The organism is Candidatus Polarisedimenticolia bacterium (assembly GCA_036001465.1).
In the GTDB taxonomy this organism is placed as follows: domain Bacteria; phylum Acidobacteriota; class Polarisedimenticolia; order Gp22-AA2; family Gp22-AA2; genus Gp22-AA3.
Genome location: DASYUH010000105.1, coordinates 1 through 51,880, shown reverse-complemented (window position 1 = coordinate 51,880; position 51,880 = coordinate 1). Strand labels below are relative to the sequence as shown.

Below are 51,880 nucleotides of genomic sequence, written 5' to 3'. Positions count from 1 at the left end.
AAATTCGTCTTTCATTTAAGAGATAAATCGGTGGAGTAATTCCTGCTTCCTGGAGCGGCCGGAGGCCGCGAACGGGAGGACGGGATGTGGGAGCGGAACGATGGAGAGTCCGACGAGGTCGAGGTGCGCCCGGAGGAGTTGGCGTCGCAGACTGGGGACGAAGAAGAGCGTCGAGCACCGCGGTTGTTCGGTGAGCCGGGAACCGGGATCACGACACGGGAGGTGGTGATGCCGGCGATCGAGGGGCCGGAGGACGAGGTGCCCGTGTCGGAAGCTGAGACGGAAGAGGAGCCGGCGCCACCGATCCTGACGGGGCGGAGAAAGGGAGGACCGCTACGGCGTGTGGTGGAGGAGGAGCCTCAGCCGGGCGTGGAAGGGGTGTCCTTGAGTGGCGAGCAGCGGTTGTTGATCCTGGATGCCTGGGGGAGGTCGGAGCTGACGGCCGGGGCGTTCGGGAAGATCGCGGGTGTGTCGGCGCACACGTTGTACGCCTGGAAGAAGCGCTTCGAGCTCCTGGGGCCGGCGGGGCTGGACGAGAAGCGGCGGGGAGCGCCTGCGGGGAGCCGGATGCCGGAGGCGACGAAGCGTGCGATCCTGATGATGAAGAGGCAGCACGAGGAGTGGGGGTGCGATCGGATCCACGACATGCTGTTGCGCTCGGAGGGGTTCGCGGCGAGTTCAGGGGCGGTGGCGCGGGTGCTGCGGGAGGCCGGGTACGAGAGCGAGGAGCGAGCGACGGAGCGGCACCCGGACAAGCCGCGGGAGTTCGAGCGGGCGAGGCCGAACCAGCTGTGGCAATCGGATCTGTTCACGTTCCTTTTGAAGCGGGAGGGACGGCGGTTGTACCTGGTGGGGTTCATGGACGACCACAGCCGGTACATCGTGGGGTATGGGCTGTACGGGTCGTCGTCGGGGGGCCTGGTGCGGGAGGTGTTGGAGGCGGCGATCGCGAACTACGGGGCGCCGGAGGAGGTGTTGACGGACCAGGGGCCGCAGTATCACACGTGGCGTGGGACGAGCGAGTTCGCGCGGCTGTGCGCGCGTCGGGGGATCCGGCAGCTCTTGGCCCGGGCGCGGCACCCGCAGACCTTGGGGAAGATCGAGCGGTTCTGGGGGACGCTGTGGCGGGAGTGCGTGGAGAAGGCGGTGTTCCAAGGCCTGGACGATGCACGCCGGCGGATCGGGTTGTACATCGACTACTACAACTTCCAGAGGACGCACCAGGGCCTGGAGGGGCTGGTGCCGGCGGACCGGTACTTCTCGGCGGCGCCGCAGGTTCTGGAGACGCTGAAGAAGCGAGTCGAGGCGAACGCCCTGGACGTGGCGCGTCACGGGACGCCGCGGCAGAGCGTGTACCTGACCGGGCGTGTGGGAGAAGCAGGGATCACGCTGCACGGGGAGGGTGGGAAGCTGGTGGTGCAGACGACGGAAGGTGGCCGGCAGGAGGTGGACCTGACGGCGCCGGGCCGGAGAGCGCCGGTTGTGGAGGGCGAGGGAGGTGAGGCATGAGCACGAAGGGGATACGGCCACAAGCGCGGCCGTTGACAGGAGACGCGGGGCCGAAGCGCAGCGCGGCATTGATCCTGGAGGTGCTGGCGGGGCTGCGGACGCCGACGGAGGCCTCGGAGGCTTTGGGGGTCTCGGCGATGCGGTACTACGTGCTGGAGCGGCGGGCGCTGGAGGGGATGGTGCAGGCGCTTCAGCCGCGGCCGAAGGGAAAGAGACGGCGGCCCGAGGACGCGCTGCAAGAGGCGGGGCGGGAGAAGGCGAGGCTGCAGCGGGAGATGGGGCGGTTGCAGGCGCTGGTGCGTGCGGCGCAGCGGACGATGGGGCTGCCGCCCCCGCCGTCGCGGGACAAGGGGAAGGGAGACAAGCGCCGGCGGCGCCGGCCGCAAGTGAGGGCGGTGAAGGCGATGGCCTTGTTGCGGGCGCCGGCACCGGAGTCGGGACCGACAGCGGCCGCACCAGAGTCGAACCGATGAGCCGGCCGCCCGAAGGCGTGGGGCACGTGGATCGATTGGAGGGGCCGGAGGACCTCAAGCGCCGGCTGCGGGTTCTCCTGGACACTCTGTCCGGCCGGGTGAGCGTGGCGCAGGCGTGCGAAGAGCTTGGAGTCAGTGAGTCGCGGCTGCACGAGCTCAGGCGGGAGGCTCTGGAGGGTGCGCTGGGGGCGTTGATGCCGAAGCCGGCTGGGCGGCCGGCGACGGCGGAGACCAGGACCGCGCGGGAGAAAGAACTGGAAGGTCGCATCCAGGAGCTGGAAGTGGATCTGCAGGCGGCGCTGGTGCGCACCGAGTTGGCGCTGGCGATGCCGGAGCTGTTCCGGAGTAAAAAAAACTCCCGGCGCCGGAAGAAGCCAACAGGGCCTGCAGCGCCTGGCAGCGGCGGTTGAGGCGGCACGTCGGACGACTGGAGAGCATCGTGCAGGACCAGACGGAGAGTCGGCGGGATCGCCGGCGGCGCGGGCCGAGGCGTCAGCGGCGAGCGCGCCAGGCGGAGCGCACCGCGCGGCGTTCCGCCGTCGCGTTCGCTCGCTGGCTGGAGTGCCATGGCGAGACCCGGTCGGCCAGCGCCCGCCGCCTGGCCCTGTCGTTGTCGGCGCTCTCGCGCTGGATGCGTCGCTGGAAAGAGGACCGCATGACGTTGAGGCCGCGCGGCCGGCCGGTCGAGGACCTCGACCGCGAGACCCGCGCGGACATCCTGGGGGTCTTCTCGCTGATGGGGCCGCACGCCAGCCTGGCGGCCCTGCGGGACCTGTTCCCCCAGGTAGCCCGGGCCGAACTCGACCATCTCCTCGAGCGTTGCCGGTCGGTGTACCGGCGACGCAGGCGGTGGCTCGTTCATACCCTGCGCTGGACCCGTCCCGGCACGGTGTGGGCCATGGACTTCACCGAACCGCCCGCGCCGATCGACGGACAGTATCGCTATCTGCTTCTGGTGCGTGACCTGGCCAGCGGCCGGCAGATGCTGGCCATGCCGTGCGAGGGCGAGGGCGCCCGGGTCGTCGTGGACGCGTTGCGCATGCTCTTCGAGCACGAGGGCCGGCCCCTGGTGATCAAGATGGACAACGGATCCGCCTTCCTCTCGTGGGAGGTCGGGACGTTGCTCCGGGAACACCGCGTGTTCGCCCTGTTCTCTCCTCCGGGCACGCCGGCCTACAACGGGAGTGTCGAGGCCGGTATCGGCTCGCTCGAGGTGCGCGCCTTCTACCAGTCGGCGCGACACGACCGGACCGGGCAATGGACCTGCGATGATGTCGCCGCTGCGCGTCGCCAGGCGAACGACACGGCACACCCTTGGGGACTGGGCGGCCCCACGCCCGAGGCGGCGTGGGAAGCCCGCACTCCCATCACCGAAAACGATGCACGGCTGTTCCGCTCGGCGTATGATCACCACAGAGAACGCGAATGCGCCGAGCGCCAGATCCCTTCATGGAAGCTTCGTTCACACTGGCTCCGGGCGTCCATCGACCGCGTCGCCCTCAGCCGTGCCTTGATCGAACGCGGTTATCTACTCATCCGAAGCAGGCGCGTTACTCCACCGATTACGCTCCATTATGCGGGACGAATATCATGAGGGGCACAATATGGCCGAGCATGGTAAGAGGGGCGAAGGGCCTGGCGAAGAGGGAGATCGACAAAGCGAGGCTGTCGAGAGATCAATCCAAATTGACTATCGTAATGATCAGGACGATCAATGTGGTGGATCGGCTGACCAAGCATTAATGGGTGGTCAAGGTCAAACATCTCAGTTTAGGTCGTTCGAGGGTTTCGCACACGGTCTTGGGGCCTGGATGGCGGCTGGTGAAGCAGAGTGGCGATCCCGGCATCCGAATGAACGCAAAGTAACCGGTAAATAGTTAAAGGCCGATCGTGTCTAGAATGGATGAATGGCCTTGCGTAACTTGGTCAGGATCAGCACGACAAGCAAGAAGGAGGATCGATGATGAAGCTTCTCAACAAATTCAGCGTGAAGGTGCCGTTGCCTCACGGCAGAGATGTGGGGGTGTCTAGAAACTCGGTTTCTGTCGATGCGTCCTAGGTGGGCACCAGCATTGTTGTTTGGTGCTCTCACCGTGGCTCCCTGCTTCTATGGTGTGTGGGTCAACCGGTGCTCCGAGGAGAAGGGTAAGTTAATCTCGGAGGGCCAAGAGACCGATCATGCCATGAGACTGGACGAAGACGACCCGGCGGTATGGGAGGACGTAAGAGCGTTTCAGAAAGCACAGACGCCAGGATCAACGAGGAAGGCGCTGAGACTCCTCGATGAGAAGCTCCAGAATTGGGATTCTCATCCTGCAGGCCTCATAACGTCGATCTTGGACGTGGTTGGTGAGCACCGCATTAACGCGGGGCGAACACACCTGGTCAGGTTTCTGTACATTGACGACCGCCTGAAGGGCGCAAATTTCATCAAAGACACGGCCTGTCTTGCTCTTGGGGAGCTTGGAGGTGCAGGTGCTTTTCAAGAGCTTCAGAAGCTTGCACGTCAAAGCTCAGATGAGCCTTTAGCATCCATTGCGACAGCGCTGGGTGCTTTAGGTGACCCGAGGTCAATTCCCCTTTTAGAAGACCTTGCGATGCGCCCCGATGCGCAGTTGCGAGCACGGGCACTTTCATCCCTTGCAAAGTATTGTAGTCCGACATCCCAGGATGAAGTAATCAGAGCCATGATGGACCAGGACGACGATGTCCGTAATGGCGCGGTATTCTGGTTATCTAGGTGCGGAGGAACTCGAGATGCTCAGGTGTTGATGGATCGCCTAGAGGACCCTGACCCACTAGTGCGTATGAATGCAGTGAAGGGTCTAATTCGGATCGGTACGTCGATCGCTTGCAAGAAACTCAATGATCTTGTTCAGGATCCCGATCTGAGCGTCCGGGAGATCGCTGCGGATTATGCTCGGATCTGTGGCCCCCATTAGATCGGTGGGCTGCTGTCCATGCTCGCCAAGCGGGACTTATGCCGACGTGGCCCTCCGCGCGGAGCGCTCCGGGACCACGCGGCATAAGGCGCGCTTGGGCGAGACGCGGACCCCGCGGCAACGCCCGCGCCGGCCGCACTTCTCTTCGCTGATCTGATCTCCTCGACAACCTGATCCGTGCGGCCGTCACGGTCGTTGCGTGCGGGGCGCAGCGAGCATGATGCACTGCCCCCCTTGCGCGGCCTTCGGCCCGCCCCCCGGCGGGCCGCCGGGGGGCTCGCGCTCAACCGCGCGCCGCACCGGCGAACAAGATCAACTACTCATCGAAGGAAAGAGCAACGGCGTCGTCATCGAGGCGAGTTCGAGACGTCGGGCGCCGAGCCCCCCAGCGGCCCGCTGGGGGGCGTGCCGCAGGCCGGCGCCAGGGGGGAACTGCAAAGACGCCGCTGCGACCCGGACGCACGGGCCGTGACGGTCGCGCGGCGCGGCGATGGGAGCGTTCACTTCTTTAACGGTGGAGTGCGGCCGGCGCGGCCTGTGCCCCGGGGGCCGCGTCGGATAACGCCTGTTCCGTACGACGCGCGCTACGGTCTGTGTGGCGCGCGGCGCTCGACCCTGGCCCGGAGCGAGGAGCGGAGGGCCAGGGTTACGGATCGCGGCGTTATCGGATGCGGCGAGCAGCAACCCTATTGTCTCTGCGTCCGGTCAGTCATCACGGGGCAAAGAGCTTCTGAAGGCGCGTGGTGAGAGCTGGCGGTCGTCGCGACAGGGCCGCGTTCCTGATGACCTTTATAGTGACCATGCCGCCGGCGTCGAGACTGTCATCGGTGTGCTGTTCAACCTCGCCGATAGCCATGCCGGCCCGCGTGGGCACGTTGTCCAAGCGTACCGCGTCTTCAATCGTTGCGACGAGCGGTGGTGTCAGGCCACGTTCAAAGACACCAAAGTCCTGGCGCTCGGTGCTATCGATCTCAACGATGCCAAGTAGGAAGACACAGTGGGTCCCTCGAAGGAGGGAGCCACGGCATGCCGTCCTTGAGACTACCGATGAGACGATTGCGAGAGATCCTCAGACTCAAGTACGACTGCGGGCTCCCACCGCGCCATCGACTGGGCTCTGTTGTATCGTGGGCGGCGGGTGGGACCGAGGGACGGTCGCATGCGTCGTCTGGCGATGCTTGGAGTCGTGGCGCTCAGCGGCTGCACGGCCGCGCCGACCGGCACGGCGGCTCGGGAATGGCGGGGCGCGGAGCGGAAGGCCATGGCCGGCCGCGTGCGGGAAGAGTTCCGCCACGCGTGGGAGGGCTACAAGCGGTACGCCTGGGGCCACGACGAGCTGAAACCCCTGAGCCGGGAGGCGCATGACTGGTATTCCCGGCCGCTCCTGATCACGCCGGTGGACGCTCTCGACACGCTGCTGCTCCTCGGTGACAGGGAGGAGGCCGAGCGCACCAGGGCGTACATCGTGGAGAACCTCTCCTTCGACAAGGACATCTCGGTCAAGAACTTCGAGATCACCATCCGGGTCCTCGGCGGGCTGCTGTCCGCCAGCCAGATGATGAGCGACCCCCGCCTGCTGGCGCTCGCCGACGACCTGGGTCGCCGTCTCCTGCCGGTCTTCGATTCGCCGACGGGCATGCCCTACGTGTACGTGAACCTCAAGACGGGGGAAACGAGCGGCGCCGAGAGCAACCCCGCGGAAATCGGTACCCTCCTGCTGGAGTTCGGCACCCTGGCCCGGCTCACCGGCAAGAGTGTCTATTACGACAAGGCGAAGCATGCGCTGACCCGGCTGTTCGAACGCCGATCCCCGATCGGCCTGGTGGGGGAGGTGATCGACGTCGAGTCGGGTCGCTGGGTCAGCCCCTCGAGCCACGTCGGCGCGCGCATCGACTCCTACTACGAATATCTCCTGAAGTGCTGGCGGCTGTTCGACGACGAGGAGTGCGGCCGGATGTGGCGAGAGAGCATCGCGGCTCTGAACCGGCACGTCGCGGACGAGACGCCCACAGGACTCTGGTACGGACCGGTCGACATGACGTCCGGCCGGCGCACGGCCAGAGAATTCGGCGCGCTCGAGGCGTTCTTCCCGGCCGTCCTGGCCCTCGCCGGCGACCTCGATCGGGCGCGGCGGCTGCAGGACTCCGCCTTCAGCATGTGGAGCGCGGCGGGTGTGGAGCCGGACGGCTTCGACTACGTCGCCATGCGCGCGACCCACCCGGCGTACCCGTTGCGCCCCGAGATCGTCGAATCGGCCTGGTCCCTGCACCGGGCCACGGGCGATCCGCGCTACCTCGACATGGGCCGGGTCTTCTTCGACGCCATCGTGACGCACTGCCGGACCGAGGCCGGCTATGCGGTCCTCGAGGACGTCAACACGAAAAGGCAGGGCGACCTGATGCCGAGCTATTTTCTCGCCGAGACGCTCAAGTATTTCCACCTGCTCTTCGCGCCGCAGGACGACATCGACCCCGAGAAAGTCGTCTTCACGACCGAGGCGCATCCGCTGCGCCGGACCTGGTGACCTCCGGCGGTGTCCCGCTGGCCGTCCGGAAAGGCCCCGGACCGCAAGTCGGGCCGCAAGTCCCGGACCGCAAGTCCTGGTTGACTTCCCGTCAACCTCGCCGTACTCTCCCTCGGCCATGACACGAGTGACGGCGCGTGCCGCAATCCGGAACAGGTTTCATCACGGTCATCGCCACGCCCATCGGTGCGTCCGCGCACCGAGGGAGATGACCGGCCGCCACTCACGGTAGTCCTCCCTCCCGCCCGGACGCATACACAACACCCCGTCAAGATCACACCTCCGATCGCCCGCTGACCTTTCTCAGCCGGCCGGACCCGAATCGAGTGGCGCCACGTCCGGCCCCGGCACGGCCGATGGATGAAGCACGATGCCACCGATGCTCAGATTGGCCCTTCCGAAGGGAAGGATCACCGACGAAGTCGTCAAGCTCCTCGCCGCCGCCGGCCTCCCGGTCCGCAGCAACGGGCGATCGTACCGCCCGCAGGTCGCCGAGACGGGAATCGAGGCGAAGTACCTGAAGCCCCAGAACATTCCGAGGCTCATCGAGATCGGGGCGCACGACTGCGGCTTCACCGGCCACGACTGGGTCGTGGAGAGCGGCGCCGACGTGGTCCAGGTGCTCGACACCGGCCTCGACCCGGTGACCCTGGTCGCGGCGGTCCCCGAGACGGGCGCCGCCGAGGCGCTCGCGCCGGCCGGATTGCGACCCGGCGAGGCGCCCCCCGGCCGTCCGCTCATCGTCGCGTCGGAGTACGAGACGATCACGCGCCGGTACCTCGACGGGCGGGGCGTGCCCTGCGTGTTCATCCGCACCTTCGGCGCGACGGAGGTCTTTCCTCCCGAGGACGCCGACATGATCCTCGACCTCGTCGCGACCGGCACGACCCTGCGCGAGAACCACCTCGTCGTGGTGGACGAGGTCCTGAAATCGTCCACCCGCTTCGTCGCGTCGCGCGCCGCGCTGGACGACGGGGCGAAGGCGGAGCGCATCGAGATGCTCCGGACCATGATGCAGGCGGCGCTCGAGGGGCGGCGGCGCGTCCTTTTGGAGATGAACGTGGCGCGCGACAGGCTGGCGGCGGTCGTGGACGTGCTGCCGGCGATGAAGTCGCCGACCATCCAGGAGCTCTACGGCGGCCAGGGGTACGCCGTGAAGGCGGCGGTGCCGCGCGACGGGCTGCCGGGCGTGATCCTGCGCCTGCGGCAGGCCGGCGCGACCGATCTCATCGCCTGCGCCCTCGAGAAGGTGATCCCGTGAGCGGGCGCCGCCGGGAGAAGGATCCCGTGAGCCCCCCCGATCCGACGCCCGACGTGGCGCGCCTGAAGCCCTACACGGTGCCGGCCGCGGGGCGGCAGGAATTCCTGCGGCTCGACTTCAACGAGAGCCTGCTCGGGCCTTCCCCCCGGGTGCTCGAGCGGCTTCGCCGCATCGCGATCGAGGACATCTCCCTCTACCCGGACGAGACCGAGGCGCGCGCCGCGGTGGCGGGCCATTTCGGTCTCGACCGGCGGTCGGAGCTCGAACTCGTCCTGACCTCCGGAGTCGACGAAGGGATCCGCCTCGTGTGCGACTGTTTCGTGCGGGCCGGAGACAAGGTGGTCCTCGTCGATCCGGGCTACGCGATGCATCGGTTCTACGCGACGCTCGCCGGAGCGGACATCGTGAGCGTGGACTGCAACCAGGACCTGTCGTTCCCGGCGGCTCGGCTTCGGGCGGCGGCCGCCGGCTGCCGGCTCGTCATCGTGGGGAATCCGCACAATCCGACCGGCGCGCCGGCTCCCGCGGGGTTCGTCGAGGAGCTGGCGGCGGCCTGCCCCGAGGCCATCGTCCTCGCCGACGAGGCGTACGCCGAGTTCGCCGGCCACTCGTCGGTCGCCGCGCTCGGCCGCCTGCCGAACCTGATCGTCGCCCGGACGTTTTCCAAGGCCTACGGCCTCGCCGGGCTGCGCGCCGGCGTCCTCCTGGGGGACCGGGCGACGCTGCGCTGGGTGGCGCGCATGCGATCGCCTTACGCGGTCAACTCCATCGCCCTGCTGGCCCTGACGGCGGCGCTCGAGGACGAGGCCTGGATGACGCGCTACGCCGCCGAGGTGCGCGCCGCGCGGGGGGACCTCGAGGCGGCGCTGCGCGCGCTCGACATCCCGACCTATCCGAGCGCCGCCAATTTTCTCGTGGCGCGCTTCGGAGAGCGGGCGCCCGCCATCCGCGAAGCGCTGCGGTCCCGCGGTGTCCTGGTGCGGGATCGGAGCGATCATCCGCTCCTGCGCGGCACGCTGCGCATCGGGGTCGGGACGCGGGAGCAGGTCGGCGCGTTCCTGGCGGCCCTCGCCCCCGCGCTGGCCGAGGCGAGGGAGACCGCCGGAGCAGGCGGGGAGGAGGCGCGATGAGAAGACGCACCGCCCGCCTGCGCCGCACGACGAAGGAGACCGACATCCGTCTCGCCCTGGCGATCGAGGGACGCGGCCGCGTCCGGGTCCGGACCGGCATCGGCTTCTTCGACCACATGCTGACGGCGCTGGCGCTGCACGGCGGGCTCGATCTCGAGGTCGAGGCGCGGGGGGACCTGCACGTCGACCAGCACCACCTGGTGGAGGACTGCGGCATCGTGCTCGGGCAGGCCCTGCGCCGGGCGCTGGGGGACCGCAAGGGGATCGAGAGGACGGGGTACTTCGCCTTCCCGATGGAGGAGTCGCTGGCCCTGGCGGCGCTCGACCTCGGCGGCCGGCCGTCCCTCGTCCTGAGGGCCCGCTTCCGGCGCGTCCGGGTGGGCGATCTCGAGACCGACACCATCCCGGAATTCCTGCGCGGGCTGACGCGCGGCCTGATGGCCGACCTGCACGTCGTCCTGCCGTACGGATGGAACGATCATCACAAGGCCGAGGCGATCTTCAAGGCGGTCGGCAAGTCGGTGAAGCTGGCCGCGAGCCGGGACGGCCGCTATCGCGGCCTCGTCCCGAGCACGAAGGGGAGGCTCGAATGATCGGGGTGGTGGACTATGGCGCGGGCAACCTGAGAAATGTCCAGGCGGCGCTCGATCGTCTCGAGGCCCCGTGGAGGCCGGTTGCCGGTCCGGCCGATCTCGAGGGGGTGGCGCGGCTGATCCTGCCGGGGGTCGGGCGGTTCGGGCCCGCCGCGCGGCGCCTCCGGGAGACGGGGCTCGCCGGGCCCTTGCGCGAATTCGCCCTCTCCGGGCGGCCGTTCCTGGGCATCTGCCTCGGGATGCACCTGCTGTTCGAGGCGAGCGACGAGGATCCGGACGATGCGGGCCTCGGCCTCCTGCCGGGTCGCGTGCGGCGCCTTGCGATGCGGCCGCTGCCGCACATCGGCTGGGCGGCGGTCGCGCCCCTCCTCCGGGGGCCCGGGACGCTCTTCGAAGAGATGCCGGAGCGCTTCGACGCCTATTTCGCGCACACCTACGCCGTGACGCCGGACGACGAACGCGCCGCCGCCCTGACCCTGGGGCCCGCGCCGTTCGCGGCCGCGGTCGCCCGCGGCGCGACCTGGGGCGCGCAATTCCATCCCGAGAAGAGCTCGGAGTGCGGCCGCCGGATCCTGGCCCGCTTCGCGGCCCTGGCCCCTGCCCGCAGCGGAGCGCCGGTCACGGCACGAGACATCGCGGCGACCGGCGCCACGGCGCGCTCCGCTCTCGCGGGACATCCGACCGCCGGCGGCCGGCTTCGCCGGGTCATTCCCTGCCTCGACATCAAGAATGGACGCGTCGTGAAGGGGGTCAAGTTCCGGGATCTGAGGGACGCCGGCGATCCGGTCGAGAGGGCAGGCGCGTACGATCGGGACGGGGCCGACGAGGTCTGCCTGCTCGACGTGTCGGCATCGCAGGAGGAGCGCTGGCCGCTCCTGGATCTCGTCGGACGGGTGGCCGCGCGACTGACGGTGCCGTTCACGGTCGGCGGCGGCATCCGCACGGTCGAGGAGATGCGCGCGCTGCTCCTGGCCGGCGCCGATCGGGTGTCGATCGGCACGGCCGCCTGGGAGGATCCAGCGTTGATCGCGCGGGCGGCCGCCGCCTTCGGCAGCCAGTTCGTCGTCGTGTCGATCGATGCCCGCCGCCGGAACGCCGGCTTCGAAGCCACCACCCACGGCGGGCGGCGCGGCACAGGCATGGACGCCGTCCAGTGGGCCCGCGAGGCGGAGCGCCTGGGGGCGGGGGAGATCCTCCTGAACGCCATGGACGCGGACGGGACGCGGGGGGGCTACGATACGGATCTGACGCGCCGGGTGGCCCGCGCCGTGCGCCTTCCGGTCATCGCCTCGGGGGGCGCCGGCACGCCCCTCGACATGGCTCGTGTCCTTCGGGAGGGAGAAGCCGACGCGGCGCTCGCGGCCTCCATGTTCCACGACGGGAGCGTGTCGATCAGGCATGCGAAGGAGGCCCTGCGTCTCGCCGGCGTCAGGGTGCGGCTGTGAGATCGACCGCCCGGGCGCGAGCCAGACCATGATCATCCCGAGCATCGACCTGATGGGGGGGCGCGCGGTGCAGCTGCGCCGCGGCACGGAGCGCCTCCTCGAGTCGTCCGAGGACCCGCTCGACCTGGCCCGGCGTTTCGCCTTCCATGGCGAGGTCGCGGTCGTCGATCTCGACGCCGCGTTCGGTCGCGACGACAACCGCGAGCTGGTGCGGCGCCTGTGCCGCGCCGCCCCCTGCCGCGTCGGCGGGGGGGTCCGACGCGAAGCGGACGTCGTCGACCTGATCAAGGCGGGGGCCACCCGCGTCATCCTCGGGACGGCGGCCGAACCCGGATTCCTGCAGCGCTTCCCGCCCGACTGGCTGATGGTGGCGCTCGACGCGCGCCAGGGCCGCACGGTCGACCAGGGATGGCGGCGCGACACGGGAGAGACCCCGTGCGATCGGGCGCGGCGCCTGGAGGCCTACTGCTCCGGGTTCCTGTTCACCCAGGTGGAGGTCGAGGGGACGCTCGAGGGAACGCCCCTCGATCCCGTGCGCGAGCTGCAGAGGTCGACCTCCCTCCCGCTGACCGTGGCCGGGGGAGTGAGGGACATCGAGGACGTGCGGGGGCTGCATCGCCTGGGCGTCGACGTGCAGGTCGGCATGGCGCTGTACACGGGGCGCCTCGATCTCGACGAGGCGACGGCGAGCCTGCCGGACTGGACGCGCGGTCCGCTCCCGACCATCGCCCGCGACCAGGACGGAAGCGTCCTGATGCTGGCCTGGAGCACGGTGGAGTCGCTGCGCGCCGCGCTCGCCGAGAGACGGGGGGTCTACCACTCCCGGTCGCGCCGGGCGCTGTGGCGCAAAGGGGAGACCTCCGGCCACACGCAGGAGCTCCTGCGAGTGCGCTACGACTGCGACGCCGACGCCCTGCTCTTCACCGTGCGGCAGACGGGTCCGGCCTGCCACTCCGGCCGGCCGACCTGCTTCGGCGAGGGAGCGGGCTTCGACATCCGGGCGCTGCGCCGCATCGTCGCCTCGCGCCACGTCCTCGGGTCGCGCCTCGCCGCCGGGTCGCGCCGCGCGGCCGGGGATGCGGGCCGCGAGCCGGCCGGCGCCTCGCCCGGCTCCTACACGGCGCGGCTGCTTGCCGATCCGGGGCTGCTGCGGGCCAAGGTGCGCGAGGAGGCGGACGAGGTCGCCTCCGCGTCCGACCGGGGAAACCTCGTCTGGGAGCTGGCCGATCTCTTCTATCACGCCACCGTGCTGATGGAGGCGGAGGGGATCGGGCTCGACGAGGTCGAGGCGGAGCTGCGGGGACGGCACCGATGAGGGAGGCGCCCGACCGGGCCGTGGCGCGGATTCTCGAGCAGGTGCGCCTCGAGGGGGACGCGGCCCTGCGCCGCCTGACGCGCCGGTTCGACGGCGCCGGCCGCGCGTCGATCGAAGTCTCCGCCGCCGAACGGCGCCGGGGCGCTCGAAGCGTGGATGCGGCGACCCGGGCGGCGCTGCGGCTGGCGGCGCGCCGGATCGCCGCCTTCGCCCGCATGCAGAAGCGTTCCCTCCGCCCCTTCCGGCACCGGGAAAAGGGGATCAACTTGGAGCAACGTCTCGTGCCGATCGACAGCGTCGGGGTGTACGTGCCCGGCGGCCGGCATCCCCTCTGCTCGACCGTCCTGATGGGGGCCGTGCCGGCGCGCGTCGCCGGCTGCCGCCGCGTGGTCCTCTGCACGCCGCCGGGTCGGGACGGCCTCCCGGCCCCGGAGATCCTGGCGGCGGCGGAGGTGGCCGGCGTGGACCGGGTGTTCGCCGTCGGCGGAGCGCAGGCGATCGCCGCCATGGCGTTCGGCACCCGCACCGTCCCAACGGTCGACCTGATCGTCGGTCCCGGCAACCGCTACGTCGCCGCCGCCAAGCGCCTGGTGGCCGGCCGGGTCGGGATCGATTTCCATGCCGGCCCTAGCGAGCTCCTGGTGATCGCGGACAGGACGGCCGACCCCGACTGGGCGGCGTCCGACCTCCTGGCTCAGGCGGAGCACGACCCGGATGCGCGTCTCTGGCTGGTCGTCCTGGGGGCTGGCGTGGCCGGCAGGTTCCTGCGCGCGATCCGCCGGCTGACCCGCCTCCTGCCGGCCGGCAGCCCGAACCGGGATGCGGCGACCGCGGCCCTCCGGAACCTGCGCGTGCGCTCGTGCCGGTCGATCGAGGAGGCCTGCCGCCAGGCGGACCGCGTCGCCCCGGAGCACCTGTCGATCCAGACCGCCTCGCCGCGGCGGCTCGTGCCGCTGCTGCACAACTACGGCTCCCTCTTCCTGGGGGGATTCTCGGCCGTGGCCTTCGGCGACTACGTCGCCGGACCGAACCACATCCTGCCGACGGCGGGAGGGGCCCGCGCGACCGGCGGCCTGTCCGTCCTGCGCTTTCTCAGGGTGACGACCGTGCAGCAGGTCTCCGCCTCCGGGGCCCGGCGCCTGGCGCCGGCGGCGCGCCACCTCGCCCGGCTGGAGGGACTGGAGGCGCACCGCCGGTCGGTCGAGGCGCGCGACGGCGGAGCGCGTCGGGGTCCGGGCGCCGGCAGGGAGGCCGCCGCGCGCGCCGTCCTGTTCGACTTCAACGGCGTGCTGGTGGACGACGAGACGTACCACTGGCGCGCCTTCCGGCAGGTGGTGTGGCAATACGGAATCGCTTTGCCCCGCGCCCGCTACAACGCGCGCTATCTGGTCTTCGACGACCGCACGGCGCTCGAAGCCATCCTGAAGGACGCGGGGCGGACGAACCTTCCCCTGACGAGGCTGTTGCGCGAGAAACGGGGCGCCTACCGCCGCCTGGCGGCAGGGGTCCGCATCGGCGCGCGCGCCGTGCGGCTGGTGCGCGAGGTGGCCCGCCGCGTCCCGGTGGCCATCGTCTCGGGGGCGACCCGGATCGAGATCCGCGCGGTCCTGCGTCGGGCCCGCCTGGAAGGCGCATTCCGCGTGATCGTGGCGGCGGAGGATGTCAGGCGGCCCAAGCCAGCCCCCGACGGCTACCGGCTCGCCCTGCGCCGGCTGGGACTGCCCCGCGGGGGTGGCTGCGTGGCGATCGAGGACTCTCCCGGGGGGATACAGGCGGCGCGGGCCGCCGGTCTCGCGGTCATCGGCGTCGCGACGACCTTTCAGGCGCGCGCGCTCCGCCGCGCCGGCGCCAGGAGGGCGGTATCGCGGATTGATCAACTGACGCCTCAAGAATTGCTCCAGGGGGTCTTGACAAGGGGGGATGGGCCTGGAGTAAGGTGACGACCATTCCATCGAAGAGGTGCCCTGTGCCGCCAGGTCATCTGTTTTCGATCCGCCATTCCGCGCGATCCAAGCTGCGCATCATTCCCTCGTCGTCGAGGCCTCATCAAAACAGTGCCTGCGGCGCTTCCAGCATCGGATCCACGGGACCCGCCCGGTGCCGGGCCCGCAGTCCGTTCTCCCACCCCAACGAGGTCCCCACCCACTGAAAGGAGTGTGCCAGATGGCAAACGCAACCGGTGCGACACGACGGTACGTAGGCCTCTCGCTCCTGTCCCTGCTGGTCGCCGTATTCGTGGCCGTCGCCTGGACCTCACCGGTGACCGCCGGCCCGTACGCCGAAGCCCCCATGCGATACGTGACCGAGGGCTTCACCGCCGAGGAGCACCTGCAGCAGCAGGCCGAGCTGAGCCGACGGCTGGGCGCCGAGCTCCCCGCGGCCGCGATGGACCGGGAGCTCCGGATTCGCCTCACCCCGGATGAGGTCGCCGCGATCGAAAGGGATGCGCGGGCTTCGGTGCCGCTCAAGATCGGCCTGGTGAAGGCTCTCGCCCCGGGACTCGAGCTGTACGGACTGAGCCGCGGACCGCAGGATCGGCAGCCCGGCCGCGGGACGAGCGGGCTGGCGCAGCGGACGTCGGACGGCGGATACGCCTGGGCGGCGTTGGTGACGGCCGAGGGTGCGGGGGCAATCCGCCTGCACATCGAGGACATGTCCCTTCCCCGCGGCGCCGAGCTCTACTTCTACAGCCGCGACGGCCAGGCGTTCGGACCCTACACAGACACCGGCCGAAACGGCACGGGGGAATTCTGGACCGAGACCATCTTCGCGACCGAGGCCATCCTGCAGCTTCGCGTCGCGGGTCCTTCGGCCGAGCGTTCCCTGCGCGACGTCACCTTCCGGGTCGTCGAGGCCGGCCTGATCACGCCGTCCTTCGCCGGCAGCCTCGACATCACCCCCCAGGCGCCGCCCCCTCCGGGCTGGCCCTGCGGCAACGCCGCCTGCATCGTCGATGCGACCTGCGTCAATACAGCCCCCGCTCCCGACCTGAAGCTCGCCGTCGCCAAGATGGAGTGGATCCAGGGTGCCTTCATCTACACCTGCACGGGTGGCCTGATCAACGACCTCAACCCGTCCCAGGACAACTTCTTCCTGACCGCCAACCACTGCGTCAGCAAGAACAGCAACGCGCAAAACGTCAACTTCTATTGGAGGTTCGCCACCTCGTCCTGCAATGCCACGAGCTGCCCGAGCAACTCCGGCTGGCCGTACCAGACGAGCGGGTCGACCGTCTCGAAGACCGGCCGGAAGGGGGACTTCAGCTTGCTGCACCTGAACGCGGCCCCACCGTCGGGCTCCGTGGTGCTGGGCTACAACACCACACCCGTGGCCAACAGCAACGGGATCCATCTCTACCGGGTCAGCAACCCGAACTTCGGTCCCCAGGTCTACTCGCAGCACGACGTGGACACATCGGCGCCGACCTGCTCCGGCTGGCCGCGCGGCGAGCGCATCTACAGCCGCGACATCACGGGCGCGATCGATGGCGGCAGCAGCGGCTCGCCGATCGCCAATTCTACGGGTCAGATCGTGGGGCAGCTCAGCGGGACGTGCGGCCTCAACCCCAGCCAGGTCTGCTCGAGCGGTCCGGGCGAAGACAACGCCACCGTGGACGGCGCGTTCGCCTTCTACTTCTCGCTCGTGCAACCGATCCTCGCCCCATAGGCCGAGGAGCGCGGGCGGAACCGCAGTCAGCGCGGTTCCCGGTTTGACGACAGACCCCCCGGCCCCGCGATCGCGGGGCCGGGGTTTTTTTCGGCTGGAATCGGGCCTCCTGAGTTCCCCCGGTCCCGGAGGTGGTCATGCCGTTCGCCTCGCACAGCCGGCTCGCCGCGCTCGGCGCCCTCCTGGCGAGGCGATGAGCCGCTACTATCCGACAAGGCGCGCCGTCGGGTTCGCAGGGCTCAGTGGGAAGCTAGAGTTTCTTGACGTCGTGAACGGTCAGGCCGTTGATGCCGCCCTTGCTGGCGGGCTCGCCCTTGATCTCGACGTTCGATCCCGCCAGCATCCGGGCCTTGCCGTACGCTGACCCGTCGGCATGGTCGGCGAACAGGACGTAGATCTTGCCATCGGATCCGAGCAGGCCGATCGGCTGCCCCTGCTCGGCACACTTCAGGGCGCACTTCTGATGATCCGGGCCCCGGCCGCCATGGGCGACGTAACAAGCCAGGTCGAGGATTTCGCCCCCAAGAGTGACGTCGGCTGCGGCGCCCCCGTGGGCGCGCACGATGATCGAAGCATCGTGCAGCGAAGCCGTCGCAACAACGACGAAAATCGGGATCCATCTCCGCATGATTTGAGTCTCCGTCGTTTCTCGAGATCCGGATAGGGCGCGCCACGCCCGTTCGAGGAGGCGAGTGGATCAGTTCAGAGTCCGGTTCATCACCAGATAGAAAGCTGCCTTCCCCGCAGCCGGCTGCGTCAGGCCATCGGTGAATGTGGTCCCGCTGTCGGCCCCTCCGTCCGGGGCGAGGGTTTGGGTGCCGGCACCGGCAAAGAGCGCGTTGTCGCTGCGCACGACCTGGTAGTGTCCGCTTCCGCCGGACCAGGTCAGGGTCAGGATGCCGCCGGAATGGGCCGCTGCGAGGTCGATGAGCCCGGTCACCGTCACGGTGCCCGTCATGGCGAGCAGGCAGTGCGGCGTGCAGTGGTAGGGAATGGTCATGGGGGGCTCAATGAACTGCCGCGCAGGGGTCACGACTCCGGCGCCAAGCGGAAAATCCCACCGCCCGTCGGTCACCCCGCAGGTCGGCCCGCTGGTCGAGGTGTGCGACCCCAGGCCGATGTTCTGCCAGCGCACGTAATCCCCCTGCTCCACGACCGGGTTTGCCGGGACGAACGCCAGCGCGGCATTGACGACCGAGGTGACCACGCGGGGGGCGGCGATGTCCACCCCCGGCTCCACGGCGCGCGCAGGCAGGGCGGAAAGCAGCGAGACGAGCCCGAGGATCAGCCAGACCACGGGCCGGCGGCAAAGGTGACTCACGCGATCCTCCGTTTTCGGGGCCGGCGTCCTGCGCCCCAAGGCTTCTGTTATACGACGGAGGGAGCTTCCCGGCAACAGGAAACCGCCAGGGGGGCTGGGCCGATGCAATCCTGTTTCATAAATTTATTGACAATTATTCCTCCGTCGGGTAGGGTCGAGCCATGTGGAACCCGGCTCCTCGTCTGGTGATCGATGCTGCCCAGCGGCGGACATTGCGGAGAATGGCCCGATCACGTGACCTGTCCAGACGGGTCGTCACCCGGGCCCGCATCGTGCTCGCGTCAGCCGAGGGAATCTCGAACCGGAAGGTGGGGCGACGCCTGCGCGTCTCGCGTCCCACGGTGATCCAATGGCGCGCGCGCTTCAAGGCTGGGGGCGCGGAGACGCTCCTGCACGAGGCCCCGCGCCGGGGCCGCCCCCACCGCATCCCCCCGGGGCTGGTGGACTCGATCGTCAGAGCGACCCGCGAGACGATCCCCCAGCCGGCGGGCCGCTGGAGTGTCCGGACCATGGCCGCCGCGTATGGTCTGAGCCCATCGACCGTGCGGCGCATCTGGAAGGGCCACGGCCTCCTGCCGCATATCGAGGCGTTCTTCGGGGCGATGGAAGCCCAGGATGCGCCCTAAGCGGGTGTCGGCCAGGCGACTCGGGGACGATCAGGGGCACCCCTCGAACAGCTGCAGGGGAAGCCCGCTCGGGACCGAATCAGGCAGGCGATCGCAGAAGTCCAGAACGCGCGCGTCGAACAGCCCGTCGCGAACGAACTCCACCAAATCACCGAGCTCGTCGTCGCTCAGCCGGATCGGCTTCTGCAGCGAGGGGTCGATGCCGGCCTGCAGGATCCCCTTGAACGGGCCGGGGTGGAGATCGGACGGCAGATTGTTGGCCGCCGGATCGTAGCGGCGGAGCGAGCGATCGAGGTCCAGGTGGTGCGCGATCGCCGCCTCCAGGCTTCCGAAGGCCCCGTTGTGGAAGAAGCCCGGGGAGACCTTCAGGTTGCGCAGGGGGGCCGTGCGGAACATGTAGCGCAGCGCCGGGTCCCCCTCCGTCTGCATGAAGCCGAAGTCCTCGTTCTCCTCAGGCCCGTCGAAGATGACGTTGCCGCTCCCGACCCCGAACGCGGGGGCGACCTGCGGTCCGCCGATGCGGTGGGGCCGGAAGTCGCTGAACATCTCGTTCGCCGGGCCGGCGACCGCGTGGCAGGAGACGCACCCCGCCTTACCGAAGAACAGGAGCGCGCCGCGCTTCTGCCCGGACGTCATGGCAGTGACCTCCCCGCGCGCGTAGCGATCGAGAGGGGCGTCGGCCGCGGTCAGGCCTGTCTGGAACTCGGCGATCGCCAGCCGGATGTGGCACCTCGCACGCTCAGAAAGGGTCGGTTTCCGATCGGGTTCGATGCGCGGGAATATACGCTGCCCGCGGAGGGGTGGCAAGGGTCATGCGCGCGGCTGTCATGCGCGCTGCCCTGCCGAATACTCGGCCGGGCTCCTGCCGTCCGGTCAATGGCTCCGGGTAGGGACGGCCTGCCGCGCGCGGACGATGAACCGGCCCGGCGCGGGGCCGACGTACTGGAAGGGGAAACAGGTGATCAGCGTGAGGGTGGGGCCGTCGGACGCCGCCAGGACCTCCCCCCTCTCGGGACCGACCACCGTCCTGGAGACCACCTGGTATTCGAACTGGCCATCGGGTGTCGTTATCCGGACCTGGTCACCCGGGTGCACGTCCCTCAGGTGGGAGAAGAACGTGTCCCGGTGGCCGGCGAGAGCGACGTTGCCCGGCTCGCCCGGGTACGCCGTCCCGGATACGTGGCCGATCGCCCGCCTGAGGGTGCGCGACCGGGTCCCCTCGGCGACGATGGCGTCGATGCCGAGCCTCGGGATCGCGATCCGGCCGACGAGCCCGCTCTTCCGTGCCTGGGAGCGCGTGGCGGCGGCGATGTCCCCGGGCAGCGATGCAGGCACGTCGCGGGACGCGGAGCCGAGAAGGGAATCCAGACGGCGCCCCTGCAGCGTCTGGTACAGACCGGCATCGAGCCACGACCAGGCGCAGAATCCCAGGAAGCCGATGGCGATTCCGCCAAGAATTCGCTCGAGCCAGCGCATGGGAGGCCGTCCGGGATGAGGAAGCTCCGCGGCGCCGTGCACGGCGCCGCGGAACCCCCGGCCACGGGCCCCTCAGTGGGGGCTGCGGAGCCGGTAAGCGCGCAGGGCCGAAACGGCCCCGAGGGCCAGAACACCGATCGCGAACGCGAGCGGCAGAGGGCTCGCCGTCGCGGGCAGGGACTCGTGCGTCTCTGCCCCGGCTGCGGTCGAGGGCTGGGGTGCCATGCCCTCCTGCTGCGCGGGAGCGTCCTGGTACATCGGATCCCCCGTCGACGAACCCGATTGGGCACTGGGCGCTACTTCCTGAAGGGGAGTTTCGGAATCGGCCTGGGCCAGAATCACGCTCCCGGCCAGGGCGAACATGCACACAATCAGAAGAGACAGCAGCGTGCGGATCATGCGTCTCCCTCCTTTCTTGGATAGAAGGCGGGATGTCTGACCTTCATCAGATACACGACAGTTCTCTAGCAATTGGAATGCCAGTAGCAGGCGCGGGGTATTCCCAAGCGGTTGGCGAGAAAAGAACACGTCCCGAGGTGACGATCGTCTGCCAGGGTGGACACGGACGATGGCGCGGATCGACCCCTACCGGGATCGAGCGGCGGCGTCGCGGAGCTCAGGGCGCTCGTAGACCACTTTGCCACCGACGATGGTGAAGTCGATCCCGGCGCGCGGGATTTCGGAGGGCGGAATCGTCCTCAGGTCCTTCGAGAAGACCGTCAGGTCGGCCCAGTACCCGGGGGCGATCATCCCCTTGTGCTCCTCCTCGTAGGCCGCGTAGGCCGCCCCCTGGGTGTAGGCGCGGAGCGCTTCGTCCATCGTCATGAGCTGCTCGGGGTGCCAGCCCCCCTCGGGCATGTTCTTCAGGTCCTGCCGCGTGACCGCGCTGTGCAGCCCGATGAGCGGCTGCTCGGGGTCGACCGGGAAGTCGGATCCGGCGGCGAGGACCGCGCCGGAGTCGATCACCCAGCGCCAGGCGTAGAGACCGAGGCCGCGCGTCTTGCCGACGCGATCCTCGGCCCAGGGCATGTCGCTGGTGGCGTGGCTCGGCTGCATCGAGGCGATGATACCCAAGGCCTTGAGGCGCGGCACGTCCTCCCGCCTGACGCACTGGAGGTGCTCGATCCGCGGCCGCGGATCGTGCGGGCGGACGGCGGCAAGCGCCCTTTCGTAAACGTCGATCGTCAAGCGGATGCCGCGGTCCCCGATGGCGTGCGTGCACACCTGATATCCGTGGCGCATGGCCAGCGTGGCGCGCCTCTCGATCTCCTCCGCCGGCGTCACCAGGAGGCCGCGGTTGCCCCGGTCGTCCGCGTAGTCCTCCTCGAAGACCGCCCCCCGCGATCCCATCGCGCCGTCGATCATCAGCTTGACCGCCCGCAGCGTCAGCCGGTTCCGGTAGTTGATGAACGGCGGCTGCTCGACCAGAGGCTCGAGCGCGACGTCGTTGAAGCCGCCCCACATGAGATAGACCCGGAGCGGCAGCTCCGAGGCGTCGGCCAGCTCGCGATAGGCCTCGACCTCCACGGTCCCGACGCCGGCGTCGTGAATCTCCGTCAGGCCGGACTCGGCGCAGCGCCGGAGCGCGCGGGTGATCGATTCCTTGACCTGCGCGCGCGTTGGATCCGGGCGCGCCTCTTCGATGGCCTCCTGGGCGTTGTCGACGAACACGCCGGTCGGCCGGCCCCGGCCGTCGCGCACGATCCGCCCGCCCGGCGGATCTTTGGATGTGGAGCCGACGCCGGCCGCCTCCATCGCCTTGAGGTTCGCCCAGCCGGCATGCCCGTCCACCCGGGTCAGCCAGACGGGACGGCCGGGCGCGGCCCCGGTGAGCGGCCCGTGATCCGGAAACTGCTTCCCGGGCCAGAGGTTCTGATCCCAGCCGTGGCCGGTGATCCAGGCGCCCGGCGGCAGCGACCGATCGCGCTCCCGGACCAGACGCACGACGTCCGCGATGCTCGCCACGCCGTGCAGGTCGAGGGTGGCCAGCTGCTCCCCCAGCGAGCGCACGTGCGCGTGCGCGTCGGTGAGGCCGGGGGCGACCAGGGCGCCGCGCAGATCGATGCGCCGGGTCTGCGGCCCCGCCAGGCGGAGGATGTCGTCGGTGGGGCCGGCCGCCACGATCTCCTCGCCGCGCACCGCCACCGCCTGCGCCTCGGGACGGGCGGGATCGAGCGTCATCACCGAGCCGCCGTAGAGAACCAGGTCGGCGGGCATCTCAGCTCTCCGGGCGGAGCAGGCGAAGGACAGCACGGTCGCAAGGAGCGCTGCCAGCAGCGAGCGCGCCACGGACGCGAGCGCCCTGCCGGATGTCGACACTCGACCGCGGTCCATCGTTCGCAGAACTCCCCATCATGGGCGGCGGGATGATAGCACGCGGAACGCCGGCCGCGGGGCGGCTCCTAGCCGCGCTCGGCGAGGACGACGCCGGACAGGACCAGGCCTCCGCCGAGAAGAAACGGAACGCCGAAGCTCTCGCGGGCGATGAAATAGGCGATCACCGCGGCGACGACCGGCTGCAGGTACATCATGGCCCCGACCTTGGAAGGGTCGATGCGGGACAGGGCGAAGTAGTAGAGGATGTAGGCGACGATGGTCGACAGCGCCACGACCCAGCCCAGGCAGACGAGGGCGGCCGGCGACAGCGAGGCCCAGTCCTGGCGGAGCGCCGCCGGGAGGGTGACCACCACGATGCCGACGCCCCCCGTCACGAAGGCGAGCCCCGTCAGGCGCAGCGGCCCCAGGTCGCGCAGGGCCGGCTTCCCGAACACGGTATACGCGGAAAACGCCAGGACGCCGGCGAGGGTCAGCAGATCGCCGAGGACATTGGAGCCCTTGTAGTCGACGCCGCGCTCGAGGGCGATGACGCACACGCCCGCGAAGGCGATCAGGATCCCGGCGACCTTGGGCAGGCCGACCGGCTCGAAGCGCTCGAGGGCGGACAGAAGGAGGACGAACACCGGCAGCAGGGCGATCAGGATGGCGGAGTGCGCCGCGGACGTCCGCTTCAGCCCGGTCATGAACAGGAGCTGGTTCGCGAAGATTCCCAGGAACCCGAGGGGCGCGGCACGTTTCAGGCCGGCCAGGTGGCCTCGCCAGCCGCTTCCCGCGACTAGGAGAATCCCGAAGAACAGGATGCCGGACGCGGCCCGCACCCAGGCCACGGCGAGCGGATCGACCTCGAGGAGCAGCCGCTTGGCAATCGAATAATTGGCCCCCCAGATCAGGACGCAGGTCCCCGCGGCCAGGAAGCCGGGGAGCGGGTCGGCCGGTCGCGCGGAGGAGGTCACCGCGTCCCGGAGCGGCCGGTCGCCGGCCGGTTCGACGCGGGGGCCGGCCCGGGGCGATGGCGCACCAGCGGGAGGGCGCGCTCGATGTCGAACTTCGGGTCGTTGGCCTGGTCGTGGCAGGTGGCGCACACGCCCTGGATGATGCAGAACGAGCACTGGTCGGTGATGCCGTAGATCGTCGATTTCTTCAGGGGAGCGGGGGCCTTGACGTGGTCCCCGCCCGGGCCGTGGCAGACCTCGCACTGCACGTGGGTCATTGCCCCGCCCGACGCCGCCTGGTCGCCGAACCCGCCCTTGTGGCCCATGCCGGTCGTGTGGCAGGGGGTGCACGTCGGGTCGTGCCCCCTGCCGGCCTGCAGGATGACGGCGAAGGCGGCGGCGTGCGGGGTCCGATTCCACTGCTCGTATTCGGCCGCGTGGCAGTCGCGGCAGGCGGCGCCGCCGACATAGGCGACGCCCGACTTGAACTTCTCCAGCCGCCTCGTGTTGATCGCCTCGAGCCGCTGGCGCTGCGCGTCGCTGTACTGGAACAACTTGTCGAGGTCGGGATGGTCCTGGTGGGCCACCAAGGCCAGGGCCTCGTCCGGATCGAAATTCAGGACGAACTTGCCGGTGTGACACGAGGCGCAGATCCCCTTCATGGCTGAGGGCTCGAGCGGCGCTCCCGCGACCCCGGCCGGGTGCCCCCCCCCGACGCCGTGGCAGACCTCGCACTGGACGTTGAGCATCTGGGGGGTCTTCTCCGGATCGACGTATCCACCGGGGTGGTCCCTGCCAGTCACGTGGCATCCGACGCATTCGTGATCGCGCCATTTTTCCCCTTTCTCCAGGCTGTCCCAGGCGATGCTGTGGGGCGTGAGCAGCCAGTCGGCGTATTCGCGCTCGTGGCAGGTGCGGCAGGCCCCGTCGCCGACGTAGCGGTCCTTCGGCAGGGAAGCGGCCAGGGCCTTCGGCTCCTCTCCGAGAAGCAGGCGCAGCTCCAGGCGCGTCAGGTCGGCACGGTCCGTCCGATCGCCGTGCTCGCGAAAGCGCACGAACCCGTCGCGATCGATGAAGAACGTGTCGGGGGTCCGGCTCGAGTCGTACTGGCGGAAGATGTCCCGCGCCGGGTCGATCACCACCGGCCAGTCGACGCCGTGGTCCTTGAGGAAGCGGCGCATCTGCCCGCCGACGTCGCGGCTGGCGACGCCGATCGCCACAACACCGCGGGAACGGAACTCCCTCAGGACGGGGGCCATGAGCGGCAGATCGCGCTGGCAGTGCGGGCAGTCCTGGTCGAAGAAGTTCAGCACCACCACCCGCCCCTTGAACGACGCCAGATCCACCTTTTTCCCGTCCATGTCGCGGGCGCTGAACACCGGCGCCCGCGGGTGCTCGGTGTAGGCGAGATCGAAGGCGATCCCCTTCGGGGCGCCGAGGCGCGGGAGCTCGCGCAGGGCCGCCTCGGTGGCGTTCAGGCGCGGCTGGAACTGCCGGCCAAGATACCCCTCCATGCGGAACCGGACGATGCCGTCGCCGTCGATCAGGACGACGGTCGGGACGTCGCCGATTCCGTAGTCCCGGGCGATCGTGTCGGGGTCGCGCAGGATCGGCAGGGACAGTCTTTGGATCCGGATGAACTCCTTGATGCGGTCCAGGGATTCCCGGGTGATCCCCAGGAAGACGATGGACTGGAAGGTCGGGTCCGCCCGCATCCTGCCCATCTCGCGCGCCAGGTCGGGAGCGAAGGGGGCACCGGGGCGGAAGAACAGGAGGGCGATCGGCCGGTCCTTGAGGCTGGAGGAGGGGAGCCATGAACCGGAGGGGTCCTGCGCCACGAAGTCGGGGGCCCGGCGCCCCGCCATCGGGTGACCGACCCCCTCCTTCGGGCCGATCACGTCCGGGCCGGCGCCGCCGCCGCAGGCCGCGAGGAGGAACACGCCGGCGGCGTACAGCGCGGCACGGCGCCACCCGGACCCGGGCGCGGCGGCCGCGCAGCTCCGGCGGTGCTCGTTCGTGTTGGCGGCCGATCCGATCGCTCTCGATGTCACGTCGTCTTTGGAATGAGCCGGCTCCGGACGGGCTCCTCTGCCGCAAAGGGGCGCCAGTATAAGCGCTGCGGCGGGGCCGGTCAATTCGGGTCAACGGTGCTAGACTCGGCGCGGAGACATGAAAAACCGGGTGCCGGTCCCGCCATCCCAGGGAGGCTGAATTGGAGAACTTCGTCGAGGAGAGGGCGCGTCGCCTCAAGATCGCCGTGGGGGTCATGGGCTCGGCGGGCGGGACGATCAACGAGAAGGCCATCGGCATGGCCACGGAGATGGGGAAGGCGATCGCGACGCGGGGCTGCGTGCTGGTCACCGGGGCCTGTCCCGGCCTGCCTCATTACGCCGTCAAGGGGGCGAAGTCGGCGGGCGGCATCGTGGTGGGGATTTCGCCGGCGCTGAACTTCGAAGAGCACAGCATGAAGTACCACTCGCCCTACGAGGGGTACGACGTGCTGGTCTACACCGGCAGCGGCCTCATGGGGCGCGAAATCGAGAACATCCGAACCTGCGACCTGGTGGTGTTCATGGGGGGCCGGTCGGGGACCCTGGGCGAGTTCGCCATCGCCTTCGACGAGGGGAAGGTGATCGGCATCCTGCAGGGGACCGGCGGGATCGCCGACAAGATGGAGATCATCGTCGGCCTGGTCGAGAAACAGACCGGGGCGCAGATCATCTACAGCCGCGAGCCCGCCGACCTGCTGGATCGGCTGCTGGCCGTGTACCGGGAGAAGCTGCTGCCGTACTACAAGACGATCCTGGCCAACAGCTATCCGGACGGGAAGCCCGAGGACTAGGCCGGCGCGCTCGCGCGGCCGCGGGTGGGGAAGGCTTCGAGTCTCACTTATAATTTGAGACCACTCCGGCTGCAGCCGGCGCGCTGCGCGCGCGGCTGAGCCGGAGGGGAGATGGCTTGATCGCGGGAGACAGGATGCCAGGTCGTGCGCGGGGCTCGATCATCAACTACGCAGGCGCCGGGCTCTCGCTTCTGCTGCTCTCGTCGGCGGGGGTGCGGGCGGAGATCCAGATCAACCCGCAGGGGTGGAGGTTTCCGAACATCGTCACCTCGGCGAAGGAGATGATCCGGGTTTCCGATCGGACGCCGCTGATTGCGGGCAAGGAGACGCTCCTGAAAGGGTACCGGAAGATGGACGGCACCCACTTCATGACCTTCGAGATCGAAGGGCGCGTGTTCGGCGTGCTGGTCGACACCGACGGCAAGCCGCCGTTCGAGTACAGCATCATGGACACGGACGGCGACGGGAAGTTCGAGACCAAGTTCAACAGCCGCCCGGAGAGCAAGGACCAGGGGTACGTTCCGCAGTGGATCGTCGACTACTACTACACGAAGCACCCCGACCTGAAGAACCCGTCGGCAGCCTCCAAGCCTGTTCCTCCCAAGCTCAGAAGCGACCCCGCGCCGGATGCGATGCCCACGCCTCCGCCGCAACCCGCGAAGCCGTCGAAGGAAGTTCTCTCACAACCCAATCCCTGAACGCGGGATGGAGCCGGCGCGCTGGCGCGCGCGGCTCATCCCGCTTGAGATGACTGGATCGCGGTGCACGGAGTCTGCGCTGCGAAGACTCTTCACATGCTGCGGGATTAACGGACGGTCAGGGGTGCCCTGGTTCGGGTTCGCGGATGACGTGATACCTGCCTACCTGCAATCCAGTGAGAGCCTGTATGCGGCCGCCGGGCCAGCGGACCTCGATACGGTCGACGGAGGGGGCGGTGCCGAGACCGAACAGGAGGCGGGGGTCGTTCGACGAGTTGTGGGACGAGCCGGCCTGGATCTCCTTCACCTGGCGGAGCGAGCCCGCGACGACGGTGACGCGGGCGCCGACGGCGCCGCGGTTGCGGGGGGCGCCGGCGAGGCGAAAGCCGATCCAGCGGGAGGCGTTGCCGCCGTCGTTGCGCAGCAGGCTGGGGGGCTCGTCGATGTTGTTCACGACGATATCGATGTCGCCGTCGTCGTCGAGATCGCCGAAGGCCGCGCCGCGGGCGCTGTGAAGCTCCTGGAAGCCCGGGCCGGCCTGGGAGGTGACCTCCTGGAAGCGGCCGCCGCCCTCGTTGTGAAACAGCTGGTTCGGCTGCTTCCACGTCGTGCCGAGGCGCTTCTCGTCGATGCCCGGAAAGACGTGGCCGTTGGCTATGAACAGGTCGGCGCGGCCGTCGTTGTCGTAGTCCGGAAAGCCGGTGCCCCAGCCGAGGTAGGGCAGGGTCGCGACACCGACGCCCGAGAACATCGACACGTCGGTGAACTGCAGGGAGCCGTCGTTGTGGCGCAGGGTGGAGTAGTCGTGCGAGAAATTGGTGACCATCAGGTCGAACCATCCGTCGTTGTCGTAGTCGCCTGACGCGACCCCCATCCCGGACTGCGCGCGCCCGTCTTCGCTGTAGGCCGCGCCGGCCATGGCGCCGATCTCGGTGAATCGCCCCCGTCCGTCGTTCCTGTAGAGCCAGCTCGGCGTGCTGTCGTTGGCCACGTACAGGTCGAGATCGCCGTCGAGATCTAGGTCGGTCCAGACCGCGCCGAGGCCGTAGCCGGACGGCTCGGTCACGAGCCCGGCCTGGCGCGTCACGTCCCGGAACTTTCCGCCGCCCTCGTTGTGGAACAGCCGGCCGATCGACTTCTTCAACCCCCCCGGGCCGCAGATGACCGGCGTCCCTTTGTAGAAGCAGTTCCGCAGGGATCCGGGGAGGGGCAGGGGAGGGCCGGCGGGGTCGAAATCGACATAGTGCGACACGTAAAGGTCGAGCCGGCCGTCGCCTTCGTAGTCGCCGAACGCGGCGCCGGTGCTCCAGCCGCGCCCGCCGAGGCCGGAGGACCGCGTGACGTCCTGGAACTTCCCGTCCCCCAGGTTGCGGTACAGGATGTAGCGGCCGAACCCGGTGAGAAACAGATCCGGACGCCCGTCGTCGTCGTAGTCGCCGAAGGCGCAACCCTGGGCCCAGTAACCCCGGGAGGCGACTCCCGCCCTTTCCGTGACGTCCTCGAAGGTGCCGTCCCCCCGGTTGCGGTACAGGGCGGAGCGCGGCGCCTCTCCGGCGGGAAAGGGGCGCTTGCGCGAGCCATTCGGAATGAAGACGTCGATCCGGTCGTCGCCGTCCACGTCGTAAAGACAGACGCCGTTCCCGACGGTCTCGTCGATTGTGAGTTTCTTGATCTCGCCGCTGACGTTGTTCAGGACGAGACCCGCTTCGCGCGCGGTATTGACGAACCGTGGGGCCGGCCGCGTGGCGGCCGCGCCGGGACCGGCGGCGGGCGGGGAGCCGGCCGCCCCGGCGCTCAGGAGGGCCAGGAGCGCCGCCGCGGTCCCGAGACCGGCCGGCGCCGCGTGACGGATCCGGCACTCAGTCGGCGGTCGCGACGCCTTCTTGCTTGATTTCACGGAGCCTCTTGAGGATCTCGGCGTGCCGCGCGAACTCCGCGGCCGCCTCCTGTTGGTTGCCGGTCTTCGCCAGGGCCTTCGCCAGCGAGTAGTGGGCCTTCGGGTTGAGCGCGTCGAGCTCGAGCGACCGGCGGTACAGCGGGATCGCCTCGCCGACGTTCCCCTGTCCGGCGAGGATCGAGCCGATGTAGTAGTACGCGTAGGGGTCGGTGGGGGCCAGGCGGCTTGCCTCGCGAAACTCCGCCAGCGCCTCGGCGGTTCTCGCCCCGTTGAGATAGGTCCGGGCGAGGTGGAAATGGGCGTCGGAACTGGCCGGATCGATGGCGATCGCCTGCTTCAGGACGGCGATCGCCTCGTCGAAGCGCAGCCATTCGCGGTAGTGCCTGCCGAGCTGCACGTAGATGCGGACGTCCTTGAGGCCGCGGTCCAGCGCGGACTTGAGGACCTCTTCGGCCACGTGCGGGTCGCTGTAGGTCTCGAGCGCTGCGGCGTGGTTCACGACCAGCATCACGTTGCCGGGATCATCGGCGAGGGCGCTCTTCTGCAGATCGAGCCCCTCCTGGTGGCGGGACTGCTTGAACCGGACCTCCGCCAGGAACTGGCGGGCGCGCGGCGACTTCGGGGCCACGGAGACGGCGCGCTCGAGGCGTTCCGCCGCCTCGGGGATCTGGCCGGACTGGAGGTAGAAGATCCCGGCCTCCGTGAGCGTCTCGGCGTCCTGCGGGTTGACCTGCAGCTCCTTCTCGAACTGGTTCATCGCCTGCTGCAGCCGCCCCGCCCGCGCGTGGATGATCCCCATCCGCCGATGCACTCCCGCGCGGGTCGGTTCGGACCCGACCACCTGCCGGAGCTCCGGGAGGGCCTCCTCGTCGCGGCTGAGCGCCATCAGAGCGTCGGCGCGCAGCAGGCGCGCGTCAGCGGCCTTGGGGTCGGCCTCGATGGCGCTCCCGGCTTCCCCCAGCGCCTCCTTGTGGCTGCCGGCGGCGAGCAGGGCCAGCCCACGCTCATAGTGCAGTGTGTAGTCGCCGGGCGATCGTTCGATCAGCCGGGCGAGCAGGTCTGCGGCCTCCCTGGATTGCCCCTGTTCGCGCAGGCGCCGCGCTTCGGCCAGCGTCCGGGCCGGATCGGCCTCGCCGCAAGCGAGCGCGACGACGAACGCCATGAGCGCGGCAATCAGGGGCAGGGCAGAGCTGTGGATTGGCGGGTTTCTCCGGCGGGGCATGGAGCGGAAATCGTACCACAGGCCGGATCACGCCCCGCCGCCCGGACGCGGCGCGCGGGTCCGGCCGGATGCTCGGAAAGGCTCCTGGTCCCTGCCGTCAGATCTTGGAGACGCCTGCGGCCTGGAGGCCTTTGGGTCCCTGGGTGACCTCGAACTCGACGGCCTGTCCTTCCTCCAGGGTCTTGTACCCATCCCCCTTGATGGCGGAGAAATGGACGAAAATATCCGTGCCGTCCTCCTGCTGAATGAAGCCGTAACCCTTGCTGTTATTGAACCACTTCACCTTGCCCTTGGTCACCGGGGACCCTCCTCCACGTCAGGACAAAAAAAACCCACAAAAGCAACGGCTCTTGTGGTCAGCAATTCACGCTCGACCGCGTCCCGCTACTAGTACCGCACGGATCGGCGCTTGTCAACCCCGATTTTGCCACCGGGGAGTGTCCGGCGCCTGTTCCAGCAGGTTGCGCTTGCGCTCGCGGAACGACTGCATCTCGGAGGCCACCTGGCGCAGCAGCACCAGGGCCCCCTCGCGGTTGTTCGATTCAAACTCCCGCGCGATGAGGCGGATCTGGCTCTCGATCCCCTGCAGACCGTGCAGATCCTGATCGAGGTGGCCGCGCAGGGCGCGCGTGGCGGCATTGAACGCCTCCTCCATCTCCTTGAAGTTGTCGTGCTTCCTGAGCGTCACGCGCGCCCCCCAGCGCCCGGACTCCACGTCCCGCAGGCCGCGCGTGACCTTGTTCACGACTCCCGCCGTCTTGTGCGTCTCGAAAATCTCGATGGCGAAGACGGCCGCGACGAAGAACAGCCCGACCCCGACCAGGTAGAGGACCGAACGGAGATCGTGGGCGTCGACCGCCCCCTTGGCGATCGGGACGCGATCGACGAGGAGGCGCGCGTTTTCAACGCTCAGGAGGTGCAGAAGCGCGGCCGCGAACATCAGCAGGAAGCACATGCCGAGGACCGCGATGATGGCCGAGCGCAGCTGGTAGGAGGGGTCGACCACGAATTGGCGGCGCCGGCCCAGGAGCCTCTCGAAGAGGCGGGCCACCCGGCCGTGCGAGGGCCCGGCCTCGTGGACGAGGCCGTCCATCAGGTTATGTCGGCTGCCTGCGGGCGGGTGGCCCGAAAGGGACCCCATCCAGTCTCCGCGTTGCCGGCGGGCAGGCCGGCCCCGTCCTGAAAATATAGGTTCCGGCTCCCCCCCTGTCAAAACCGCTTCCGGCCGGGCCCCGTGTCTGCTACAGTCGAGGGCCTATGACTTCCAGGACGATCCCTTCGCGGATCATGGGCCCGGTCGTGATCGGCACCCTGCTCCTGGGCGCAGCGGCGCCCGGGGCCCATGACGAAAACGAGATCCGCGCCCGCCTCCTGGCCTACGCCCCGGTGCGTCTCCAGGCCGACCTGTCCGGTCTCGGCGCCCGCGAGCGCGAGGCGCTCGGGAAGATCGTGACGGCGGTGAACGCCGTGGACGAGGTCTACTGGAAGCAGATGGGCCGCCAGGCCCTGGAGGCGCGCCGGGCGCTGGAATCCGCCTCCACGCCGGTCGAGAAGCTGTATCGCGATTTCCTGCTCATCAACTACGGACCGTTCGACATCCGCAATGACAACGAGCGATTCACCCCGGCCGGGTCGCCGACGGGCCGGCGCCTGCCGGGCGCCGGCTTCTATCCCGAAGACATGACCAAGGAGGAATTCGAGCGGCGCCTGCAGGCCTTCCCCGAGCTGAAGGAGGAGTTCGAGAGGAACGACACGGTCATCCGGCGGATCGACGGGGCGCTCGTGGCGCTGCCGTACGAGAAGGTCTACCTCGATCAGCTGGCCGTGGCGTCGCGGGCCCTGGCGGAGGCGGCCGCCCTGGTCGAGAGCCCGGGCCTCAGGCGGTACCTGTCGCTGCGCTCGGAGGCCCTCCTGCGCGGGGACTACTATGCGTCGGACGCGGCCTGGCTGGACGTCAAAGACAACCAGATCGACGTCGTGATCGGACCGATCGAGACCTACGATGACCTCCTGATGGGGCTGAAGGCCTCGTACGAAGGGGCCGCGCTGGTGAAGGACGCGAAGGCCTCGGGGGCGCTCGAGGTCTACAAGCAGAACCTGCCCGGGATGGCGAAGGCCCTGCCGGTGGAGGACGCCTTCAAGAAGTCGAACACCGGCAGCGGCAACGTGCTGGAGATCCTGAACGTCGTGCGGTTCTCGGGCGACTTCAACGCCGGCATCAAGACGGTGGCGGCGTCGCTCCCCAACGACGAGCGCGTCCTCCAGGACAAGGGGGCCAAGAAGCAGATCTACAAGAACGTCCTGGAGGCCAAGTTCGACGCCATCCTCCTGCCGATCGCCCAGATCCTGCTGCCGAAGAAGGACCAGCCTCTGGTGACGAAGGAGGCCTTCGTGACCAACGTGCTCCTGCACGAGCTGTCGCACACGCTCGGGGTCGACTACGTGGCGGGGAAGAAGGACCTGACGGTGCGCCGGGCGCTCCTGGAGCGCTACCCGGCCATCGAGGAGGCGAAGGCGGACGTCGTCGGCATGTTCGACATGCAACACCTCGTGGCGCAGGAGATCTTCACGGAGGAAGAGGCCGAGGAGAACCGCGCGACGTACCTCGCCTCGATCTTCCGATCGGTCCGCTTCGGGACCGAGGACGCGCACGGCCGCGCCAACGCCATCCAGCTCAACTACCTGCTCGCGGAAGAAGGGATCGACTTCGACCGCAAGAGGGGGGAGTTCTCGGTCCGCCCGCGCAAGTTCGATGCGGCGATCGCGGGGCTGGCGAAGACCCTCCTCGAGATCGAGGCGACGGGGGACTACGACCGCGCCGGCGCCCTCATCAAGAAGCTCGGCACGCTCGACCCGGCGGTGCGCGAGGCGCTGAAGCGGATCGAGCAGGTGCCGGTCGACGTCGTCTTCACCTACCCGCTCTGATCCGCGTGCGGCGCCATCCCGGTGTCCTCGATGGCCGGCCGGTCCAAATCGCGGTCCTGTCGGATGCCGGCGAGCTGGAGGAGGCGCGCGCCCTGGGCTGCCACCTGGCGCTCGCCCTGGCCGAGGCCGGATCCGAAGCCTGGCGATCCGTCGGATTTCGCGCGCTTCCGGCAAGCGAGACCGCCTGCCGGACGGTCCTGCCGGCGGCCTGGCCCCGCGAGCCCGCCTGGGTCGCCAGGGCAGAGGACCCCGAGTCGCGCGTGCCGGGGATCAGGCCCTTCGCGCCTTCGGACCTCGACGCCGTCCTCGAGATCCATCACGAGGAGACTCGCGGGCAGGTCCTGCGCCTCGATCGCGGCCGGGACGACTGGGAGCGGATCCTGGAGGAGCGGCTCGCGCGGCTCCGCCGGCGCGGGGAGGACTGTCCCTTCTGGGTCCTCGAGAGGCGGGGACGGGTCGAGGGGTACGTGGTTTTGGAGGCCGCGCCGCCGACACTGCGCTGGCGGGAGCACGGGGCGCGCCGCGGCGCCAAGGACGACCTGGTCGATCTCTTCTGGAGCGCCCTCGCGTGGGCCCGCCGGCACAATCTCCCGAGGATCGAAGGGTGGCGGATGCCGGGGGTGCTGACGCTCGAGCCTCTCTATCCCGCCTCGGAAAGGCGCCGCAAGGACGGGATCCCGATGCTCCTCCCTCTCGCTCCCGACCTGACACCAGGGGAATTCGCGCGCGAGGAGGACTGCCGGATCTTCGAGATCGACGTCCTCGGGGATGAAGCTCAGTGAATCTTCCGGCGCGCTTCCTCGAGCTGCTTCTCGATCCGCTCCTTCTTCTGCATCAGCGCCGACACATCGGTGGTGGTGGCCATGCCGGTCATGCCGGCGGCGCGGCCGGACTGCGCCAGCTCGGCGTTGACTCCCGCCAGCTCCCGTTCCAGGTCCCGGACCTGCTGCTCCTCGGCGCTGAGGACGGTCGGCAGGAAGGAGAACTGCCCCGTCCTCACGTAGTTCACGCCCAGCCAGATTCCCACGAGGACTACGACCAAGAGGGCCAGCTTTTTCATGGGGCCTCCCTGTTCTTCATCGGTGCGGAGGGAATGGCGGAAGCGTGTGGGAATCGAACCCACCGGAGCCGGGTTCCCCCGACTCCCAACGGATTTGAAGTCCGCGCAGGACACCAGCCCCGAGGCGCTTCCCTGCGACCGGCTCAGTCTAACACGCACGCGGCGGCGCGCGGGTGGAGAAGCACGAGGCCATAGTATGATTTCCGGGACGATGCGCAACCTCGCATGACCACGACCGAGCGCGACACCCTGGACGTCGACGTCCTGTTCGTCGGCGGCGGGCCGGCGGGGCTCGCCGGCGCGATCCGGCTGCGCCAGCTCGTCCGGGAGCACAACGAGGCCGTGGCGCGCACCGGGCAGGGGGCGCCCCTCGAAGTGAGCATCGTCCTTCTGGAGAAGGGGCGCGAGATCGGATCGCACGGGATCTCGGGCGCCGTCCTCGACCCGCGGGGGCTTCTGGAACTCTATCCGGATTTCCTGGAGCGCGGCTGCCCGCTCGAGAGCCCGGTGACCGACGATGGGGTCTGGTTCCTGACCGGTCGCCGCAAATTTCCCTTTCCAATCGTCCCGCCGCCGCTTCGGAACCACGGCAATTACGTCGCCTCGCTCGGGAAGGTTGTCCGCTGGCTGGCGGCGCAGGCCGAGAAGGAAGGGGTCGATCTCTTTCCGGGGTTTTCCGCCGCGGAGCCGCTCCTGGACGGCGATCGGGTGATCGGCGTGCGCACCGGCGACAAGGGGATCGACCGGCACGGGAAGCGCAAGCCGAACTTCGAGGCGGGGATCGACATCCGCGCCAAGGTCACGGTCCTGGCCGAGGGGCCGCGCGGCACGCTGGCCAAGGCGCTCCAGGCGCGCTTCCACCTGGACGAGGGGCGGATGCCCCAGGTCTACGCCGTCGGACTCAAGGAGGTCTGGACCTGTCCCAAGGGGAGCCTGCCGCCCGGGCGCGTCATCCACACCATGGGGTTCCCGCTGGATCGGGAGACGTTCGGCGGCGCCTTCATCTACAACATGGCGGACGACCTGCTCGACATCGGCCTCGTCGTCGGCCTCGATTACCGGAACCCCCGCCTCGACCCGCACGCCCTGTTCCAGGCCCTCAAGACCCACCCCGCGATCGCACCGATGCTCAAGGGGGCGAAGGTCCTGTCGTACGGCGCCAAGGCGATCCCGGAGGGGGGGATCTACGCCATGCCCCGGCCTTACCTGTCCGGCTGCCTCATCGCCGGCGACTCGGCCTCGATGCTGAACGGCATGCGCCTCAAGGGGATTCACACCGCCATGAAGGCGGGGCAGATCGCCGCCGAGGTCATCCTCGAATCCCTCGTCGCCAGCGACACCTCGGCGGCGTTCCTGGCCCGCTACGAAACCCGCTTCCGTGAGTCATGGGCGGGGCACGAGCTGTGGCGCGTGCGGAATTTCCACGCCGGATTCCGCGGAGGCCTCCTGCCGGGCCTGATCCACTCGGCGCTGCAGATGGTGACCGGCGGCCGCGGCCTGCGCGATCCCCTTCCTTCGGAGCCCGGGCATGAGCGCCTTCGATCGATCCGGGATCAGTTCGGGGACGGCCCGCTGCAGCCCGACGAGGTGGCGCCGCGCTACGACAACCCGCTGATGCTCGACAAGCTGACCGACGTCTATCACTCCGGGACGAAGCACGAGGAGGACCAGCCGGTCCACCTGCTGGTCGCCGACACCTCGATCTGCGAGACGCGCTGCGCCCAGGAGTTCGGCAATCCCTGCCAGCACTTCTGCCCGGCGGCGGTGTACGAGATGGTCCCCGGAGAGGGCGGCAAGCGCAGGCTCCAGATCAACGCCAGCAACTGCGTCCACTGCAAGTCCTGCGACATCATGGACCCCTACCAGATCATCACCTGGGTGCCCCCCGAGGGGGGCGGCGGCCCCGAGTACGTCAAGCTGTAGAGGAGGCCCGACGTGATCGAGACCTACGTTCCGGTGTACCTGGCCTGCGCCCTTCTCCTGGTGGCGGGGAACGCGTTCTTCGTGGCGGCGGAGTTCGCCATCGTCAAGGTGCGGGCCACCCGCATCCAGGAAATGGCGACCTCGGGCCTGCCGGGGTCGCTCCTGGCGCGCGAGGTCGTCGGGAATCTGGAGGAATACCTGGGGCTCTGCCAGCTGGGAATCACCATCGTCAGCCTTGGCCTGGGATGGGTGGGGGAGGAGGCGTTCGCGGGCATCCTCCAGCCGGTCCTCTCGCGCCTGGGCGCCTTCGCGGCCCCCACCGCCCACACCATCGCCGTCATCGGCGCCTTCGTCATCATCACGGCCCTGCACATCGTCCTGGGGGAGCAGGTGCCGAAGTTCCTGGCCATCCGCCGGCCCGGCCGGATCGCCCGGATCGCCGCGCCGGCCCTGGTGGCCTTCAAGCGCGTCTTCAACCCGGCGCTGTTCCTCCTGAACGGCAGCGCCAATCTGATCCTCCGTCTGATGGGGATCCGCCAGATGGAGGAGCCGTCGGTATCGGAGAACGAGCTTCGCATCATGTTCGCCGATTCCTTCCGCAAGGGGATCATCACCTCCAGCGAGGCGGAGATCATGGAACGGGCCACCCGCTTCGCGGACCGGAGCGCCCGGGACGTCATGGTCCCCCTGGAGCGCGTCGTGACCTGGAGGTTCGATCGCCCCGTGGAGGAGAATCTCGCCCTGGCGCGCGCCGAGAAGCACACGCGCTATCCGGTCTACGATCCCCGCACCAACGACCTGATCGGTGTCATCAACATCAAGGCCCTGGCGCTCTACAGCGAGAAGGACGCCTCCGACTGCGAGGCGTCGCGCCTGCAGGATCAAACCATCGTCAAGGAGCTCGTCCGCGTCCCGGAGGACCGGCGCATCGACGCCGTCCTCAAGGACCTGCGCCGCCGCCGGCAGCACATGGCGGTCGTCGTGGACAAGCAGGGGAAGGCGATCGGCATCCTGACCATGGAGGACATCATCGAGGAGATCTTCGGCGAGATCGAAGACGAGTTCGAGGCCGCTCCGGGACCCGCCGCGATTTCCTGATGACCGCGTCCCGTTCCGCCTGCCGTGCCTCCCGTCTCGCCGCCCCGGCCCTGCTGGCCTGCCTTCTGGCCTGCGGTCGCCCCGATGGGACCGCCCCGGGAGGGGACGCCGATCGATCCAGCGCAGGCGCGTCCGGAACCGGGGCGGCGGATCGCTCCGGCGAGGCGGGCGGCCGGGGCCGAATCGTCGTCTTCGGAATCGACGGCGCCGATTGGCAGGTGATCGAGCCGCTGGCGGCCCGCGGGCGTCTGCCGGCATTCAAGCGGTTGATCGAGGAGGGGGCCACCGGCACGCTCCTCTCGCAGGAGCCGTCCGCCTCGCCGTCCCTGTGGACGACGATCGCCACGGGGGTCGGTCCGGCGCGCCACGGCATCCACGGGTTCGTCGTCGGGGACGGCGCGGGCGCCGCGGCGCACGACGACGATCCGCGGGCGCCTCGGGCCGATGGACAGGCCGCGGTCCGCCCGGTCACGAGCGGCATGCGACGGGCGCCGGCGTTCTGGAACATCCTGCCGCGCTACGGGCGCAAGGTCGGGGTCGTCGGGTGGCTCGTCACCTGGCCGGCCGAGCCGACCAACGGCTACATCGTCTCGTCGTACCTGCCCTACATCTACAACTGGTCCACCGGCCGGCCGCTGAAGGGGACGATCGTCAAGGGGATCCCGCGGCAGACCTTCCCCGAGGCGCTCATCGACGAGCTCGAGGCCGACAAGGTGAAGCCCGCCGGCCTCGAGGGGGATCTCATCGGCCGCTTCTATGATCCGATCGCGGTCTCGGGGCTGCCGCGCGACGATCGGGAATGCGTCCTGGGGTTTCTGTGGAGCCTCGCCTGCGACGAGACCTACCGCCGCATAGGCGAGCGGCTGTATCGGGAGTACCCCGTCGACCTGTTCGCGATCTACTTCGGCGGGGTCGACGTCGCCTCGCACCGCTTCTGGAAGTTCGCCCATCCGGACGCCTTGCCCTACGGCGTGACGCCCGCGCGGGCCGGGGTCCTGGGCGGGGTGATCGACGCGTATTACGTCTACCTGGACGGGCTCCTCGGAGAGTACATGAACCGGCTCGGCACCGACGGGACGCTGGTGGTCCTGTCGGATCACGGCTTCAAGCCGGTCCTCTTCCCCGGCAAGCCGACGACCTCCGGCCACCACCGCCTGCAGGGGATCATCGGCTTCTACGGCCGAGGGGTGAAAAGGGGGGGCCGGATCGCCTCGGCCGGCCTGGTCGACGTCCTCCCGACGCTCCTGCGGCTGCTCGACGTCCCGATCGCGCAGGACCTGGAAGGACGGGTCATCGCCGACGCCCTGGACGCCGGCTTCCTCGGGTCCCGTCCCGCCGCCAGTGTCGCGACCTACGGGCCTCTCGATCGTCCGGCCGAGCCGGGGGAGTCGGAGCTGGACCGGAACGTCCTGGAGAGGCTGCGCTCCCTCGGCTACATCAACTGAGGGTCAGCGGGCTGGGAAACGCCAGCCGATCCCGAAGGCGAATTCCTTGAACGAGAAGTCGACACCGTTCTCGTAGACCTGGCCATCCCCCTCGAAGAAGTTGGCGCGCATCTCGACACGGGCGTACGTCACCCGCCCCAGGAAGAAGCGCACGCCCCCGCCCAGCCCGAGGACGGGATCGGTCTCGCTGCCGAGGAACGGATCGGAGTCGTCGGTATGGACCAGGCCGAGGCCGGCCGTCAGGTAGGGGACGACGTTGGTGTCATTGAAATTGAGGACGTATGCGACCTGCAGGTTGTCGACGTCGGCGTTTTCGCCGAAGTTGAACGAATCGTCTGCGTTCACGCTGTTGAACAGGAACTCGATCTCATGGTGCGGGTTGTAGAGGTAGCCGAACCGGACACCGGCCCCGCCGTCGTCGTCGAGCTCCATCCGATTCGAGAAATCGTTGAAGGTCAGGTAGACGGTGAATTCGTAGGCCTCCCCGGAGCCCCGGGTGCCGTAACGGCGAGGGTAGGCGTACCCGTCCGGAACAAGCGTCGGCAGGAAGGCAAGGACGAACACCACAGGCAGCAGGCGTCTCAGGGTCATCGCAGGTCTCCCATGCGCGCCCCTTGAGATCAGCCGGCCCGCGGGCGCGTTGACCCCATTTTTACACGCATGCTATAGTTCGCCCACTTACGTGGGGCGTTAGCTCAGCTGGGAGAGCGCAAGGCTGGCAGTCTTGAGGTCGGGGGTTCGATCCCCCCACGCTCCACCACGTCGTCTCTTCGGCATCGGACCAAAATCCTCGCCTGAAACCGCCTGTCATTCGAAGGATCGGGGAGAGGACGTGCCTCCAACGGATGAAAGGGCCTGCCCATCCGCAGGCATCATTCGAGAGGAGGGACGATGATCAAGGGACGCACCCCGGCAAGACCGGCTCTCGGGTTCGTAATCGTCATGTGTGGCGCGTTCGTGGGCAGGAGCGGCGCCCAGATCGGCGGCTACTGCACGCAGACGGCCGACACGCTGCTGGATGCCTGCAAGGCGGGCGTCACGGACGATGGCGCCGTCGGGACGGCCATCTGCATCAACATCTCGGATACGAAGCCTCGAAACGACTGCCTCGACGATCTCGCGGACTCCCAGGATGAGGCGACCCAGCTCTGCGAGGACCAGCATGACACCCGCCTGGCTGCATGCGGGGTGCTCGGTGAAGGCCGCTATGACCCCGATTTCAGCCCGGCTCGCTTCGACAATCCCAAGCGCCCGTCGCACCCGAATCCCTATTTCCCACTGGGGGTCGGCAAGCACTGGGAATACCGCTCGGCCACGCAGGTGAACACGGTGGACATCGTGAACGAGACGAAGCGCATCGCGGGCGTCGACTGCATCGTCTTCCGGGACCTGGTCTTCGAGGGCGGATTCATCCTGGAGGCGACGGATGACTGGTACGTTCCGGGCAAGGACGGCAGCGTCTGGTACTTCGGCGAAGAGACCGGGGAGTATGAGACTTTCAAGGGGGACAACCCGGTGAGACCGGAGCTCGTCAACATCGACGGCTCCTTCAAGGCGGGCCGCGACGGCGCCAAGCCGGGGATCATCGCCCTCGCGTCTCCGAAGGTCGGCGACGTCTACCTCGAGGAGTTTTCGCTCGGCAACGCCGAGGACGTGACCGAAATCCTGTCGACGACGTACGCGTACGGGCACGACGCGGTGCTCGACGAGGGAGTTCCCGCGACGCTGGCGCAGCGCTTCTGCGCCGGGAACTGCATCGTCACCAAGAACTACTCGCTGCTGGAGCCCGGGCTGTTCGCGCGCAAGTATTACGCCCGCGGCATCGGCACCATCATCGAAGTGGAAAACACGGGCGAGGTGGTCCAGCTCGTCAGCTGCAATTTCGACAGCCGGTGCGCCAACCTGCCCCTGCCCTGAATGGTCCGGAACGCTTCCCGGTAAAGTCCGGCACGCCACGCCGGCACGGGGCCTGCCGCGGGCCCCGTGCCACGGACCGGGAGCGTCGTCACCACGGCCTGGGGCGGCTGCGCGCGGAGGCCGATGTATACTTCAGCCTCCGTCATGCCTCGTCCGGCACTCCTCAGCTGCGAAGGCGTCACCAAGTCGTTCGGCGGTCCGCCGCTGTTCGAGGGGCTGTCGTTCGCGCTCCACGAAGGGGATCACGTGGGGCTCGTCGGCCCCAATGGAGCGGGCAAGTCGACCCTGCTGAGAATCCTCGGCGGCGTCGAGCTCCCCGACTCGGGGACCTGCGCGCGCCGGAAGAACCTCCGCGTCGGCTTCGTCCCGCAGGCTCCGAGCTTCCCGCGGGGGACGTCCGCCGCCGAAGTCGTGGCGGCCGGGATCGCCACGGACACGAGGCTCGATGACCACGAGCGGGAGGAGTGCGTCAGGCTGTCCCTGGGCAAGGCCGGATTCTCCGACCCCGGCGTCCCGACCGAGCTCCTCTCGGGGGGCTGGCGCACGCGGCTCGCCATCGCGCGGGAGCTCGCCGGCACGCCCGACCTCCTCCTGCTCGACGAGCCGACGAACCATCTGGACATCGACTCGGTCCTCTGGCTCGAATCGATCCTGCAGAACGGATCCTGCGCGTTCGTGGCGGTCAGCCACGATCGCTATTTTCTGCAGAGGGTCGCGCGGCGGATGCTGGAGATCAACCGGCTTCACGACTCCGGCCTGTTCCATGTGACGGGGAGCTACGCGGACTTTCTCGAGGCGCGCGACGAGGCGTTGAGCAGCCAGGCGGCCTACCGGGAGACCCTGGCCGGCCTCGTGCGTCGCGAGGTGGCCTGGCTGCGCCGCGGAGCGAAGGCGCGGACGTCCAAGTCGAAGTCGCGCATCCAGTCGGCCGAGCGCAGCATCGCAGAGCTCGAGGACAGTCGTTCGCGCAGCGTGGTTTCGTCGGCGGGGATCGAATTCACCTCATCAGGGCGGAGGACCAGGCGGCTGTGGTCCGGGGAGGGCCTGCGGATCGCCTTCGGCGACAGGACGATCGTGGATGGCCTCGACCTCCTGCTCACGCCCGGCATGCGATTGGGGGTGCTGGGCCCCAACGGTTCCGGCAAGACGACGCTGCTGCGGACCATCGTCGGGGACCTCGCCCCCGCGGCCGGGACGATCCGGCGCGCCGAGGCCCTGCGTGTCGCCTGGTTCGTTCAGAATCGGGACTCTCCCGACCCCGTCCTCACCCTCAAGCGGGCGCTGGCGCCGGAAGGGGACCTCGTGGTCTACGGCGATCAGGTGCTCCATGTCGCCTCGTGGGCGAAGCGGTTCCTCTTCCACCCCGGCCAGCTCGAGACCCCGGTGTCCCGCCTGTCGGGAGGGGAGCGCGCCCGGATCGCCCTCGCCAGGATGATGCTGCAGCCGGCCGACCTGCTGGTCCTCGATGAGCCCACGAACGACCTGGACATCCCGGCGCTCGAGGTCCTGGAGGAGGCGCTGCTCGAGTTCCCCGGCGCCCTCGTTCTCGTGAGCCACGACCGGCACCTGCTGGACCGGGTGTCGACCCAGGTCCTGGCGCTCGATGGGTTCGGTGGCGCGCAGCATTTCGTGGCGTACGACCAGTGGGAGGCGAGCCGGCGCCCTCAGGCACCGCCGAAGAGGGACACGCCGCCCGCGCCGACGCCGAAGGCGAAGCGGTCCGCGGCCCGGCGGTTGTCGTACCTCGAGCAGCGGGAATGGGACGGCATGGAGGCGGCGGTGCTGGAGACCGAGGCGCGGGTCGCGGCGGCGCGGGGGCGCGCCCATGATCCCGCCATCGCAACGGATGCGGCCATGCTCGAGAAGCGCTTCTCGGAGCTCGAGAAGCTGCAGGCCCAGGTCGACCGGCTCTACGCCCGATGGGCCGAGCTCGACGAGAAGCGGAAGTAGGGGACCCTCACCCCGGATTCCTGCGTCGAATCGTCCGGATGGCTTCGTCCAGACGATGGAGGAATCGTGAGCGATCGCGTGCGCCGAACGGGGGCGGGCCCCCGGTGATGCTCCCGAGATTTCGAAGATGGGACAGCAGCTCGCGGTTCGCGAGGGCGTCCCCGATGTTGTCCGCGGTGAACATCCCGCCCCTCTGATCGAGGACGATCGCCCCCTTGTGCAGGCAGCGGGAGGCGAGGGGAATGTCCCCCGAGATCACGATGTCGTCCCGGTCGCAGCGCTCGACGATCCAATCGTCGGCGGCGTCGAAGCGATCTCCCACGACGACCAGCGTGAACCGGTCCTCCTCGGGGATCCGCATGCGCGCGTTCGCCACGATGGTGGCGCCGAGGCCGTGCCGCCGGGCGACGCGGTAGATCTCCTCCTTCACCGGGCAGCCGTCCGCATCGACGAAGATGTTGAGCACCCGATTCAGCTCGGCGGGCGTGTTTCCGGGTAGAGCTTCTCGAACTCCGGATCGCCGCGGAGGATGGCGAGGTCGGGGTCGCGCCGGGCCCAGTCGGCGTCCTTGAAGCCGTTCCGCCACGCCTTGCTCAGCGCGTCCAGCGCCTCGGCTTTCTTGTTCATCGAGCAGAAGGTGCAGGCGGCGTTGTACTGGACCATCGCCTCGTTGGGGCGCAGGAGCATGGCGAGGTTGGCCTCGCGCATCGCGTCCTCGTGGCGCCCCTCGACGGCGTAGAAGCCGGCCACCAGGATCCGCGCCCGGGCATCCTCGGGCACCTGCCGCAGATGCCCCTCCATCGCCTGGATGGCGCGATGGCGGATGTTCTTCCGGGCCTCCTCCTTGCCGAGCGCTCCCAGGGAGTTCATGATCGGCACGTAGACGTTGTAATCGGTGCCGCTCGACTCGATCGCCTCGTCGGCCACGTTGGCGACCTCCTGGTACTTCCCCGAGGCGTAGAGCCCGCGCAGCAGCAGGTAGTAGGCCCCCTCGCAGTCGCGCTTGCGCGCGATCACGTTGCGCACGATGGCGGACATCTCGGCATACTGCCCCTTGGCGTACAGGATCCACGCCTGGGCGACCATCACCTCCGGCACGTCGGGCTGCAGGCCCATGGCCCGCTCGGCGGCGGCGCGGGCCCTGTGGATCCAGACGTCCTCGCGCGCGTAGTGGGCGTGGTAGTAGGCGCAGACGTTGGCTATCGCCGCGAAGGCCAGCGCGAAATTCGAATCCTGCGTCACGGCGTTCTCGTACATCTGCAGCGCGAACTCGAGGTCCTGGCGCGTCAGGCGCCGCGCGTAGCTGCGTCCCCGCAGGTACAGGTCGTAGGCCTGCAGATTGTCCGTCGGCTTGGCCGCGAGGGCCTGCTGCTCCTGGGGCGAGAGCTGGATGCGCAGCGCCGCGGCGATCTTCTGGGCGATCTCGTCCTGCACCTCGAAGACGTCCTTCATCTCGCGATCGTAGCGCTCGGACCACAGCGGGAAGTCGGTGTGGGTGTCCACGAGCTGGGTGGTGATCCGCAGGCGGGTGCCGGCCCGGCGGAGGCTTCCGGCCAGGACGTAGGCCGCATGCAGCTGCTGGCCGATCTGCGAGGGGGTGACCGGCTTGTCGCGATAGACCAGGACGGTGGGGCGGGAGAACACCTTCATGCCCTGGATTTTCGACAGCTCCGTGATGATGTCCTCGGTGATCCCGTCCCTCAGGTATTCGTCCTCCTTCGCCCCGCTCAGGTTCTCGAAGTAGAGCACGGCGATCGACTTCTCGGAGGACTTGTCGGTGCCGCCCTTCGAGTCGGCGAGGTCCGGGCTCTTCCCCCGGCCCGAGTCGAGGTCCCGCTTGAGCCGCAGCAAATCGGTCTTGAGCTCGGTGGCCGTCTGATAGCGGAGGTTCCGGTCCTTCTCGAGGGATTTTTCGAAGATCCGGGCCAGCGCGGCCGGCATCGAAGGGTTCGCCTCGGAGAGGGGGCGGGGAGAGCGATTCAATATGGCCTCGAACACGAGGGGCTGGGTGTCTCCGGGGAAGGGCAACGCTCCCGTCGCCATCTGGTAGAGCACCGCCCCGATCGAGAACAGGTCCGTGCGCGCGTCCGTCAGCTGCCCGCGCGCCTGCTCCGGCGACATGTAGTGGACCGTCCCCAGGACGACCCCCGCCATGGTCAGCTGATCCGCGCCTCGCATCGTCTCGGCCTGGGAAGGGGAGCTGTCGCGGTCGGATTGGGCTCCCGTCACGCCGATCTTGGCCAGCCCGAAGTCGAGGACCTTGCATTGGCCGCGCGCGTTGACCATCAGGTTGGCCGGCTTCAGGTCCCGGTGGACGATCCCCTTCGAATGGGCCGACTCCAGCGCGTCCGCGATCTGGGTCCCGAGATCGAGAATCTCCCCGATCTCGAAGGGCTGGCGACCCATGCGCTGCGCCAGGGTCTGCCCCTCGAGCAGCTCCATCACGATGAAATGCCGCCGCTCGTGCTCCTCGATGGAGTGCACGGTGCAGATGCCGGGATGGTTGAGCGAGGAAGCCGCCCTGGCCTCACGCTGAAAGCGCTCGAGGATGGAGGCATCACGTTCCATCTCCTCGGAAAGGAACTTGACCGCGACCCGCCGGCCGAGGCGGCTGTCCTCCGCCTCGAACACCACCCCCATGCCGCCGGAACCGAGCTTGCGCAGGATCTTGTAGTGCGAGACCGTGCTGCCGACCTGGACTTCCATCGCCGAAGCGTCCTCCTCCTCCGAAATGCGCGTGCCTCGCCAGGGGCTCGTTCACGTGGCCTGAGCGGGAATGAGCCCCGAAATATACGCCGGGTGGGGATCCCCGGGCAAGGCGACAGGGGATCGGGCCATCGCGCCTCGTTTGCCCGGCGCCCGTCGCGGGGCTATCATGGCGCGCTTTGCCCTTGGGGCCGATGGACCATGGAATCGTCGATCACGCGATCTCGAGCCGCCCTGGCGCTCCTGTCGGTTCTTCTGGCCTCGGGCATCGTGATGTCAGTCCGCCTCGTCCAGCATCATGAGGTTCAGCTGTACGGCGATGCCTCGGCGGCGCTCTCCAACTGCCCGCAGTCGGAAACCATCAACTGCGAGGCGGTGAACACGAGTCCCTGGTCGGAGCTCCTCGGCATCCCGATCGCCGCATTCGCCATCCCGACCTATCTCCTCGTGCTGGGGCTCGTCCTGTCGGGGGGCGGGCGCGACGCGTCCCTTCGATACGCCTTCAGCATCGGGATCCTGACCACGCTCTATTCCGGCTTCCTGTTCTGGGTCTCCTCGACCCAGATCGGGTACCTGTGTCTCTGGTGCATGGGGCTGTATGGGGTCAACCTCGCCATCCCGGTGCTGATCGGCGTCTCCCTCTGGCGCTCACCGAGGCGGCTCATCCACCTCACTCTCCAGGACCTCGCGAGCTGGCCGAAGACGCTGCGATGGACGGCGGCCTGGTTCGTCGTCCTGCTGGCGGGCACGATCGCGGCCCAGCAGTCGTACCGCTCGGAGGTCCGCCGGGCGGCGGCCCGGGAGCGGGTCCGGATCGAGGAGGAAGGCGGCCCCCTGCTGCCCGCCGTGCCCCCCGGCAGCGCGTCTCCGGACGAAACGCCCGCGCCGGACCGGACCGACGATGATTCTCCGGCCGGTTCGCCCGCTCCACGGGAGAACACTCTCGGACCGTCCGGCCGCCCGGTCTACGCGCGGCACGTGGGTGCCGTCCCACCGATCCGGCTCGCATCCATCGTTCCCCTGCAGGCGAGTCTCGCCGCGCCCGCAGTCTCCCATCCGGCCCCCTCCGCTCCGCCCTCCGCCGGCCCGCAACCGGGGAAACCCTACCGGCTGGCCGGACCGCTCCGGCGGGTCTCCGGCTCCAGCCGGAAGATCCTGTCCGAGCCGTTCGATCTCCAGGGCCGCCTGGGACGTGGACGGCCCGTGGCCCTCGTCTTCTGGGCGCCGGGATTCCCCGACGCCGAGCGGGAGCTGGTGAAGATGGCCTCCTTCCTCAGGCGCGAGACCCCGCAGTTCGAGGTCTATGCGGTGTCGGGCCGTCGCGACGATCAGCAGGAGGCCGAGATCTGGGAACGCTTCGCGATGCTCGACGTGCCGCCGGATCTCCCCCTCCTCCTCGACGACCGGTTCGTCGTGTCGGAGGCGCTCACCACGGTGGACGTTCCGGACCTGGCCGTCTTCGACGGCAAGGGCTCGCTCGTGGTCGCGAAGATCAAGGATCTCTCCCAGCAGCTGATGTCGTCGGCGGGCAGGGTCCCGGCCGAGGGGGTCCTGCGCACGGTCGCCTCGGGTGCCTCCGTCCAGCAGATCAAGAACATGTTCCCGTTCTACCCGTCCGCCGATCTCCTCGGCGGGTGCGCCCCGGCCTTCACGGCGAAGAAGCTCGGCTCCGGCGACACCTACACGTTCCCGGGGCGCTCGTCCTCGGGGAAGCCGACGCTGGTGATGTTCTGGTCCTCCACGTGCTCGCATTGCCAGCAGGAAATCCCGCAACTGGTCGACTGGATGGCCAAGCATCCGGGCGTCGTGGACCTGGTCTCGGTCACCCATCTCAAGCGGAAGGACGGGAGCGATGCGGCGCACCGGAAGGTCACGGAGAATTACATCCGGGCCCAGCACATTCCATGGGTCGTCCTGGAGGATCCGGACAATGCGATCGCCGAGCTGTACCGGAGCATCTCGACGCCCACCACCTACATCGTGTCCCCGTCCTCGAAGATCGTGGACATCTGGTACTACGCCCATGCGGGAAACTTCCTCCAGGCCCTCGAGACGTCCCTGGCGAAGGCCGCGTCACCGTCGGCGTGCGAGGCGCCGCCGTCCGTTCCGGCCGCGCGCCTCGCGATCTCGGTGATGGCTCCGGACGGGAAGCGTCTTCCGCTGGCGTCGCTTCTCGACCGCCCGGCCGTCGTCCATTTCTGGGCGACGTGGTGCGCCCCGTGTGTCGAGGAGCTCCCGTCGCTCGTGCGTCTCCGGGAGCGGATCGAGAAGGAGGGGACGGCGCGCGTCGTGCTCGTCTCGGTCGAGGGGGAGGAGGCGGGGAAGCGCATTGCGGATTTTCAGAAGACCATCGGCCTCGACCTCCGGTCCTACCGGGCGCCGTCCGGGGATCTTGCCCAGAAGGTGGATCTCGCCCGACGCGTTCCGCGCACCTATCTCGTCGCGCCGGGCGGCGACGTTCTCGCCCTCCGGGAGGGAAACCAGGACTGGGACGACCCGAGTCTCATCGAGAGGGTGCGGTCGCGGCTCGAGGTTCTCGGACACCCGGTCCGGGCCGGAGGCCCCAGGTCGGAGGCCGTCCCCAAGCCCGCACGCTGAGCTTCAACCGCCGGGGCGGCGCGGCCGAATACTCGGACAGGCTCCTAGCGGGGGACCTGGCGGCTGCCGTTGGCGGCGGCGGCGCGCGGCTTGACGCGCTCCTTGCGCTTCTGGACGCGCTCGCGCACGCGGGCCCGGCGGGCCTCGACCGGGATCGCCTCGGCCTTGGCCAGGATGATGGAGCACAGGGCGTGGTCGAGAACCTCGCCCACCTCGCGCACGAACACGAACTTCATCTGCTTGCGGATGTGCGCCGGGATGTCGACCAGGTCCTTCTCGTTGCGCGCCGGCATCAGGACGGTGACGATGCCGGCACGGCGCGCCGCCAGGATCTTCTCCTTGATGCCGCCCACGGGCAGGACCTTGCCGCGCAGCGTGACTTCGCCGGTCATGGCGAGGTCGTGCCGCACCGGCCGCTGCGACATGAGGGACGCGAGGGCCGCCACGATGGTCACGCCCGCCGACGGCCCGTCCTTCGGAATGGCTCCGGCCGGGACGTGGATGTGGATGTCGGTCTTCTCGAACAGGCCCTCGTCGATCTCCAGCTCCCGGGAGTGCGACTTCACGTAGGTCATGGCCGCCTGGGCCGATTCCTTCATGACGTCGCCGAGCTGCCCGGTGATCGACAGGACGCCGTTCCCCTTCATCCGGCTGGCCTCGATGAACAGGATGTCGCCGCCGGATGACGTCCAGGCCAGGCCGGTCGAGACCCCGACCTCGTCGTTGCGCTCGGCCACCTCCGGGATGTACACGATGGGCCCGAGGAATTCCCCCAGGTCCTTCGGTTCCACCGTCCGCGCCTTCGGCCTCCCCATGGCGATCTCCTTGGCGATCTTGCGGCAGATGGTGGCGATCTGCTGCTCCAGCTTCCTCAGCCCCGAGTCGGACGTGTAGCCGCGGATGATCTCCTTGAGGGCGTCCTCCGTGATGGTGATCTGCTCCTTGGTGAGCCCGTGGTCCGTGACCTGGCGCGGGATGAGGAACTGGCGGGCGATGTCGAGCTTTTCCTCCTCGACGTAGCCGGGCAGGTGCAGGATCTCCATGCGGTCGCGCAGCGGATCGGGGATGGTGTCGAGCCGGTTCGCCGTCGTGATGAACATGACGCGCGACAGGTCGAACTGAAGATCCAGATACAGATCGGTGAACGTGCCGTTCTGCTCCGGGTCGAGCACCTCGAGGAGCGCCGAGGCCGGATCCCCCCGGAAGTCCATGCCGATCTTGTCCACCTCGTCGATCATGAAGAGGGGATTGCGCGAGCCGGCGCGCCTCAGGCTCTGGATGATCTTCCCGGGCATGGCGCCGACGTACGTGCGGCGGTGGCCGCGGATCTCGGCCTCGTCGCGCATCCCGCCCACGCTCATGCGCACGAACTTGCGCCCCAGGGCCTCGGCGATCGATCGGCCGAGGGACGTCTTGCCGGTGCCGGGAGGGCCGTAGAAGCAGAGGATCGGCCCCTTCATGTCGCTCTTCAACTGGCGCACCGCCAGGAACTCCAGGATGCGGTCCTTCACCTTCTCCAGATCGTAGTGGTCCCGGTCGAGGATGCGGGAGGCGTCCTTCACGTCCAGCCGGTCGACGGTCAGCGTGGCCCAGGGGAGGGTCGCCAGCCAGTCCAGGTAGGTGGTGATGACGTTGTACTCGGCCGACGCCGGGTTGACCATCTCGAGGCGACCCAGCTCCTTCTCCGCTTCCTTCTTGGCCTCCTCCGTGAGCCCGGCCTTGTCGACCTTCTCGCGCAGCTCGCGCACGGTGGCGGCGGTCTCGCTCTCCTCGCCCAGCTCCTTCTTGATGACCTTGAGCTGCTCGCGCAGGAAGAACTCGCGCTGCGCCTTGCGGATCTCGTCCTCGGTCTGCTCCTTGATCTCCTGGCCGGCCTTGGCCAGGCCGATCGCCTTCTCGATCAGGCGGATCGCAACTTTGAGGCGCCCGATCGGATCGATGGTGGTCAGGATCTCCTTCTTCTCCTCGAGCTCGAAGTTCAGGTGGTTGGCTACCTGGTCGGCGAGGTTGCCGGGCCCGGACAGGTTGTTCTTGATCAGGTTCAGGATCTCGCCGGGGACGCGCGGGTCGAGCTGGATGAGATTCTCCAGCAGGTGCAGCGCGTTCCCCATCAGCATGTTGGCCTCCATCGACTCGTCTTCCTTCTCGTCGATGCAGGCGACGCGCGCCTTCAGATACGGCTCGGTCTGGTTGTAGGAGGCGATCTTGAAGCGCCGCAACCCCAGCAGGATGATCTGGATGGTGTTCCCGGACACGTTGATCTTGTTCACCAGGCGCGCGGCGACGCCGATGGTGGACAGCTCCTCGATTGGCGGGACGTCGATGGACGAGCTCTTCTGCACCACCAGCCCGATGATCGACTCGGGCTCCATGTCGCGGATGAGATTGAGGTTCTTCTTCCGGACCACCTGGAGGTTGACCACCATCTGCGGGAAGACGACGGTGGACGCCAGGGGGATGACCGGCAGCTCGGCCGGGATGTCGCAGGCGAGCATGTCGCCGTGCGCGCGGATGCCGGCCGCGGCGATCTTCTCGGCCGTCGACTTGTCCAGGGCCTTGTCGGAGGCCCCCTTCTTGTGATTGCCGGTGCCGCTCATCGGGTCAGGCCCCCTTCCGTCCCTCGGCGAAGAAGCGATAGCCCAGGATCTTGTAGATCAGCTTCGCCGCCAGAAAATCCGGGGCGACGTCCCCCGCCAATGGCCGCAGCTCGTTCACGTCGAACCCCACCAGCCGCTTCCGCCGGCAGACCTCGCGAATGAACGCCAGGGTTTCGTACCATCCCGGGCCACCCGGCTCCGGCGTCCCCGTGGCCGGCATGATGGCCGGGTCGAAGTAATCCACGTCAATTGTAAGGTATATCTCGTCCGTCAGCCGGTCAACCGCTTCCAGGGCCATTTGAGGTCGGGCCACGAAGTCCCGGGCCGGGATGACCATGAGCTTCCTGTCCCGGATCAGGTCCCGCTCCTCCCGGGAGATGCTGCGGATTCCCACCTGAAGCGTGGGAAGACGCCCGGCGAAATGGTGCATGGCGCAGGCGTGGCTGAAACTCGAGCCCTCGTAGGTGGACCTCAAATCCCCGTGGGCGTCGAACTGGATGACCGACAGGCGGGGGTATCGGTTATGGTAAGCCATGATGGCTCCGACCGCCACGCTGTGCTCTCCGCCCACGACCACCACCATTTTGTCCTTGTCCAGGTAACGGGCGGTGGCCTCCTCGACCTTGCGGGTCATGACCTCCGGCGGGTCGTCGTTCCCGGACAGAGGCGGCGCGGTGTGGATGCCGATCGTGTACGGATCGGCGTCCAGCTCGTCGTCGTACAGCTCCATGAAGCGCGAGGCCTCGATGAGGGCGTCGGGCCCCTTCGCGGTCCCCTTCATGAAGGACGCCGTCCGGTCGTACGGCACCGGGAGAATCACGATGCGGGAGCGCTCGAGCGCGGAGTGCTCCGGCTCCAGGCCGCCGTAGTTCAGGGGGAGCTCGGGATGGAGGGGCATGGGGTCAGGGGATGAGGACGGCCGCCCCGACGACCGTGGTCCAGCGCCCCCGCTTGTCGCCGACCGCCGACTGGGTGACGCTCAGAGTGCGGTAGATCTCGCCGCTGATCTTCCAGATCTCCTTGCGCTCGTCGTAGGACGTGTCGGGATCGAACTCCACGCCCCGCACGGTCGCCAGCATCTGGGCCGCGAGGTCCTCGGCGTAGTCGCCCGCGGCCGACTCGGTCTGGCCGAAGGAGTGGTGCTCGCTGAGGTAGCCGTGCCCGCCCCGCTTTCCCGGGATGGCGATGCCGATCGAGGCGGCGATCAGCCGGTGCGGCTCGTTGGTCTCCGACTGGCTCATGACGCAGAAAGTGACCTCTCCGGCCCGCAGATAGTTGAGCCCCTGGCTCTTCGAGATGATCTTGCACCCGGGCGGAAAGATGCTGCTGACGCGCACCAGGTTGAAGTGGGCGATCCCGGCGTCGCGCAGCGCCATCTCGAAGGAGTTGAGCTTCTCCCGGTGCCGGCCGACTCCCTTGGTCAGAAAGATCTTTTTCGACACAAACATCGCG

At 68.8% G+C, this 51,880-nt stretch carries 44 protein-coding genes and 2 tRNA genes; 25 read left to right on the top strand and 21 right to left on the bottom strand.

Annotated elements, in window-relative coordinates; all coding sequences use genetic code 11:
• Positions 1-84: 84 nt before the first annotated feature.
• The 5 genes from VGV60_18120 (at position 85) to VGV60_18100 (ending at position 4,924) form a co-directional block, all read left to right on the top strand.
• Positions 85-1,509, top strand: a complete 1,425-nt coding sequence (locus tag VGV60_18120; protein ID HEV8703191.1) for an IS481 family transposase — start codon at positions 85-87, stop codon at positions 1,507-1,509.
• Positions 1,506-1,982, top strand: coding sequence for a hypothetical protein (locus VGV60_18115; protein HEV8703190.1), 477 nt, complete (start codon positions 1,506-1,508; stop codon positions 1,980-1,982). Before VGV60_18120 ends, VGV60_18115 begins: the two co-directional genes overlap by 4 nt.
• Positions 1,979-2,392, top strand: coding sequence for a helix-turn-helix domain-containing protein (locus VGV60_18110; GenBank protein ID HEV8703189.1), 414 nt, complete (start codon positions 1,979-1,981; stop codon positions 2,390-2,392). Before VGV60_18115 ends, VGV60_18110 begins: the two co-directional genes overlap by 4 nt.
• Positions 2,393-2,592: 200 nt before the next feature.
• A complete protein-coding gene (locus VGV60_18105) occupies positions 2,593-3,576 on the top strand; it encodes a DDE-type integrase/transposase/recombinase (GenBank protein HEV8703188.1) in 984 nt (327 codons plus the stop codon).
• Between the two features lie 589 nt (positions 3,577-4,165).
• Entirely contained in the window at positions 4,166-4,924 is a 759-nt protein-coding gene (locus VGV60_18100; GenBank protein ID HEV8703187.1) for a HEAT repeat domain-containing protein, read from the top strand.
• A 712-nt stretch (positions 4,925-5,636) separates the two neighbouring features.
• On the opposite strand, the gene VGV60_18095 is transcribed toward VGV60_18100, so the two are convergent.
• Positions 5,637-5,807 carry a hypothetical protein gene (locus VGV60_18095; GenBank protein ID HEV8703186.1) on the bottom strand — a complete coding sequence of 57 codons (171 nt, stop codon included), beginning with the start codon at positions 5,805-5,807 and terminating at the stop codon, positions 5,637-5,639.
• Between the two features lie 276 nt (positions 5,808-6,083).
• Between VGV60_18095 and VGV60_18090 the strand changes: the two genes are divergently transcribed.
• From VGV60_18090 to VGV60_18055, 8 genes are all read left to right on the top strand, one after another.
• Positions 6,084-7,448 carry a glycoside hydrolase family 47 protein gene (locus tag VGV60_18090; GenBank protein ID HEV8703185.1) on the top strand — a complete coding sequence of 455 codons (1,365 nt, stop codon included), beginning with the start codon at positions 6,084-6,086 and terminating at the stop codon, positions 7,446-7,448.
• 379 nt (positions 7,449-7,827) lie between these two features.
• A complete protein-coding gene (gene hisG, locus VGV60_18085; GenBank protein HEV8703184.1) occupies positions 7,828-8,709 on the top strand; it encodes an ATP phosphoribosyltransferase in 882 nt (293 codons plus the stop codon).
• Positions 8,706-9,839, top strand: a complete 1,134-nt coding sequence (locus VGV60_18080) for a histidinol-phosphate transaminase (GenBank protein HEV8703183.1) — start codon at positions 8,706-8,708, stop codon at positions 9,837-9,839. The genes hisG and VGV60_18080 overlap by 4 nt, the downstream gene beginning before the upstream one ends.
• The gene (gene hisB, locus VGV60_18075; GenBank protein HEV8703182.1) at positions 9,836-10,432 is read left to right on the top strand and encodes an imidazoleglycerol-phosphate dehydratase HisB; all 597 of its coding nucleotides are present in this window, start codon (positions 9,836-9,838) and stop codon (positions 10,430-10,432) included. Before VGV60_18080 ends, hisB begins: the two co-directional genes overlap by 4 nt.
• Positions 10,429-11,877 carry an imidazole glycerol phosphate synthase subunit HisF gene (gene hisF / locus VGV60_18070; protein HEV8703181.1) on the top strand — a complete coding sequence of 483 codons (1,449 nt, stop codon included), beginning with the start codon at positions 10,429-10,431 and terminating at the stop codon, positions 11,875-11,877. Before hisB ends, hisF begins: the two co-directional genes overlap by 4 nt.
• 28 nt (positions 11,878-11,905) lie before the next feature.
• Positions 11,906-13,192 (top strand): phosphoribosyl-ATP diphosphatase, encoded by a 1,287-nt coding sequence (gene hisE, locus VGV60_18065; protein ID HEV8703180.1) that lies wholly within the window; start codon positions 11,906-11,908, stop codon positions 13,190-13,192.
• Positions 13,189-15,132, top strand: coding sequence for a histidinol dehydrogenase (gene hisD, locus VGV60_18060; protein ID HEV8703179.1), 1,944 nt, complete (start codon positions 13,189-13,191; stop codon positions 15,130-15,132). Before hisE ends, hisD begins: the two co-directional genes overlap by 4 nt.
• Positions 15,133-15,355: 223 nt before the next feature.
• A complete protein-coding gene (locus tag VGV60_18055) occupies positions 15,356-16,858 on the top strand; it encodes a trypsin-like peptidase domain-containing protein (protein ID HEV8703178.1) in 1,503 nt (500 codons plus the stop codon).
• A gap of 250 nt (positions 16,859-17,108) precedes the next feature.
• On the opposite strand, the gene VGV60_18050 is transcribed toward VGV60_18055, so the two are convergent.
• Both VGV60_18050 and VGV60_18045 read right to left on the bottom strand, forming a co-directional pair.
• Positions 17,109-17,486 (bottom strand): hypothetical protein, encoded by a 378-nt coding sequence (locus VGV60_18050; GenBank protein ID HEV8703177.1) that lies wholly within the window; start codon positions 17,484-17,486, stop codon positions 17,109-17,111.
• A gap of 69 nt (positions 17,487-17,555) precedes the next feature.
• Positions 17,556-18,179 carry a hypothetical protein gene (locus VGV60_18045; protein ID HEV8703176.1) on the bottom strand — a complete coding sequence of 208 codons (624 nt, stop codon included), beginning with the start codon at positions 18,177-18,179 and terminating at the stop codon, positions 17,556-17,558.
• A gap of 221 nt (positions 18,180-18,400) precedes the next feature.
• Between VGV60_18045 and VGV60_18040 the strand changes: the two genes are divergently transcribed.
• Positions 18,401-18,805 carry a helix-turn-helix domain-containing protein gene (locus VGV60_18040; protein ID HEV8703175.1) on the top strand — a complete coding sequence of 135 codons (405 nt, stop codon included), beginning with the start codon at positions 18,401-18,403 and terminating at the stop codon, positions 18,803-18,805.
• A 30-nt stretch (positions 18,806-18,835) separates the two neighbouring features.
• Here the strand turns inward: VGV60_18040 and VGV60_18035 are convergent, their stop codons facing one another.
• From VGV60_18035 to VGV60_18010, 6 genes are all read right to left on the bottom strand, one after another.
• On the bottom strand, positions 18,836-19,441 hold the full coding sequence (locus VGV60_18035) for a hypothetical protein (GenBank protein HEV8703174.1): 606 nt from the start codon (positions 19,439-19,441) through the stop codon (positions 18,836-18,838).
• A 237-nt stretch (positions 19,442-19,678) separates the two neighbouring features.
• The gene (locus VGV60_18030) at positions 19,679-20,281 is read right to left on the bottom strand and encodes a class D sortase (protein HEV8703173.1); all 603 of its coding nucleotides are present in this window, start codon (positions 20,279-20,281) and stop codon (positions 19,679-19,681) included.
• Between the two features lie 72 nt (positions 20,282-20,353).
• The gene (locus VGV60_18025; protein ID HEV8703172.1) at positions 20,354-20,680 is read right to left on the bottom strand and encodes a hypothetical protein; all 327 of its coding nucleotides are present in this window, start codon (positions 20,678-20,680) and stop codon (positions 20,354-20,356) included.
• A 186-nt stretch (positions 20,681-20,866) separates the two neighbouring features.
• Positions 20,867-22,615: an amidohydrolase gene (locus VGV60_18020; GenBank protein ID HEV8703171.1), complete on the bottom strand. Its 1,749-nt coding sequence runs from the start codon at positions 22,613-22,615 to the stop codon at positions 20,867-20,869.
• A 68-nt stretch (positions 22,616-22,683) separates the two neighbouring features.
• Positions 22,684-23,571: a DMT family transporter gene (locus tag VGV60_18015; protein HEV8703170.1), complete on the bottom strand. Its 888-nt coding sequence runs from the start codon at positions 23,569-23,571 to the stop codon at positions 22,684-22,686.
• The gene (locus tag VGV60_18010; protein HEV8703169.1) at positions 23,568-25,601 is read right to left on the bottom strand and encodes a redoxin domain-containing protein; all 2,034 of its coding nucleotides are present in this window, start codon (positions 25,599-25,601) and stop codon (positions 23,568-23,570) included. The genes VGV60_18015 and VGV60_18010 overlap by 4 nt, the downstream gene beginning before the upstream one ends.
• Before the next feature lie 161 nt (positions 25,602-25,762).
• Here VGV60_18010 and VGV60_18005 point away from each other — a divergent pair, with 161 nt between their 5' ends.
• Both VGV60_18005 and VGV60_18000 read left to right on the top strand, forming a co-directional pair.
• Complete coding sequence (locus VGV60_18005; protein HEV8703168.1) at positions 25,763-26,392, top strand: hypothetical protein; 630 nt, start codon at positions 25,763-25,765, stop codon at positions 26,390-26,392.
• A gap of 134 nt (positions 26,393-26,526) precedes the next feature.
• Positions 26,527-27,090, top strand: coding sequence for a hypothetical protein (locus tag VGV60_18000; GenBank protein ID HEV8703167.1), 564 nt, complete (start codon positions 26,527-26,529; stop codon positions 27,088-27,090).
• 118 nt (positions 27,091-27,208) lie between these two features.
• Here VGV60_18000 and VGV60_17995 read toward each other — a convergent pair whose 3' ends face one another.
• The 4 genes from VGV60_17995 to VGV60_17980 form a co-directional block, all read right to left on the bottom strand.
• Positions 27,209-28,987, bottom strand: a complete 1,779-nt coding sequence (locus VGV60_17995) for a CRTAC1 family protein (protein ID HEV8703166.1) — start codon at positions 28,985-28,987, stop codon at positions 27,209-27,211.
• The gene (locus VGV60_17990; GenBank protein ID HEV8703165.1) at positions 28,950-30,209 is read right to left on the bottom strand and encodes a tetratricopeptide repeat protein; all 1,260 of its coding nucleotides are present in this window, start codon (positions 30,207-30,209) and stop codon (positions 28,950-28,952) included. The genes VGV60_17995 and VGV60_17990 overlap by 38 nt, the downstream gene beginning before the upstream one ends.
• A gap of 97 nt (positions 30,210-30,306) precedes the next feature.
• A complete protein-coding gene (locus VGV60_17985) occupies positions 30,307-30,507 on the bottom strand; it encodes a cold-shock protein (protein ID HEV8703164.1) in 201 nt (66 codons plus the stop codon).
• A 114-nt stretch (positions 30,508-30,621) separates the two neighbouring features.
• Entirely contained in the window at positions 30,622-31,350 is a 729-nt protein-coding gene (locus tag VGV60_17980; protein HEV8703163.1) for a hypothetical protein, read from the bottom strand.
• Between the two features lie 116 nt (positions 31,351-31,466).
• On the opposite strand from VGV60_17980, the gene VGV60_17975 reads away from it, so the two are divergent.
• Positions 31,467-33,134, top strand: a complete 1,668-nt coding sequence (locus tag VGV60_17975) for a Zn-dependent hydrolase (GenBank protein HEV8703162.1) — start codon at positions 31,467-31,469, stop codon at positions 33,132-33,134.
• A 5-nt stretch (positions 33,135-33,139) separates the two neighbouring features.
• Positions 33,140-33,916, top strand: a complete 777-nt coding sequence (locus tag VGV60_17970; protein HEV8703161.1) for a hypothetical protein — start codon at positions 33,140-33,142, stop codon at positions 33,914-33,916.
• On the opposite strand, the gene VGV60_17965 is transcribed toward VGV60_17970, so the two are convergent.
• Together VGV60_17965 and VGV60_17960 are read right to left on the bottom strand one after the other, a co-directional pair.
• Positions 33,910-34,194, bottom strand: coding sequence for a hypothetical protein (locus VGV60_17965; GenBank protein ID HEV8703160.1), 285 nt, complete (start codon positions 34,192-34,194; stop codon positions 33,910-33,912). The genes VGV60_17970 and VGV60_17965 overlap by 7 nt on opposite strands.
• Positions 34,195-34,228: 34 nt before the next feature.
• Positions 34,229-34,326: transfer RNA gene (locus VGV60_17960), tRNA-Sec, on the bottom strand.
• 93 nt (positions 34,327-34,419) lie between these two features.
• Here VGV60_17960 and VGV60_17955 point away from each other — a divergent pair.
• Genes VGV60_17955 through VGV60_17945 form a run of 3 tightly spaced genes read left to right on the top strand, consistent with a single transcriptional unit; the run spans position 34,420 to position 38,660 of the window.
• Entirely contained in the window at positions 34,420-36,117 is a 1,698-nt protein-coding gene (locus VGV60_17955; GenBank protein ID HEV8703159.1) for an electron transfer flavoprotein-ubiquinone oxidoreductase, read from the top strand.
• A gap of 12 nt (positions 36,118-36,129) precedes the next feature.
• Positions 36,130-37,215, top strand: a complete 1,086-nt coding sequence (locus tag VGV60_17950; protein HEV8703158.1) for a hemolysin family protein — start codon at positions 36,130-36,132, stop codon at positions 37,213-37,215.
• Entirely contained in the window at positions 37,215-38,660 is a 1,446-nt protein-coding gene (locus VGV60_17945) for an alkaline phosphatase family protein (protein ID HEV8703157.1), read from the top strand. Before VGV60_17950 ends, VGV60_17945 begins: the two co-directional genes overlap by 1 nt.
• Before the next feature lie 3 nt (positions 38,661-38,663).
• Here VGV60_17945 and VGV60_17940 read toward each other — a convergent pair whose 3' ends face one another.
• Complete coding sequence (locus VGV60_17940) at positions 38,664-39,251, bottom strand: outer membrane beta-barrel protein (GenBank protein ID HEV8703156.1); 588 nt, start codon at positions 39,249-39,251, stop codon at positions 38,664-38,666.
• A 93-nt stretch (positions 39,252-39,344) separates the two neighbouring features.
• On the opposite strand from VGV60_17940, the gene VGV60_17935 reads away from it, so the two are divergent.
• From VGV60_17935 to VGV60_17925, 3 genes are all read left to right on the top strand, one after another.
• Positions 39,345-39,420: transfer RNA gene (locus VGV60_17935), tRNA-Ala, on the top strand.
• Positions 39,421-39,551: 131 nt separating this feature from the next.
• On the top strand, positions 39,552-40,577 hold the full coding sequence (locus VGV60_17930) for a hypothetical protein (protein ID HEV8703155.1): 1,026 nt from the start codon (positions 39,552-39,554) through the stop codon (positions 40,575-40,577).
• Between the two features lie 144 nt (positions 40,578-40,721).
• Positions 40,722-42,527 carry an ABC-F family ATP-binding cassette domain-containing protein gene (locus tag VGV60_17925; GenBank protein HEV8703154.1) on the top strand — a complete coding sequence of 602 codons (1,806 nt, stop codon included), beginning with the start codon at positions 40,722-40,724 and terminating at the stop codon, positions 42,525-42,527.
• A gap of 7 nt (positions 42,528-42,534) precedes the next feature.
• Here VGV60_17925 and VGV60_17920 read toward each other — a convergent pair whose 3' ends face one another.
• Entirely contained in the window at positions 42,535-42,993 is a 459-nt protein-coding gene (locus tag VGV60_17920; protein HEV8703153.1) for a YaiI/YqxD family protein, read from the bottom strand.
• A gap of 5 nt (positions 42,994-42,998) precedes the next feature.
• A complete protein-coding gene (locus VGV60_17915) occupies positions 42,999-45,233 on the bottom strand; it encodes a protein kinase (GenBank protein ID HEV8703152.1) in 2,235 nt (744 codons plus the stop codon).
• Positions 45,234-45,434: 201 nt separating this feature from the next.
• On the opposite strand from VGV60_17915, the gene VGV60_17910 reads away from it, so the two are divergent.
• The gene (locus VGV60_17910) at positions 45,435-47,831 is read left to right on the top strand and encodes a redoxin domain-containing protein (protein ID HEV8703151.1); all 2,397 of its coding nucleotides are present in this window, start codon (positions 45,435-45,437) and stop codon (positions 47,829-47,831) included.
• A 44-nt stretch (positions 47,832-47,875) separates the two neighbouring features.
• Here the strand turns inward: VGV60_17910 and lon are convergent, their stop codons facing one another.
• From lon to VGV60_17895, 3 genes are read right to left on the bottom strand one after another with little or no spacing between them, the layout of a single operon-like run.
• On the bottom strand, positions 47,876-50,428 hold the full coding sequence (gene lon / locus VGV60_17905) for an endopeptidase La (GenBank protein ID HEV8703150.1): 2,553 nt from the start codon (positions 50,426-50,428) through the stop codon (positions 47,876-47,878).
• Positions 50,429-50,432: 4 nt separating this feature from the next.
• A complete protein-coding gene (speB, locus tag VGV60_17900) occupies positions 50,433-51,326 on the bottom strand; it encodes an agmatinase (GenBank protein ID HEV8703149.1) in 894 nt (297 codons plus the stop codon).
• A 4-nt stretch (positions 51,327-51,330) separates the two neighbouring features.
• Positions 51,331-51,876, bottom strand: coding sequence for an arginine decarboxylase, pyruvoyl-dependent (locus tag VGV60_17895; GenBank protein HEV8703148.1), 546 nt, complete (start codon positions 51,874-51,876; stop codon positions 51,331-51,333).
• Positions 51,877-51,880 lie beyond the last annotated feature (4 nt).

Excerpts from the sequence above, each read along its gene's own strand:
- VGV60_18120 (HEV8703191.1), top strand. The coding sequence starts at position 85 with ATGTGGGAGCGGAACGATGGAGAGTCCGACGAGGTCGAGGTGCGCCCG.
- VGV60_18115 (HEV8703190.1), top strand. The coding sequence starts at position 1,506 with ATGAGCACGAAGGGGATACGGCCACAAGCGCGGCCGTTGACAGGAGAC.
- VGV60_18110 (HEV8703189.1), top strand. The coding sequence starts at position 1,979 with ATGAGCCGGCCGCCCGAAGGCGTGGGGCACGTGGATCGATTGGAGGGG.
- VGV60_18100 (HEV8703187.1), top strand. The coding sequence starts at position 4,166 with ATGAGACTGGACGAAGACGACCCGGCGGTATGGGAGGACGTAAGAGCG.
- VGV60_18090 (HEV8703185.1), top strand. The coding sequence starts at position 6,084 with ATGCGTCGTCTGGCGATGCTTGGAGTCGTGGCGCTCAGCGGCTGCACG.
- hisG (HEV8703184.1), top strand. The coding sequence starts at position 7,828 with ATGCTCAGATTGGCCCTTCCGAAGGGAAGGATCACCGACGAAGTCGTC.
- hisB (HEV8703182.1), top strand. The coding sequence starts at position 9,836 with ATGAGAAGACGCACCGCCCGCCTGCGCCGCACGACGAAGGAGACCGAC.
- hisF (HEV8703181.1), top strand. The coding sequence starts at position 10,429 with ATGATCGGGGTGGTGGACTATGGCGCGGGCAACCTGAGAAATGTCCAG.
- hisE (HEV8703180.1), top strand. The coding sequence starts at position 11,906 with ATGATCATCCCGAGCATCGACCTGATGGGGGGGCGCGCGGTGCAGCTG.
- hisD (HEV8703179.1), top strand. The coding sequence starts at position 13,189 with ATGAGGGAGGCGCCCGACCGGGCCGTGGCGCGGATTCTCGAGCAGGTG.
- VGV60_18055 (HEV8703178.1), top strand. The coding sequence starts at position 15,356 with ATGGCAAACGCAACCGGTGCGACACGACGGTACGTAGGCCTCTCGCTC.
- VGV60_18050 (HEV8703177.1), bottom strand. The coding sequence starts at position 17,486 with ATGCGGAGATGGATCCCGATTTTCGTCGTTGTTGCGACGGCTTCGCTG.
- VGV60_18040 (HEV8703175.1), top strand. The coding sequence starts at position 18,401 with ATGGCCCGATCACGTGACCTGTCCAGACGGGTCGTCACCCGGGCCCGC.
- VGV60_18035 (HEV8703174.1), bottom strand. The coding sequence starts at position 19,441 with ATGACGTCCGGGCAGAAGCGCGGCGCGCTCCTGTTCTTCGGTAAGGCG.
- VGV60_18030 (HEV8703173.1), bottom strand. The coding sequence starts at position 20,281 with ATGCGCTGGCTCGAGCGAATTCTTGGCGGAATCGCCATCGGCTTCCTG.
- VGV60_18025 (HEV8703172.1), bottom strand. The coding sequence starts at position 20,680 with ATGATCCGCACGCTGCTGTCTCTTCTGATTGTGTGCATGTTCGCCCTG.
- VGV60_18020 (HEV8703171.1), bottom strand. The coding sequence starts at position 22,615 with ATGGACCGCGGTCGAGTGTCGACATCCGGCAGGGCGCTCGCGTCCGTG.
- VGV60_18000 (HEV8703167.1), top strand. The coding sequence starts at position 26,527 with ATGCCAGGTCGTGCGCGGGGCTCGATCATCAACTACGCAGGCGCCGGG.
- VGV60_17990 (HEV8703165.1), bottom strand. The coding sequence starts at position 30,209 with ATGCCCCGCCGGAGAAACCCGCCAATCCACAGCTCTGCCCTGCCCCTG.
- VGV60_17980 (HEV8703163.1), bottom strand. The coding sequence starts at position 31,350 with ATGGGGTCCCTTTCGGGCCACCCGCCCGCAGGCAGCCGACATAACCTG.
- VGV60_17975 (HEV8703162.1), top strand. The coding sequence starts at position 31,467 with ATGACTTCCAGGACGATCCCTTCGCGGATCATGGGCCCGGTCGTGATC.
- VGV60_17965 (HEV8703160.1), bottom strand. The coding sequence starts at position 34,194 with ATGAAAAAGCTGGCCCTCTTGGTCGTAGTCCTCGTGGGAATCTGGCTG.
- VGV60_17955 (HEV8703159.1), top strand. The coding sequence starts at position 34,420 with ATGACCACGACCGAGCGCGACACCCTGGACGTCGACGTCCTGTTCGTC.
- VGV60_17945 (HEV8703157.1), top strand. The coding sequence starts at position 37,215 with ATGACCGCGTCCCGTTCCGCCTGCCGTGCCTCCCGTCTCGCCGCCCCG.
- VGV60_17940 (HEV8703156.1), bottom strand. The coding sequence starts at position 39,251 with ATGACCCTGAGACGCCTGCTGCCTGTGGTGTTCGTCCTTGCCTTCCTG.
- VGV60_17930 (HEV8703155.1), top strand. The coding sequence starts at position 39,552 with ATGATCAAGGGACGCACCCCGGCAAGACCGGCTCTCGGGTTCGTAATC.
- VGV60_17925 (HEV8703154.1), top strand. The coding sequence starts at position 40,722 with ATGCCTCGTCCGGCACTCCTCAGCTGCGAAGGCGTCACCAAGTCGTTC.
- VGV60_17915 (HEV8703152.1), bottom strand. The coding sequence starts at position 45,233 with ATGGAAGTCCAGGTCGGCAGCACGGTCTCGCACTACAAGATCCTGCGC.
- VGV60_17910 (HEV8703151.1), top strand. The coding sequence starts at position 45,435 with ATGGAATCGTCGATCACGCGATCTCGAGCCGCCCTGGCGCTCCTGTCG.
- lon (HEV8703150.1), bottom strand. The coding sequence starts at position 50,428 with ATGAGCGGCACCGGCAATCACAAGAAGGGGGCCTCCGACAAGGCCCTG.
- speB (HEV8703149.1), bottom strand. The coding sequence starts at position 51,326 with ATGCCCCTCCATCCCGAGCTCCCCCTGAACTACGGCGGCCTGGAGCCG.
- VGV60_17895 (HEV8703148.1), bottom strand. The coding sequence starts at position 51,876 with ATGTTTGTGTCGAAAAAGATCTTTCTGACCAAGGGAGTCGGCCGGCAC.